This is a genomic window from Kiritimatiellia bacterium (assembly GCA_018001225.1).
In the GTDB taxonomy this organism is placed as follows: domain Bacteria; phylum Verrucomicrobiota; class Kiritimatiellia; order CAIQIC01; family JAGNIJ01; genus JAGNIJ01.
Map to the genome: position 1 here is coordinate 57672 of JAGNIJ010000009.1, position 49706 is coordinate 107377.

The window sequence follows — 49706 nt, forward strand, 5'->3', positions numbered from 1 at the left end:
CCGGGACTGGCCGCGGCGCTTCCGGCGTTTCAAGCACCGGTGGACGACCGGCGCGCAGGTGGCCGGCCTGCTGCGCGGCATGCGGGGCCTGCTCCGGAAGCACGGCTCCCTCCATGCCGCTTTCCTTGCCGCCTACCGTGAAGGGGACGAAACGCATCTGCCGGCGCTGCGGACCTGGAGCCGCGCGCTCGCGGCGGCGGGCGGCGCGGCCTGCCGGAGGCTGGTGCCGGACCCCGCGCGGGGCAGCGCGTGCAAGCGGCTGTTCCTCTACCTGCGGTGGATGGTCCGGCGCGACGAGATCGATCCCGGCGCCTGGGCGGGTCTCCCGGCCTCCAAGCTGGTGGTGCCGCTGGACGTGCACCTGCACCGCGCCGCGCGGCGGCTCGCGCTGACGCGGCGCCGCGCGGCGGACCTGCGGACGGCGCTGGAGGTCACGGCGGCCTTCCGGCGGCTCTGCCCGGAAGATCCCGTCCGCTGGGACTTCGCCCTGACCCGGGCGGGGATGGCCGCCGAAAGGGTTCGACCCCGGCGTTTTGCGCCACAGAAGGCTTGACGCTTCCGCACGGTTCACCTATCACATACAAAAGAGGTAGACCACGCGCGCCGTACGGTCGTAGTAGAAGGTGTAACGAGCCGGTGAGGCCTTTATGACGAAACTATGCGCCCGTCGTTTCCGTGCCGTTTTGCTCCCCGCCACCCTTCTCCTGATGCTCCAGACCCCGGTCGCTTCCGCGCAGGAAATGAACGTGGACCAGGATTTCGAGTTCGCGCGCGCGCTGATTCCCCTCGGCTTCGCCGATTACTCCGACAAGGTGGTGCAGAACATCCTCCGGCTTCATCCCGACATGAAGGACCGCGCGACCGTGGTCCAGGCGGAGATCCTGGTGTCGAGGCGCAAGTTCGCCGACGCCGAGGCCCTGGTCCAGGCGATGGACGCGGCCAGCCCGAAGGCGCAGGCGATCAGCCTGGCGATCGGCAAGGGCTACTACGCGATCGGCGAGCAGGACAAGGCGCGCGGGATCTACGAGGCCTTCTTCAAGCAGTACGAGGGCCGCCTGCCCACCGATGCCGACCTGCTGGCCTTCTACCGCGACGCCGCGTTCCAGTTCGGGCAGATGCTGGAGATGGCGGGCGACCTGGCGGGCGCGGTGGCGGCCTATGACAAGTACCTGCAGACCAAGCCCGATCCCAACGTGGTCCGCGCCCTGATGGCCAAGCAGGCCGAGGCCCACGTCAAGCTGGCGGAGGGCCTGACCGGGGCCGAGCAGGAGAAGCACCTGGTCGCCGCGGAGAAATTGAGCACCGAGCTGCAGTGGAAAGGACTGGACATCTGGTTCGGCCAGTCGCTGATCACCGTGGCCCACGCGCACCTGATCCGGGGCAAGCCGGCGGACGCGCAGAAGTTTCTCAACCAGAACATGGACATCCTCAAGGAGATCGACACCTTTATCCGCGACAACGACATGTCCATGAACTTGAGCCCGATGGCCGGCGCGCGGTTCCTGCTGGGAGAGCTCTACCAGAAGGACGCGGAGGCCCTGGCGGCGGGGGGGAAGAAGGACGAGGCGGTGCCGGCCTACGGCAAGGCGATCACCGAGTTCATCAACGTCTTCGCCCAGTACAGCACCAGCGACTGGGGCCCGAAGGCCGGGCTGCGCGCGCAGGAGATCAAGAAGATCCTCGAGGAGCAGTTCGGGCGGCAGGTCAAGTGGCAGATGGACGAGAAGGCCGTCGCGCAGGTCAGCGAGGCGTCGTTCCGGCTGGCCGACAACCTCTACCAGCAGCGGAAATATCCCGAGGCGATCAACGAGTACACGAAGATCCTCCGGCAGTATCCCGAGGGCGAACCGAGCCAGAAGGCGCTGGCGAACCTGCTGGACTGCTACATCCAGAGCAACGACGCGCTGATGATCAAGGCCACCGCGGAGTACATCGGCGAGCGGTTCAGCGGGAAGGCGATCCCGGCCATGGCGCTCCTGGCGGCGGGCAAGACCTACTTCGACCGCAAGGACGAGGCGATGTACACGTACATGTACGAGACGTACCTGGCGCATTTTCCGAAGCACGACCGGGCGGCGGCGATCCTGCTGACCCTCGCCAGCCTGCGGAAGACGGCCGGCGACGAGGCGGGCGCGGCGAAGTACTACGAGCGGATCGTCGAGAACTATCCGAAGGACCAGGCCTACCCGAAGGCCTTGAGCGCGATGGCGTGGGGTTATTTCCTGGCGACGAATTACGAGGGCGCGGTGAAGGGCTTCCGGCTCTACCTCCCCGCCGCCCAGCCCAGCCCCGAGAAGGTCCAGGCCCAGTTCGCGCTGGCCGAGTCCCATCGCCTGCTGGGCCAGTGGACCGAGGCGCTGGCCGAGAACGAAACGCTGATCGGCTGGCTCGTGCCCAAGAACAACCCGTACGCCACCTCGGCGGCCGACGCGAAGAAGAACGCCGACATCCTGGAGAAGGCGGTGTTCCAGCGCGCCTTCTCCTACTCCCGCATGGGCGGCACGCCGGAGGAGATCAAGGAGAACCGGGCCAAGGGCATCCGCGCCTACGACCAGTTCATCGCCTCCTTCCCGAATTCCACGCTCGCCTCCAAGGCCCTGGACGCGAAGGGCCGGATGCAGCTCGAGATCGGCCAGTTCGACGCGGCGGCCAAGACCTTCGACGACCTCGCCGCCAAGCACCCGACGACGGACGAGGGGCGCAACGCGCTCTTCTCGCTGATCCGCAGCGCGGTCGAAGTCAAGCAGTACGAGCAGGCCGTGGCGGCCTTCGAGAAGATGTACGGGCAGCGGGACAAGTTCTCGCCGGACGAGTTCGCGCGCGTGGGCCAGCAGATGCTGGAAGGCGGGCAGTACGCGCAGGCGGTGGAGGCCTTCCAGTACGTCACGGTGAAGGTCCCCGAGGCGGCCCTGGATCCGAAGGAGGAGCGGGCGCTGCTGGAGCGCGCGCTGTTCGGGCTGGGCCGGGCGGCCTTCGAGCAGGGGCGGTTCGAGGACGCGGCGAAGGCCATGGACGACCTGATGACCCGCTACCCGAAGTCGGGCACCTTCTACGAGGCGAAGTTCATCCAGGCCCGCGCGAACAAGGAATTGAACAAGACGGCCGAGGCCATCGCGGCGCTGAACGACGTGATGAAGTTCGCCGAGGACACCGTGCTGCGGAACCGCACCACCTACGAGCTGGCCCTGCTCCAGAAGCAGCAGGGGGACAGGACCGCCGCCCTCGCGTCCTACCTGCGCGTGGCCCTCCTCGCGGACCCGAAGAACCCGGCGCTGACGGAGCTGGTCGAGAAGAGCCTGATGGAAAGCATCGAGCTCGGCATGGAGATGGAGCGCTACCCCGACGTGCTGGACAGCTGCGAGCAGTACATGCAGGCGTTCCCGCAGGGCCCGCGGATCGAGGACGCGCGCCGGCTGCGCAACGAGGCCCGCATGAAGGCGGCGGCCGCGGCGGCCCGGCCGGCGGCGACCAACGCGCCGTCGGGCCGGAAGTGATTTCATAACGACGGAAAGGAAGAAGCCCATGAACACCTATCGAACGAAGAGCGCGGCGTGGAAGCTGGCCGGCCTGCTGCTGACGGTGGCCGTCGCGGCCCAGGCGGCCTACGTCATCCTGTCGGACGGCCGGCGCATGGAGGGCACGGACATCCGCATGACCGCCGACGGCTCGGTCGTGCTCACGACGGTCCAGGGGCCCGTCACGCTCACGAAGGGTCAGTTCAAGCTGGCCATGGCCGACAAGGTCCCCGGCGAGTGGGAGAAGGTCGGGCAACTGGTCCAGGGCAAGAAGTACGACGAGGCCATCGCCCAGCTCAACGAGCTGGCGCGCCGGTACCGCGGCCTGGGCCTCGACGTGCAGGCGATCCAGTTGCTGGCCAAGGTGCAGATGCTCAAGGGCGACCCGGGCGCGGCGGTGACGGCGTTCGAGACGCTCTTCCGCACGAACCCGGGCGCCAAGGGCGCGCCGGACGTGGCGTGGTCTTTCCGCGAGGCCCTCCTGGGCGCCAAGCAGTTCGACCGCCTGAACACGGAGCTCAACGAGGTCATCGCGGGCGGCTCGCGGCCGGACGCGGCCAAGGCGCAGCTCATGCGCGGCGATATCAAGATGGCCCAGGGTCAGGGCGAGGGCGCGGTGATGGACTACCTGCGCACGGTGGTTTTCTTCGGCTCGGAGCAGGCCGTGCAGCCCGAGGCGCTGCTCAAGGTGGCGGAGGGCCTGGACAAGCTGCGCGACCCTCGCGCGAAGGACTGGTTCAAGAAGCTGGTCCAGGAATACCCGAGTTCGCCGGAGGCGCAGCAGGCGCGGTCGCGGATTTAAGCGGATGGGCAAACGGGCACGAGAATAAGGAGAGGAACATGTCGAGCAAATACCTGGTGTGGATGATGCTGGGGATCGCGTTGGTGGCGTGGGGCTCGAAGGCGTGGGCGCAGGAGCCGGCGGCGGCGCCGGCCGCGGAAGCGGCCCCGGCGGGGGCCGCGACGGACAACGCCCTGGCCTTGAGCGACGAGGCCAAGGCCGCCGAGGAGGCGGCGGCGGCGAAGCCGAAGTCCGGGTTCTGGGCCATGATCGTGTCCAGCGGCGGGCTGGGCATCACCCTGTGGCTCTGCCTGCTGGCCACGTCCATCGCGACCGCGGCGCTGACGATCGACTCGTTCATCAATATCCGCGAGAAGAAGATCGTGCCCCCCACGCTCGTGACCAGCGTCCGGGAGGCCATGGAACAGGGCGACGTGATGAAGGCCCTGAAGATCTGCGAGGATTCGCCGGGCTCCCTGGCCAACATCCTCTCCGCCGGCTTCGCCAACGTGAAGGAAGGCTTCGACGTCATCCAGGACGTCGTCGGCGTGGCCGCCGACCTCGAGGGCGAGAAGCTGCTCCAGCGCGTGGCCTACCTGAACGTCTGCGCCAACCTGGCGCCGATGCTCGGGCTGCTGGGCACCGTGCAAGGCATGATCTACGCGTTCGCCGCCCTGGCCACGATGACCGCGGGCGCGGCGCAGCAGGCCGCCCTGGCCATGAACATTTCGCAAGCCCTCTGGACCACCGCCGCGGGCCTCTGCATCGCCATCCCGGCGGTGAGCTTCTACACCTTCTTCCGCAACCGCGCGACGAAGATCATGCTGGGCATGGAAGGCCTGACCATGGACCTGATCAAGTCGCTGCGCAACGTCGAGGTCGTGGAAGAGTAAGCGCCGGGCCGCCCGGCCTCCAACCGGAGGACTGCCGGTATGCGAAAGAAAGCCGAAGAACCGGGGATGAACATGACGCCGATGATCGACGTCGTGTTCCAGCTCATCATCTTCTTCGTCACCACCGTGGACCTGGAGAGCAAGGCCATCGACGAGAACCTCAAGATGGCCATGGCGCCCCACGGCGTGGCGGTCGAGAAGAAGGATCCGCGCACGATCTTCGTGGACGTGGACTCCGACGGGCGGATCTCGATCGCCCGGGTCTACATGTCCCCGCCCATGCTGCGCCTGGTCCTGCGCAAGTCCGTCTCGCAGTACGGCCAGACCATCCCCGTGGTCATCCAGGGGGACCGGCGGACCAAGCACGAAGCGATCAAGCAGGTGATGGACTCGTGCGCGGCGGTCGGCCTGTGGAAGGTCAAGTTCGCCGCGAAGAAGGAAGCCGCGAAAACACCGCAATCCTGACGGGGAAGAGAGGCTGCCATGGCCAGAAAACGCAAAAAAGCGGACATGCCCGCCGCCGACCTGCCGATGACGCCGATGATCGACGTCGTGTTCCAGCTGCTGATCTACTTCCTGGTCACGATCAAGCCGCTGGACGTCATCGCGCACATGGACGTGTTCCGGCCCTCGCCGGACCCCACCGCGAAGAAGGACGAGCCCCCTCCGAAGATGATCAAGATCGTGGTCTTCCCCGACGGGTTCGTCATCAACGAGAAGCCGGTGGACCTGCCCGACCTGGACCGCCTGCTGACGCGCCTCGCGGGCATCGATACCAAGCAGACCATCATGATCATGGTCACGGCGGCATCGCCGCACGAGAAGCTGATCCAGGTGCTGGACCTGTGCTCGAAGTCGAAGCTGGTCAACCTGTCGGTGGTGAGCACGAACTAGGGTGCCGGGAGAAAGGTGCTTATGAAACTGGATGTCCAAAAAGTCGCCCGGTGGATCAAGGCCCACATCTGGGGTCCGACCGGGTCCGTCATCATCCACATCCTGGTGGTCCTGGCCCTGCTCAAGCTGGTCACCGGCCGCTCGTCCGACAAGGCGCCCGAGATCGAGGTCATGATGATGGAGCCGGACGCCGTGGACCTGGAGGAATTCGAGGAGGAACTGGAGAAGCTGGAGGAGCTGCCGGAGATGGTCGATGCCATCACGCCGCCCGAGGTGACCCTGACCGAGCAGCCCCCGGACGTCTCCAGCGATTTCGCCGCGCCGGACCCGACCGTGGACTTCGCGGCGCTCGACGTGCAGCAGGATTTTTCCAGCCCGCTCGTCATGCAGGGCCTGTTCGCGGGCCGCTCGGCCGGCGGGCGCGCGTCGAGCCTGCGCGAGTACGGCGGCCAGTGGGGCCAGTATACCGAGGCGGCCGTGCTGCGCGCCCTCGAGTGGCTCAAGAACCGGCAGAATCCCGACGGCAGCTGGAAGGGGCGGCTCGATCCGGATACCGTGGGCTACACCGGGTTGGCCATCCTGACCTTCCTCGCGCACGGCGAGACGACGGCCTCGGAGAAATACGGCGCCACCGTGGAGAAGGGGATCCGCTATCTCATGGGCCGGCAGGAGGAGAACGGCGCCTTTTTCAAGAAGTTCGACGGCAGCGGACCGGTCTATGCCCAGGCGATCGCCACGTATGCGCTTAGCGAGGCCTATGGATTGACCCGCATTCCCGCGCTCAAGCCCGTGATGGACAAGGCCGTCAAGGTGCTCATCGACGGCCAGCAGGCCCGGGGCGGATGGGACTACAGTTACGCCAAGGGCGCGCGGCGTGACACCTCCGTGACCGGCTGGCACGTCCAGGCGCTCAAGGCGGCCTACATCGCGGGCGCGGAAACGCCGGGCATTCATGAAGCCATGGAAAAGGCCCTGATGGACATTCGCTCCATCCAGGATCCGGAGACCGGCACCTTCGGCTACACCAGCCAGACCGACCGGAAGTCGGCGAAATCCCTGGGCATGACCGGCGTCGCCGTGCTGTGCCTCCAGTTGATGGGCTACAGCAGCGATTCCGCGGCGCGGAAGGGCAGTGACGTGCTTTCTTCGGCGACCTGCGACTGGAACGACCCGATGAACTCGCCGTTCTACGCCTGGTACTATATCACACAGAGCCGCTTCCACAGGGGCGGCGCGTCGTGGAGCGAGTGGAACAACAAGGTGGCTCCGACCCTGGTCCGGAGCCAGGATCCGAAGGGGTTCTGGCCGGACAGCAAGGCGGACAATGTCGTCGGCGAACGCGGCGGCGCCGAGAGCGATCCGCAAACCGTCTACCGTACGACCTTGGCCGCCCTGACGCTCCAGGTCTACTACCGCCTGCTGCCGACCTACAAGGCCGTGGCCATCGAACCGTCTACCCCGGCGAGCAAGGAAGACATCGCCGTCGAAATCCTGTAGGGGAGGCGTCGCGCCCTTGCGGCGCAGGCGGCGGTCCTTTGCGCGGGCCGCGTTCCGTGGTAGAGTGCCCCCATGCCCGGTCCGTCTCCTATCCGCCTGTTGAGCGACGCGGTGATCAACAAGATCGCGGCCGGCGAGGTCGTGGACCGCCCGGCCTCCGTCCTCAAGGAGCTTCTCGAAAACGCCCTCGATGCCGGCGCGACGCGCATCACGGTCGAGATCGTCGCCGGCGGCCGGAAGCTCATCGCCGTCTCCGACGACGGCAGCGGCATGGACCGGGACGACGCGCTGTTGAGCATCGAGCGCCACGCCACGAGCAAGATCCGGGACGTGGACGACATCGAGGACGTGGCCACGCTGGGCTTCCGCGGCGAGGCGCTGGCCGCCATCGCCGCCGTCTCCCAGTTCACCCTGACCACCCGCACCGCCGCGATGGAGGGCGGGACGGAAATCACGGTCGCCGGCGGGAAGATCCAGGATGTGCGCGACGCGGGCGGCCCGGCCGGCACGAGCATCCGCGTTCGCAACCTGTTCTTCAACGTACCCGCGCGGAGGAAGTTCCTCCGCTCGGAGCCGACCGAGCTCTCCCATGTCCGCCAGACCTTCCTGGTGTACGCCCTTGCGCACCCGGGCGCGGGGCTGATTCTGCGCGTGGACGAGCGCGAGGTCTGGCGGCTGGCCGCCGGGGCCACGCTGGAGCAGCGCCTGCTGGAGCTGTTCGGCGCGGAGCAGGTCGGCTTGCTGCGGCCCGTGGACTTCCGGGCCGGCGAACTGCGCCTCCACGGGTATGCCGGGCTGCCGTCGTTGAGCCGGGGCGACCGGTCGGACCAGTACTTCTTCATCAACGGCCGCCCGGCGGGCGCGCCGCTGCTGCACTTCGCGCTGTCCGAGGCCTATCACACGCTCCTCCCGCGCGGCCGGTACCCGGTCCTGTATCTCTTCCTGGAGCTGCCGCCGGGGCAGGTGGACGTGAACGTACACCCGGCCAAGAAGGAGGTCCGCTTCCGCAACCCGGGCGCCGTGCGCGACGCGGTGATCGAAGGTCTGCGGCGCGCGCTGGGAACGGCGCCGGCCGCGGCGGCCGGGATCCCGGGCGCGCCCGCTCCGTCCGCCGCCCCGGCGCCGGAGTCCTGGATCCCGGCCCTGGACCGGGAACGGCCCCCGGCCTTCGCGTATCCCCGCCTGCCGATGATCCCGTCCGGTCCCCCCCCCGCGCCGGCCCAGCCGGCTGACGCCGGTCCGGCCCAGGCCGCCGCGGCCGGGCCGTGGGCCTGGTGCCGCGTGGTGGGCCAGGTGGGCGGCCTGTACGTGGTGCTGGAGACGCCCGACGGGGTGGTGCTGATGGACCCTCACGCCGCCCATGAGCGCGTGCTGTTCGAACGGTTCATGAAGGAAGTGACCGGCCATCGCGTGAACAGCCAGGGCTTGCTGGCGCCGGAGACGGTCGCCCTCCTGCCGGCCGACGCCCGCCGGGTGCGTGAGCAGTTGGACCTCCTTCGTGACATGGGATTCGGCCTTTCCGAGTTCGGCGCGGACACCTTCCTGGTGGACGCCCTGCCCGTGTGCCTGGGGAACGTCTCCGCCGCCGCGCTGCTGGCCGAGGTGGCGAACACCCTCGAGCGCGCCGGCGCCCGCGGGGGGACGGAGCGCTGGGCCGAGGAGGCCGTCGCGCAGGCGGCGTGCAAGACGGCCGTCAAGGCCCGGGATCGGCTGGAGCCGGAGGAAATCGAGGAACTCGTCCGCGCCCTGGCCGCCACGTCCATGCCCTACACGTGCCCGCACGGGCGGCCGACGGTGATCTTCATGAGCTTCGGCGAACTGCACCGGAAATTCGGGCGCGCCTGACGGCGGGCATCACGCGAGCGGGACGTGCATCACGTCCTGCCGGAAGCTCTCGTAGGCCAGGCGGTACCGCTCGCGTTCCTCGGGCTGGAGTTGGTCCTGGTTGGCCTGCTGCAACTGGCGGTAGGCCGTGTGGGCCAACTGGAGGACGTTCCACAATCCCTGCAGGATGTCCTCGGCCCTGCGCTGGTAGTGCATGGCCGGCAGGACGCACTGCTCCGGCGTGGCGGAAAGGAATTGGCAGAGGAAGCTCTCTTCGCCCTCGAGGTGCAGCTGGTGCTGCATCATCGAGTGGGCGGACTGGACGTTGTCCGAGATCAGGCGCAGGAAGCGGAGCATGTCGTGCTCGCGGGGCAGGGCCCGGGAGGCCTGGATGGCAAAAAACGCGTGCTGTTCCGATGTCTTCAGGAGGGAAAGGATGGTCTCGACGTGGCGGATGCGCTGCACCGTGGGCAGGTGCTGGAAGGGGGAGTACAGCATCTCGGCGGCCCGCTCGAAAAACACGTCGCGCCGCGCCAGGTGCACCGCCCGGTTGATGTCGAAATGATTGCTCTTCACGAAGCGCCTTTTCTCATCCGCGGCTCCAAGACCAGCCTAGCACACGCGCCGGCGGCGGGGAAGGGCTTTTACTCTTGACCGGGGGGCGCGCCTGCGCGCATGCTCCATCCACAGCATGTGCGGCTTGGCCGGCGGTGGAGGCGGTGAGCCGTTGGACCCATTCCGTCGCCCGCGGGGCCGTTCGGTTCGGCAAACAAAAGGCGCAATTAATCGGAAAGGAGCACGCGTATGCGGTGTGCACGGAGCAGGATGTTTCTGGTTGTGGCCCTGGCGCTGCTGGGGTGCGCGCAGGCGGGGTACGGCGCGGGGTTTGCCCTGTACGAGGGCAGCGCGCGCGGAAACGCCCTCGGCGGGGCGCTGACGGGAAGCGCGGATGATCCCTCGGCCTTGTTCTACAATCCGGCGGGGATCACCCAGCTGGAAGGCGTGCAGGTCATGGGGGGGCGACGTTCATCATGCCCGGCACCAAGGTCACCACGACCACGGCCGCGGGCAGCGTGACCACGGAGACGGAAGACAACACCTGGATCCCGCCGCACCTCTACACCACCTGGGGCATGAACGAGCGCGTCTGGCTCGGGTTCGGCATGTACTCCCGGTTCGGCCTGGGCACGGAATTCGACGAGGACTGGCCCGGCCGGTACAACAGCTACAAGGCCGTCATCCAGTCGCTCTCCTTCAACCCGAACCTGGCGCTCAAGCTCAACGACCAGGTCTCCGTCGCCGCCGGCGTCTCCGCCATGTGGATTGACCTCGACCTCCGCCGCAAGCTCCCGAATCCCCTCGTCGTCGGCGGACCGGACCTGGACTTCAAGCTCTGCGGCGACTCGATCGGCTACGGCTTCAACGTCGCCGGCCGGTGGGAGCCGCTGGAATGGCTGTCCTTCGGCGCGGCCTACCAGGGCGAGGTGGACCAGGACATCGAAGGGGACGCCACGGTCAGCGGCCGCAGCGGCGACGCCTCGGGTGACGTCACCCTCCCGGCCATGGTCTTCCTCGGCACCGCCGTCAAGCCGGCGGAAAAGTTCACGGTATCGCTCGACGCCGTGTTCACCGGGTGGAGTTCCTATGACCAGTTCGCCCTGGACCTCGATCCCACCGTGCTCGGGCCGGACAAGACGCGCCAGGTCTCGCCGAAGGACTGGGACGATGTCTGGCGCTATGCCCTCGGCGTGGAATACGCCCTGAACGAGGCGTGGACGCTGCGGGCGGGCTACACCTTCGACGAGGAGCCCGGGCCGGACCGTACCGCCGACTACCTGGTCCCCGCCAACGACCGCAACCTGTACAGCCTCGGCGCGGGCTACCAGTGGAAGGAATGGACCTTCGACCTGTCCTACACCTACCTCGACATCGAGGACCGCACCATCGCCGCGCGGCCGGAGCAGGGAGTCCTGCCGTCGGAGTTCAAGTGCGGCGACGCGCACCTGATCGGATTCAGCGTCAGCCGCGGAATCTAGGGTCCTCAACAGGACCCCGGCGGGCTTGTCCCGCCGGTGAACCAGGTGCGCGGGGGGACGAGCGATGCAAAGTGGCACGGCCGTCCCCGGCCGTGAGCCCGGGGCCTGCGCCCCGGGCTTTGTTTTTTCCCGCCCTTCGGGTACGATGCGCTCATGCGGACGGGAAGGGAAACAGCATGACGGCGGTGCGGTGCCCGGTCAACGAGGCGGCGACGATTTCGCGGGACGAGCCCGCGCTGATCCTCGAGGACCGGAAGATCACGTATTCCGAGTTGGAGTTCTACGTCGCGGGGGCGGCGGCGCGGCTGCGGCAGGCGGAGTGCTTGGCCGGGGATCGCGTCGCGCTCGGCGTAAGCGAGCCGTGGCAGGCCGTTGTCCTCCTCCTGGCCCTTCTGCGCGTGAAGGCCGTCGCCTGCCTGCTCGCGGGCGACGCGTCGGACAAGGAGAACATGGCCCTGGCCGGCAGCCGGTTCCGAATCGGCGGCCCGGCGCCCGCCCTGGACGCGGAGAAGTTGCTGCCGGTCTACTTCGAGGGCCAGGACACCGCCGAGTCCTCGCGCCTGCTCCTGGAGCAGCCGGCCACCCTCCTGTTTCACCGCGACGGCGCGGGGGCGCTCCGGGCCCTCCTGCACACGTACGGGAACCACTACTACGGGGCGCGCGGCGCGAACCACGCGGTCCGCCTGTCGTCGCATGGGCGCTGGCTTTGCGCGGCCCCGCTCCACGAGGCGGCGGGCTTGAGCGCCTTGTTCCGCTGCCTGTTGAGCGGCGCCGCGCTGGTGCTTCCGGCCCCGGGCCAACCCGTGGGCGAGAGCCTGGCGAAGCACGGAGTCACGCATGCCGGGCTTGCCCCGGCGGACCTGGCGGCCTTGCTGGAAGGCGGCACGTCGCTCCGGTTTCCGAAACTGCAAGCCTTGCTGGTGGAGGGCGAGGCCGGCCCCGAACTCCTGGCGCGCGCGCGCGCCGCGGGACTTCCCGTCGTCACGGGATTCGGCATCCCTGAAGTGGCCTCGGGGATCAGTACCGTCCTGCCGGATACGCCGCCCTCCCGGCAGAACAGCGCCGGCGTGCCCATGAAATACCGGGAGGTTCGGATCGATGCGTCGGGGCAGTTGAGGGTTCGCGGGCCGGCGCTGTTCGCCGGCTACGTCGAGCCTTCGGGGGTATGCCGGCCGACCGATGCCGAGGGCTGGTTCGCCACCGGCGTGCGCGGCAAGCTGGAAGAGGACGGGTACCTGACCCTGCGGACGGCGGAGTGACCTCATGACGGACAAGTCCTCCACGCCCCACCGCCGCTGGCTCTATTACGGGCTCGTTCTGCCGGTTCGAATCGCGGCGCTGGTCTTCGCGGGAGCGGTGCTCATGTTCCTGGCCTTGCAGCGGAAATATATCTACTTCCCCGTGCGGGCGCCCGAGGCCGAGCTCTCGGCCCTGGCGGGACGGGCCGGCTTGGCGGACTGGCGCGACGCGGCGGGGGACCTCCTCGGCTGGCGGACCCGGCGGTCCCTGCTGGCGGCCCCGAAGTATCGACTTGCGGTTTTTCACGGCAACGCCGGCTTCGCCCTGCACCGGCAGTATTTCGTGGACGGGTTCCACGCGGCGGGCGACGGCCTGCAGTGGGAGGTCCTGCTGTTCGAATACCCGGGCTACGGGGCGCGTCCGGGCCGTCCGTCCGAGAAGAGCATCAAGTCGGCCGCGGAAGCGGCCGTGAAATCCCTGCTGGCCGAAGACGACCGCCCCCTGTTCCTCGCGGGGGAGTCGTTGGGCAGCGGCGTCGCGGCCTGGCTGGCGGGTCGCTTCCCGGACCGCGTGGCCGGGCTCTTCCTCGTCACGCCCATGACCCGGCTGGCGGACGTGGCGGCGCATCACTACCCGTTCCTGCCGGTGCGCCGGTTGCTGCGGGAGCAGTACGATGCCGCGGGTGACTTGAAGCGCTATGCCGGCCCGGTCGCGGTGCTCCTGGCCGGTCGCGACGAGGTCGTTCCGGCCGCGATCGGGCGGAGGCTCTTCGACGGGTATGCCGGCCCGAAGCGCCTGTGGGTGCAGGAGGAGGCCGGGCACAACACGCTGGATTACGATCCGCGCGCCGAGTGGTGGCACGAGGTGGCGGGGTTCCTGACCGAGAAGCGAAAGAACCCACCCCCGGCCCCTCCGGAGGAGGGGAGAAAAGAATAATCCCCTCCTTTGGAGGGGGATTTAGGGGTGGGTTCCCGATCGCGTCATTGCACGAAACGGAAACATGTTGCTAGAGTGACTGCATGGACTTGCGCGGTAAAACGGCGCTGGTGACCGGCGGGGCCTTGCGGATCGGCCGGGCGATCGGCCTGGCTCTCGCCCGGGCCGGGGCGGACCTCGCCATCCATTACCACCGGTCCGCCGCGCCCGCCCGCGCGCTGCGGCGGGAGGTGGAGTCCCTCGGGCGGCGGGCGTTCTGCGTGCGCGGCGACCTGCGGCGCGAGGCGGACGTCCGGCGCCTGGTCCGCGCATCGAGGGAAAAGGGCGGAAGACTCGATATCCTCGTCAACAACGCCGCCGTGTTTCACAAGGATTCCCTGCGCGCGGTCACGGCGCAGAAGCTGCGCGAGGAATTCGAGGTCAACCTGTTCGCGCCGCTGCTGCTGATGCGCGCCTTCGCGGAGGAAGGCGGCGGGGGGAGCGTCGTCAACCTTCTCGACCGGCGCATCACGAGCCTGGATCGCGAGTGCCTCCCGTACGTCCTCTCCAAGATGGCCCTGGCCGAGGCGACGCGAATCGCGGCGCTCGACCTTGCACCGCGGATTCGCGTCAACGCCGTCGCGCCCGGCGCCATCCTGCCGCCGCCGGGGAAGGGGGCCAGGTACCTGAAAGACATGGCCGGCCCGGTCCCGCTCCGCCGCCGGTGCGCACCGGAGGACGTGGCCGCCGCCGTCCTTTTTTTGCTGCAAAACGACGCGCTGACCGGTCAAATCATCTTCGTGGACGGCGGGCAGCATTTGGTGTGAATGGTGAATGGTGAATTGTGAATCGTTCCTGATCTGAGGCACCATCCGTGAAAAGTGCGTGTAACATATTTGTTTTCAACGCCCAACGGCCAACGGCCAACGTCCAACTTCCAAGGTTTGGAACCTTTTCAATTGGACGTTGGAAGTTGGATGTTGGTTGTTGGACGTTGAGGTCTCCTGGCTGTTTCCATCCGGCCCCTGGGGCCGGCGGCCCAACTGAACCCTGAACCCTGAACCCTGATCTGAGACACAGGATATGAAACTCATGCGCAATCTATTTGAATTCAACGTCCAACGCACAACGTCCAACATTCAACTTCCAAGGATTGGAACCTCTCCTGTTGGACGTTGGAAGTTGGATGTTGGTTGTTGGACGTTGAGGTCTCCTGGCTGTTTCCATCCGGTCCCTGGGGCCGGCGGCCCAACTGAACCCGGAACCCTGAACCCGGAACCCTGAACCCTCCCTCCTCCTCATGGACCGCATCTACATACGCGACCTGGCCCTCCGGTGTATGATCGGGGTATTCCCCGAGGAGAGGCGGGAGAAGCAGGACGTGGTGATCAACGTGGTCCTGGAGTGCGATCACCGGCCCGCCGCCCGCAGCGACCGGCTGGAGGACGCGGTGGACTACAAGGCGCTCAAGAAAAAGATCGTGGCCCTGGTCGAAACAAGTTCCTTCCAGTTGATCGAGGCGCTGGCCGACCGCATTGCCTCCGCCGCCCTCGAGAATCCGAAGGTGGAGCGGGTAACGGTGACCGTGGACAAGCCGGGCGCCCTGCGGTTCGCGCGGAGCGTGGCGGTGGAGATCACGCGGGGCCGTGAAACATGAAGAGGGAGCGCATCGAAAAAGCCGCCGGCTGGGCCGTGCTGGCCGCGGCGCTGGTCCTCGTCGGCGTCGGGTGGCTCCGCTCGCACAAGGTCTACGCGGCCGACTCCGAGGACTACGGCATTCTCGTGTTCGAGCGTATCGCCGACCGGCAACTGGTCGTGGATGCGACGTTCAGCGGCGTGCTCCGGCGGGACGGGCGGTTGTTTTCCACCTATGACCGCTCCCAGGTCCGGGGCAAGCAAGCGTGCCCTACCTGAAAGTGAACAACCCGCGGCCATGGCGGCCGCTCCCAGTTTTCATCGTGAACGCGCGACGAATAACTCAATCTCTTTCGCTGTTGCTGCTGAACAGCTCCTGGGGCCCGGAGCTGAAGTGGTTCTGCGCCCCGGTGCTGAACTGCCACTCCTGCTCGCTGGCCTGGTTCGCCTGCCCGATCGGCGTGTTCGTGCACTACGCCGGGTACCGCGTCTTTCCGTTCCTGGCCATCGGTGTCGTGCTGCTGCTCGGGGTCCTGCTGGGCCGGCTGCTCTGCGGCTGGATCTGCCCGTTCGGCTTCCTCCAGGACATCCTGCATAAAATCCCCAGCCCCAAATTCGGGCTGCCGCGCTGGACCCGCGGGATCAAGTACGGGGTCCTGCTGGGCATGGTGATCCTGATCCCGTTCTTCCTGGGGGAGCAAACGCTCTTTTCGTTTTGCCGGGTCTGCCCGGCGTCGGCGGTGCAGGTCACGGCGCCGAACGCGGTGCGGGCGGGCTTCGCCGGCCTGGAGGCGGCCACCTGGATCAAGCTGGCCCTCCTCGTCGCCGTGCTCGCGCTGGCGGTGTTCTGCTGCCGCTCGTTCTGCCGGGTCTTCTGCCCGCTGGGCGCGCTGCTGGCGCCGTTGAACTATCTTTCCTTCTGGACGGTCAAAATCCCGACGGCGGACTGCAAGCGGTGCGGAAAATGCGACACGCTGTGCCCGGTGGAGGGCAAGCCGTCGCTCCGCGTCGCGGACGGCGTGCATCCCGGGCGCGCGCCCGAATGCATCGCCTGCAACGAATGCCGGTCCGCCTGCCCGCGCGAGGGCGCGGTGAAAGGAGACGCTTGATGCGCAAGCCGTGGATACTGCTTGGATTCGCCCTGCTGTCGGCGTGCCGGACGCCGGCCGCGGAGGTCGTCATGGCTTGGCAGGAGAGCGGGTTCCGGCACGGCGTGTTCGTCAGCCTCGGCCACCAGGACGTGGTCTTCAAAAGAGAGCCCGCCTATGCCGGGGAGCGGGTCCTGCGCGCCGCCCTGGCGCTCGGCACGGCGCGGGATGCGCAGTTGCCCTATGCCCTGGATTGGACCGGCCAGAAGTTGTATCTCGATCTCAACCACAACCTGGACCTCACGGACGATCCGGCCCTCGCCGCCGACGAGGCGAATTCTGCCCGGCTGGTCTTCAAGGACGTGGCGCTGGAGGCGGCGGGCCCTCCCGCGCGGCGCTACCGGGCCGACCTGGAATTCCCGCGGCATGCCCGCTTCGTGGAGGTCGAGATTCTTTCGGGCTGGGCCGGCACGTGGCCGCGGGGCGCCTCGACGTGGCGCGTGGTCTTCGTCGACGATCTCGACGGCGAGTGGGACGACGAGGACCTGTTCGCCATGGCGGCCGACTCGGAGGAGTTCCGGAAGGATCCCGGCAGCAGCGCCCTCGAGCCCCTGAAGGGCCTGTTCATGGACGGGGTGGACAGCGAACTGGCGCTGGCCCCGGGGGCGGACGGGACGTGGCTTTTCACCATGCGGGAAACCCCCGTGCCGATGGGACGGCTGCGCGTGTCCGGGGCCTTGGTGGAACGGATCGTTCTGCAAGGCGGAACCAAGGGGATGAAGGCGATCCTTCCTATCGCGGGCGCCGAGCCGGTGGCGGTCCCGGCGGGCAGGTATCCCGCCCAGGAAATCACGCTGGCCACAAGCATTGGGCGGCTGACCTCGGCCCGGCGCGAAAATCTGGAGGTGCGGGAGGGCGAGGAGACCGTGCTGAAGGTCGGGGCGCCGCTGCAGAACAGCGGCGAGGTTCGCCGGGACGGAGGCGAAATCCGGGTCCAATACCTGCTCACCGGCGTCGGCGGGGAGACCTACCGGTTGCCGGCGGGTCGGCGCTCCGCCGAGCACCGCCCGCGGGTCGAGATCTTTCAGGGCGGCCGGCGGGTGACCCGCGGCGCCTTCGAGTTTGGGTGAGGGGGCTCCTGCGCGTACTCATGGCGAGTACCTCTCAACGTCTTCGGCGAGCTGCGGATCGTGACCTCGTGCGACATCGGGGACGCGGGCCCGGCGGAAGGCCCGCCCGAGGACTTCCGCTGGTCGCTCTGGTGGAGCCTCGGCTCGCGCGTGGGCTGGTTTCTCCTGCTGCCGCTGATGCTGCTGAAGGAGAACCGGCGCCGCGCGGCCTGGTGGATCGCCGCGCCGATGGCCCTCGAGATCGCGCTGCTGGCCGGCCTGGGCCGGTGGCTGTCCATCCTTGAGGCGGTGCTGCCCCTGTCGGCCGTCGCCACGGCGCTGGCCGCCCTGTGCCTTCTCGGCGATCGCCTGGCGCGCCGCTCGGCCTGGGGTCGGGTCGGGGCCGCGCTGGCGATCTGGTGCCTGGCGTGCGGCGTGGCCTGGGGGATCGCGGCCGAGAGCCTGTCGCGTCTCTTGGAACTGTTGCCGGCACTCCTCGCCGGATTGGTTTTTGTAGGGGCCTGCGGCCTGTCCGCGCGCCGACGGCGCCCCGGGTTCGGGTCGTTCGCGCTCCGGATGCTGGCGTGGCTGGTGGCGATCATGGCGCTGCTGGCGGTGGTCCTGTTGTTCGTGTTCATCGGGGCCTCGTGGAATGCCGGGATGCTGGAGTACCTGCTGCCCATCACCGGCGCCGCCCTCTTCTGGGGCGCGGCTATGGGGGTGGCCATCTGGCTGCTGCTTGCGCCTTTTTTGCTGCTCGGCGCGCGCAATGCACTGTATAATAAAAGGTTGAAGGCCATACTGTCCCTGGAAGAAAGACCCGGCGATATCTTATGAAGAATCATTGGCGGATAGGGCGGCTTCTCACGGCCTGCGCCGCGGCGTGGGCCGGCCTGGCGCGGGCGGAAGGCCCGATCGAGGTGCCGCTCAAGTACCAGGCCGTCAGCGAGCGGTCGCGCGATTTCTATCCGCGCGGCATGTTGTCCCCCGAACTGGCCGGCACCGCGCCGGAGGGGGAATGGAAGATGCCGGAGTGGAAGAGCAAGCATCCCGCGTTCGCGCGGGTCAAGCTGGGCGACCGGGAGCACCTGCTCGCCTTCGATGTCTCCGCCTCGAAGAGCAAGATGTACGATCGCCTCTACTTCGACGCGAACGCCAACCGGGACCTGACGGACGACCCGGTGATCTCCGGCGAAGTGGAGGCGGGGCGCGGGCCTGCGGGCGTTGAGTTCCCCCCGATGGACGTGACCGTCGAAACCGCGGGCCGTTCCCTGCCGTACCGGATGAAGCCCTCGATCTACGCTTATAGCCGGGGGGCGGGCGAGACCAGCAAGGCCTTTCCCAAGATGATGATCCGATTCATGCTGCAGACCTTCTGCTATTACGGCGGCGAGCTCGAGGCCGGCGGGACGCGGTACACGCTGTACCTGGCCGATGCCAACGCCAACGGCGTTTTCGGCGAGGTGGCTACCCCGGTCCGCGGGGGCGCGCGGGTCCACTTGTCGGGCGACGCGTTCTTTCTGACCACCAACAAGCCCTCGTACTACGACGGGATGAGCTGCGGGACACACTGGTTTTTGGGCGGCCAGCTCTACGCCGTGTCGCTGGATCCGGGCCTTGAGAAGCTGACCCTGGCGCCCGCCGAGGGGCCGCTGCACCCGCTGGCCTTGAGCGCGGACCCGGATCGGCTGATGCTGTTCGATGCCGAGGGCAAGCAGTCCGTGGCGTGCTTCCAGCCGGGCCGCGTGCTCCAGCTCCCCGCGGGAACCTACCAGTTTGCCAGCTACCGCTTGCTGCGGCGCGAGACCAACGGCGCGCTCTGGCAGTTGATGGCTTCCGCCACGACCGGCGCCCCGCCCGCCGAGGTCGGCGCCGACCGGAAAGGCGAACTGGTGTTCGGCGAGCCCTTTCGCCCCGTGGTCGAGATTCCCGAATGGTCCCGGGCCGTCAAGTCCGGCGGGCGTCCGGTCCGCATGAGTTTTGAAATCTACGGCGCGGGGAACGAGCTCGTGTACGACGTGTCCCTGGTGTCCGGCCGGTCGGCCCTGGCGATGGGCCGGCGCAGCGTCCGGCCCAAGGAGGCCACGTACACCATCGCCACGCCGGACGGGGAGCTCGTCCAGCGCGGCACTTTCGAGTATGGGTGAGGCTTCAGTTGCTCGGCCACATGGAGTGGCCCCAAGAAAGGTCAGAACTACTACGTCTTCTGCAAGTACCAGGTCGGGCCGTTCAAGACCCAGCTGGAGACCCAGGAGTTGACGCCGTAAGGGCGGCGGTCAGCAGGCCTGCCGTTTCGGGATCGCCGGGGCCATGGTCAGCGCCAGGCCGGCCAGCACGAAGGCCGCGCCGAGAATCAGTTGAGGCGTCAGCGTTTCACCCAGCCAGAGCCGCGCGAACAGCGAGGCCAGCACCGGCTTGAGGAAGAAGTAGAACGAGCCGCGTGCCGCGCCCAAGCGGTGCAATCCCTTGAAGTAGGCGACGTACGCGATCGCCGTGGCGAAGAAAACCAGGTAAACAAGCCCCGGCCAGTTCACGTGCGCGAGGGCGGGGCCGGGCGGTCCCTCCATCCGCCAGGCGAGGGGAACCAGGAATGCGCTGCCCGCGAGGCCCGCCAGGCTCAAGATCGGAAAGGGCCCGAAGCGTGGCAGGTCCCGCTTGGCCAGCACGGTGTAGAGGGCGAACAGAACCAGGGAGCCGGTCATCAGCGCAATGCCCGCCCGCGTGTCCAGTCCCGCCGCGGGCCGGGACAGGAACAGCGCGACGCCCGCCAGCCCGCAGAGCATGCCCGCGATTTTTCTCCGCCCGGGCCGTTCCCCGAGCAGCCAGGGTGAAAACAGCACGACGAACGCCGGGTTGGCGCTGAACAGGATCGCCGCCGAGTTGGCGCGCATCCGCGGGATCGCCAGGTGGTAGAGCCCGATGGACAGCGTCACACCGATCAGCGCCAGGACGACGAATCGGCCGGCGTCGCGGAGCGAGAGCCGTTCCTCGCGCCGGCGCAGGGCCAGCCACGCCGGGCCCAGCAACAGAAGCCCCGTCAGTGAAAAACGAACGACGGCCAGCCACAGCGGCGGGATGCCACGGCCGACCCACTTGGTCGCGACCTCGACCGAGCTGAAAAGAACGATGCCGATTAACAGCCAAAGATGGCCGGCCATGGAATGATTCCGAGGTGTGTGGGTGCCATCCCGAGCGCAGCGAGGGATCTCCGCGCAACGCGAGGAGGAGATCCCTCACTTCGTTCGGGATGACAGTGCTGTGTGCATAACGACTTCCGGGGCAGCATGCTAGGATTTCCTCGGCGTTTCCCACGGGAACCGGTAGGCCGTCAGCTTCAGTTCGTCCCGCATGGCCGCGACTTGTTTCTGAAGCTCCGGGTTGAGCGGCACGCCCTGGTCCTTCCGCTCCAGCCAGGCCAGGTGCTCCTTCTCGCCGCAGGTATAGATTCGCTCGGCGCCCGGCGCCTTCTTCGACGCGCGAAGCTGACGCAGGATGTCGCCCGTGGTCTTCCTGAACTCGTCGAGCGGCGTGAAGAACGAGATGTCGATCGCGATGAAGAAGTGACCAATCCGGTAGGGGATCTTGCGGCCCTGCTCGTCGAGGCCGAGCAGCATCTTCATGAACGCGCCCTGCTGGAGCGCGGCGGACATGACCTCGACTACCGTGGCGAACCCGTAGCCCTTGTAGCCCGCCGTCTCCTCGCCGATGCCCCCGAGCGGCGTCAGCGCCGCCCGGCTCTGAATCAGCGCGTCCAGGATGTCGGCCGAATTCGTCATGGTTTCGCCCCGGTCGTTGACGACCAGCCCGGGCGTGCACGCCTTTCCCTCGCGCGCGTACTGCTCGATCTTGCCGCGCTGGATGATCGAGGTCGCGTAATCGTTGACGAACGGGAAGGGCTCGTCCGTCGGGAAGCCGAACACCAGCGGGTTGGTGCCCAGCATGTTCTCCACCCCGAACGTCGGCGCGATGGACGGCCGCGCGTTGGTGCCGGTGATCCCGATCATCCCCGCGTCGCAGGCCATCATGGAGTAGTAGGCCGCGATCCCGAAGTGGGTCGAATTGCGGGCGACGACCATGCCCAGGCCGTGCGTCCGGGCCTTGGCGATGGCCATCTCCATGCAGCGCTTCGCGACGACCATGCCCATCCCGAGATGCCCGTCCACCACCGCCGTGGCCGCGCGGTCGGACACGATTTCGAATCGCGTGACCGGCTGCTGGATCCGGTCCTTCACGATCCGGTCGTAGTAGATGGACTTCAGCCGCCCGACGCCGTGGGAGTCGATGCCGCGCCTGTCCGCGGCCAGGATCACGTCCGCGCAGACCCGCGCGTCCGCCTCCGGCACGCCGACGCCCTTGAAGACGTCCACGGCGAACCGCTCCATGGTTTCGAAAGGTACCCAGCAGACGTCGTCGCTCATCATTCGGCCCTCCAGCTACGGCCTTCTTCTATACCGAATTGCGGCTTGCAGATCACGCAGATTGACGCGGGTTGCACGGCCGGACCTGTCAGCGGTTCCTCTCGCGCCCATGGGCGTTAATTAGCGGTTTACTTCGGGACGGGATTTTCCAATCATTGGAAACATGAAACAGGACGAGATTCTGGCGATTTTCCAGGACACCGGCGCGCTGCTCGAGGGGCACTTCGAGCTGCGGTCGGGGCTCCACAGCGACCGCTATTTCCAGTGCGCGCTGGTCCTGCAATACCCGCGGATCGCGGAGCGGCTCTGCGCCGCGCAGGCGGAGAAGGTTCGGGATCGGCTGGGCGCAGAGTACCGGCCGGGCGCCGTGATCTCGCCCGCGCTGGGCGGCATTCCCGTTGGCCATGAGCTGGGCCGCGCGTTCGGCGTGCGGGCGATCTTCGCCGAGAAGCAGGAGGGGAGCCTGGTCCTGCGGCGCGCTTTCGAGGTGCGGCCCGGCGAGCATTTCCTGGTCGCCGAGGACGTCGTCACCCGGGGCGGACGCGTCCACGAGGTCATGAGCATCGTGCGGGAGCGGGGCGGGATCGTGGACGGGGTCGCCGTCCTGGTTGACCGCAGCAGTGGCCAGTTCGCCTGCGAGCGGCCCGTGGTGTCCCTGCTTCAACTGGCGCCCGTGACCTGGGGGCCCGCCGAGTGCCCGTTGTGCCGGCAGGGTGTGCCGTTGCATCATCCGGGGAGCTGAAAACCGGCGCGGGAGTTCCGCCCTCCAGTGGGCCTTCGTGGAGGGGCGAGTTCCTGCGAGCCCGATTTGACAGCCTGCGGACTCGTGGTAGATTTCCCGTGCCGAAAGGCGATTTTTTTAGCCCGGAAATAGGACCGGATTGGTCGGATATCGTCGTGTTGAAGCTAAGCAAAAAGGTCGAGTACGCGCTGATGGCGCTGCTGCACATGGATGGCCGACGGGCGGACCTGGCGACGGCGAGAGAGATTGCCGACTCCTGCGGCGCGCCGCTGGAACTGCTGGGCAAGGTGCTGCAGGCGCTCGCGCGTGGGGGACTGATCGAGTCGGAGCAAGGCGTGCACGGCGGTTATCGCCTGGCGCGGCAAGCGGATCGGATCATGCTGGGCGAAGTGATCGAGGCCGTGGACGGGCCGGTGCATCTCGCCGCGTGCCAGGACGATCCGTCGCGGTGCGGGCAATACCCGACGTGCAACATCCGCCAGCCCGTGGTCCGGGTGCAGCGCGAGTTGCAGGACTACATGCACGGGTTGTCGCTGGCGTCGTTCCGGAAGGACCGGAGGGGAGCCGAGGTGAGCGCGAAATGAGCGATAAGCATCCTCCAGGACCGATCGAGCCGCTGCGGGAACAGGATATCCTGGAAGTCCTGCGACATGTGTTCGACCCGGAACTGCAGATGGACATCGTCGAACTGGGCCTAGTCTACGGCGTGGAGATTCTACCCGACGGCCGGGTAAAGGTAAACATGACGCTGACGTCGCCCGGCTGTCCCTATGGGCCGGAGCTGGTGGCCGAGGTCAAGGCCGTGCTCATGATGTCGCGTGGCGTGAAGGGCGTCGAGGTCAACGTGGTCTGGGAGCCGCCGTGGGGCCCGGAAAAGATGAGCGAGGCGGCGAGGCTGGATTTGGGGTTTGATGTGTGAAAGGGGACAGGGTTCAGGTGTCAGGGTTCAGGACCCGAACCCTGAACCCTTACCAGGGAGATGAGATATGAATGAATGCGGCGCGGATTTTGAAATCAAGGACCTGTGCGCGAGCGTCGAGGGCAAGCCGATCCTCAAGGGCGTGAACCTTCGGGTCAACCGCGGCGAGACGCACGCCCTGATGGGCCCGAACGGCTCCGGCAAGAGCACGCTGGCCAGCGTGATCATGGGCCATCCCGGCTACGAGGTCACCGGCGGCCAGGTTTGCTTCAAAGGTCAGAACATCCTCGAGCTCGAAACCGAGGAGCGCGCGCGGCTGGGCATTTTTCTGGCGTTCCAGTACCCGGTCGCCATCCCCGGCGTGACGGTCGCGAAGTTTCTCAAGACCGCCGCCGACGCCATGCGGCCGGGCGGCGAGAAGATCAGCTCCGCGGCCTTCCTTAAAGAGTTGCGCGAGTACATGGCGTTCCTGGAAATGGATCCCGCGTTCATCAACCGGTTCCTGAACGACGGCTTTTCCGGCGGCGAGAAGAAGCGGATGGAGATCCTCCAGATGCTGGCCCTCAAGCCCGCGATGGCGGTCATGGACGAGACGGATTCCGGCCTGGACATCGACGCGCTGAAGATCGTGTCCAAGGGCGTCAACCGGCTGGTCGGCCCGGAGTTCGGGCTCCTGCTGATCACGCACTACGAGCGGATGCTCCGGTACATCAAGCCGGACCACCTGCACATCCTGATGGACGGCCGCATCGTCCACTCGGGCGGCCCGGACCTGGTCAAACGCCTCGAGGAAAAGGGCTACGACTGGGTGAGGCAGGAGTTCGGGCAGGAGGTCCTGGCGCAATGACCACCCCGGACAGCCCGGATGTTCTGCAGGGCGACTACAAGTACGGCTTCTACACCGACATCGAGGCCGACTCCGCGCCCAAGGGGCTGAACGAGGACATCATCCGGTTCATCTCGCGGAAAAAGGGCGAGCCGGACTGGATGCTCGAGTGGCGCCTGAAGGCCTACCGCGGGTGGCTGAAGAAGAAGGAGCCGCGCTGGGCGTACCTCGACTACCCGCCGATCGATTACCAGGACATCTGCTACTATTCCGCGCCGAAGACCGGGCCGGCCGGCGAGGTGGATGACGAACTGCGCAAGACCTTCGAGCGGCTCGGCATCCCGCTCGACGAGCGCAAGCGGCTGGAGGGCGTCGCCGTGGACGCCGTGTTCGACAGCGTCTCCGTGGCCACGACCCACAAGGACCTCCTGGCCGAGAAAGGCATCATTTTCTGCCCCATTTCCGAGGCGATCCGCGAGCACCCGGAGCTGGTGCGGCAGTATCTCGGCAGCGTCGTGCCGCCGGCGGACAACTTCTTCGCCGCGCTCAACTCCGCCGTCTTCACCGACGGGTCGTTCTGCTACATCCCGAAGGGCGTGCGCTGCCCGATCGAGCTGTCCACCTACTTCCGTATCAACGCGCGGAACACGGGCCAATTCGAGCGGACGTTAATCGTCGCCGACGAGGGGAGCTACGTGTCCTACCTGGAGGGCTGCACGGCCCCGCTGCGCGACGAGAACCAGCTCCACGCGGCGGTGGTCGAGCTCGTCGCGCTGGACGACGCGCAGATCAAGTACGCGACCGTGCAGAACTGGTACGCGGGCGACAAGGAGGGGCGCGGCGGCATCTACAACTTCGTCACCAAGCGCGGGCACTGCCGTGGCAAGCGGTCGCGCATCTCATGGACCCAGGTCGAGGTCGGCTCGGCGATCACGTGGAAGTACCCGAGCTGCGTCCTGGAGGGCGAGCACTCGGTCGGCGAGTTTTATTCCGTGGCCCTGACCAACCACCGGATGCAGGCGGACACCGGGACGAAGATGATCCACGTTGGCAGCCACACCCGCAGCACGATCGTGTCCAAGGGCATCTCCGCCGGCGAGTCGGTCAACAGCTACCGCGGCCTGGTGCAGGTGCTGCCCGGCGCGGCCGGCTGCCGGAACCACTCGCAGTGCGATTCCATGCTGATCGGGGACCAATGCAAGGCCAACACGTTCCCCGTGGTCGAGGCGGAAAACGGCACTGCGGTGATCGAGCACGAGGCGACGACCTCGCGGATCAGCGAGGACCAGCTCTTCTACCTCAAGAGCCGCGGGATCACGGAGGAGGACGCCGTCTCGCTGGTGGTCAACGGGTTCTGCAAGGAAGTCTTCAAGCAGCTGCCGCTGGAGTTCGCCGTCGAGGCGGTCCGGCTGCTGGAACTGAAACTGGACAAGAGCATCGGGTAGCCCATGAGCGACGCGATTTCACAGGAATACATCGGGGATTTCGACGAGGCGCGCTTCCGCGAGGTGCTCAACGGACTCGGCGGTCGCGAGGCCCGGGAGAAGGCCTTCGAGCTGTATCGCCGGGCCGAGGCGCCTCACGGATTCATCGAAGAGTGGCGGCGGACCGACCCGGCCTGGTTCCCGCTCGGACGCCTGGCCTTCGACCCGGCGCTGGGGCGGGGGAAGGACGGCGCGGGCGCCGGGCCGGAGGACGACCGGTTCGACGCGGTGGTGTCGATCGGCGATGCCGGGATAAGCGTCCGGGACGTGTCGGGCGCGATCCAGGCCGGGCGGCTGGTGGTCGATTCGCCGGATGCGGCCGATCTCCTGCAGCGGTCGGTGGACCTGGGCGTCAAGAGCGCCGCGCCGAACAAGCTGGCCCTGCTCCAGGCGGCCTTCTGGAACGTCGGCGTCCGGCTTCGCGTGCCCGACGGCGTGGAGTTGGAGCGCGGCGTGCTGGTCCGCGCGGCCTTCTCGAAAGACGGCTCCGTCGTGATCCCGCGCATCGTCGTCGAAGCCGGGCGCGGCAGCCGGGCGGTGATCCTGGAAGAGCTCTCGTCGCCGGGTGACCGGGCCGTGCTGGTCGCGGCGTCGCGCGAGATGAGGGCGGGCGAGAACGCGAGCCTCCAATACGTCACGCTCCAGGAACTGGGCGGGCGGTCGCTGTACCTGGCCGACGACCGCGCGCGCGCGGGGCGGAACGGGCGGGTCCATTGGATCGGCCTCCACTTCGGCGCACAGCTCGGTAAGATGAACTTCAGCGGCGAGGTGGCGGGCGAGGGCGGGGCGGCGGAACTGGACGGCCTCTACTTCGCCTCGGGCGAGCAGCACCTGGACCAGCGCACCCTGCAGATCCATTCCGCGCCGCACACGACCAGCAACCTGCTGTACAAGGGGGCGGTGCGCGATCGCGCGCGGTCGGTCTATCAGGGACTCATCATCGCGCGACCCGGGGCGGTCAAGGTGGACGCCTACCAGAAGAACAACAACATCGTGCTCAACGAGGGGGCGCGGGCGGACTCGCTGCCGGGCCTGGAGATCGACACGGACGACCTCAAGTGCAGCCACGGCTCGACCATCGGCAACCTTGACGCGGAGCAGGTATTTTATTTACGTACGCGGGGCATGGACGAGCGGGACGCGCGGCGGACGCTCCTGAAGGGTTTCTTCCAGGAGATTGCGTCGCGGGTGCCCTTCGAGTGCGTCCGGGAGCGGATCGAGCGGCACGTGGGGGAGAAAATCGGCGGGTAGCGGCGTCGCGGGAGCTCCGCCCTCCACTTTTTTCGAGGTGGAGGGGCGAGCTAAGCGAGCCCGCTTGAAAAATGGGGTGAAGTCATGGCGGACTGGGTGCAGATTGCCGAAACGAAGGAATTCGAGGCGACGGATCGGAAATACGTGGAGTTGAGCCCCATGAAACACATCGGGCTGTTCAAGGTCGGCGGGGAGTACTTCGCGATAGACGCGTGGTGCAGCCATGCCCGGGCGTCGCTGGTCCACGGGGAGGTGGAGGGCCACGAGGTGCAATGCCCGCTGCACGGGGCGCGGTTCGACCTGCGGACGGGGCTTCACTTGAGCCCGCCGGCCACGCGGCCGGTGGCACGCTATGATGTCAAAGTGGAAGATGGGAAAATCCTGGCAAAAGTTTGAAGGCCGTTCTGTCGGCGGAACCGGCTCCAGCGCCGGAGCTACAGAGCGGAATGGTTCGACTATGAGCATCGCGAAGGATACGCCGAACACCCTGGCCGCCCTCGTGCATTGCGCCTGCCACGAGCAGGCCGCCGGCGGGCCGTTCGATCCTCTGCGCCTGCGCAAGGACTTTCCTATCCTGACCCTGACCGTGCACAAGGACAAGACGCTGGCGTACCTCGACAACGCGGCGACGACCCAGAAGCCGGCCTCCGTCGTGTGCGTCCTGTGCGAGTACTACCAGGCCTGCAACGCCAACGTGCACCGCTCGCTGCACTACCTGGCCGAGCAGGCGACGCAGCGGTTCGAGGAGGCCCGGAAGAAAATCCAGCGTTTCATCGGCGCGCCGAGCGAGCGGTCGGTCATCTTCACGCGCGGCACGACGGAGGGCATCAACCTGGTGGCCCAGGCGTGGGGCCGTCGGAACCTGAAGTCCGGCGACGAGATCGTGCTGACGGGGATGGAACACCACAGCAACCTGGTGCCTTGGCAGCTCGTGGCCCGGGAGACGGGTGCGAAGCTGAAGTTCGTGCCCGTCCTCGACGACGGCACGCTGGACCTCGGGGAGTACGAGCGGCTCTTGAAGGGCCGGGTGAAACTCGCCGCCTTCACGCATATCTCCAACGTGCTGGGCACGGTCAACCCGGTGAAACAGATGACCGCGATGGCGCACGCCGCCGGGGCGTTGGTTCTGGTGGACGCCGCGCAGAGCGTGCCCAACCGGCCGGTCAGCGTGGCGGACATCGATTGCGATTTCCTGGCGTTTTCCGGGCACAAGATGCTCGGTCCGACCGGCATCGGCGTGCTGTACGGCCGGCTTGAAATCCTCGAAAGCATGGAGCCGTTCCTGGCGGGCGGCGAGATGATCAACCGGGTGACGCTGGAGGAGTCCACGTGGGCCGACCTGCCGCAGAAGTTCGAGGCGGGCACGCCGCACGTCAGCGGGGCGATCGGGCTGGGCGTGGCGGTGGATTACCTGCAGCGGGTCGGCATGGACACCATCCGCGCCTACGACGAGCAATTGGCGCGGGCGCTGATTTCGCGATTGGAGGCCGTGTCCGGCGTGCGGGTTTTCGGCCGCGCGCCCGAGCGGGGCGGGGCGGTGTCGTTCGAGGTCGAGGGCGTGCACCCGCACGACCTGGCGCAGTTCTGCGACAAGGACGGCATCGCGATCCGGGCCGGGCATCTCTGCGCCCAGCCGCTGATGCGGCGGCTCGGTGTGCCCGCCGTCAGCCGGGCCAGCGTGTACTTTTATAATCTCGAGGAAGAGCTGGATCGCCTGGTCCAGGCCATCCGAAAGGCGAAGGCGTTCTTCCATGGAACTTGACGAACTCTACCAGGACATCCTCCTGGACCATTTCAAGCATCCCCGGAACTACGGGCCGCTGCCGGATGCCGAGGTGCTCGTGGACGAGCTCAATCCAACCTGCGGCGACCATATCCGGCTGGCCGCGCGACTGGAGAGCGGGCGCGTGGCGGAGGTCCGGTTCGACGGCAAGGGCTGCGCCATCAGCCTGGCCTCGGCGTCCATGATGAGCGAGTTGATGCGCGGCCTGACGCCGCAGGAGGCCCGGGCGCGCGCCGCGGATTTCGTGGCGTTCATGCGGGGGGAGAAAGAACTGGACGAAGAATCGCTGGGCGACCTGGCCGCCCTGGCCGGGGTGCGCCAGTTCCCCCTGCGCATCAAGTGCGCGACCATGAGCTGGCATGCCCTGGAGAAGGCGCTGGGGAAGCTCCGGGCTTGATCGCGACCCATTTCCGCCGACAGAGCGGCGGAACTACAGGGCCGTCTTTTCCTGAAAAATAGCTGTAGCTCCGGCGCTCTGGCGCCGGAGGATCCCGGGGTGTTGCACTTGATTGAATAAACCGCTCCCCCCCTCCGTCTCACTGTGTGGAACGAAACAGAAGGAGGCGGCCATGAAGACGATGCGGATTTTGGCGGTGCTGGCGGTCGCGGCGGCGGGGGTGCTGCCGCAGCGGGCGGAGGCGATCAACAAGGAATGGTCCGCCGTCCTGGGGTTCCTGGGCGGATACATGGTGGCCAACGGCGGGCTCGATGGATCGCGGTCGTGCTACGTGGAACGGCCGGTGTATGTCGAGCGGCCCGTCTACCCGGTGTACGTCGAGCGGCCGGTGTATGTCGAGCCGGCGCCGGTGATCATCGAGGAGCCGGCGGGCTACTACGAATGGCGCCCGCAGCGGGTCTGGGTCCAGGGCTGCTGGGTGTACTCCGTGGATAACTGGGGCGCCCGGCGGCGGGTATGGCAGCCGGGTTACTACCGGACGCACCAGGCGAGGGTCTGGGTGCCCGCGCCCCGCGTGGTGCGGCGGCATCATCCGCGCTGGTAAAACAGGGATGGTGGCCGTCGCGCTCCCGCGCGACGGCCACCCGCGTGCGGAGCGCGCGGGCCACCGTTCATTTCTTCCAGAACCCGGGCAGCAGCATCACGAGGACCGTATAGAGTTCCAGGCGGCCCAGCAGCATGCAGACGATGAGCACCGCCTGCCCGGCGGGCGGGATGGTGGCGTAGGTGCTCATCGGGCCCACCAGACCCAGGCCCGGGCCGATGTTGCCCAGGGTGGCGGCGACGGAGGAGGCTGCGGTCTGGAAGTCCGGCGTGAAGAAGCACATGACGGCCGTGCCGACCAGGAACAGCATGACGAAGATGGTCACGAAGGCCGTGATGCTGGAGACCACTTCCGGCTCCAGCCGCTCCTCGCCCAACCGGACGCGCAGCACGGCCTGGGGCTGCATGAACAGGCGGATCTCCCGCCCGATGGCTTTCAGCAGGACGAACAGCCGGACCACCTTGATCCCGCCACCCGTGGACCCCGAGCATCCGCCGACGAACATCAGAAGCACCAGCGCGAACTTCAGGATGACCGGCCATTGCTCGAAATCGGCCGTCGTGAACCCGGTGGTGGTCATGATCGATGTCACCTGGAAGAACCCGAGCCGCAGGGCATGGAGCGCGCCCATGTCCAGGCGCGCGTGCAGGATGAGCGAAACGAACAACGCGGCGCCCGCCCAGAGCGTCAGGTAGAAGCGGAACTCCGGGTCCCGGAAATACGAGCCGACTTTCCCGCGCAGCGCCCGGTAATGGAGGGCGAAGTTGACGGCCGCCAGGAACATGAACACCGTGATCACGGCCTCGATGTACGGGCTGCGGTAGGCCGCGATGCTCGCGGTGCGCGTGGAGAATCCTCCCGTGGCCATGGTGGCGAAGCTGTGACACACCGCGTCGAACCAGGTCATTCCGCCGAGGCGCAGCAGCACGGCTTCGACGACGGTGAAGAGGACATACACGCCCCAGAGCCACTTGGCCGTGGTCGTGATGCGCGGCGTCAGGCGGTCCTTGGAAGGGCCCGGCATCTCCGCGCGGAAGATCTGCATGCCCCCGACGCCCAGGAAGGGCAGGATCGCGATGCAAAGGACCAGCACGCCCATGCCGCCGAAGAAATGGGTCATGGCTCGCCAGAAGAGAATGCCGCGGGGCAGGCCTTCCAGCACCTCGATAACCGAGGCCCCGGTTGTGGTATAGCCGGACATGGCCTCGAAGAACGCGGAGATGGGGTGGGGGATGATCCCGGAAAGCACGAAGGGCGCGGCGCTGAAAACGGAGGCGAACAACCAGCCCAGGGTCACGATCCCGAACCCGTCGCGCCGGGTCAGCTCCGTGTCGCCGCGGGTGGCCATTTTCAAGATCAAGCCGAAGAGCAGCGTACCCAGGCAGGAAAAGCCCAGGGCCAGTTGGGCCAGCGGGGGATCCCCGGCATAGAGAGAGACACCCCATGCGGCGGCCATGCCGCCCGCGATCACGAGCAGCATGTGCGACACGAGATGAAAAACGACCCGGAAATTCATCCGCTATTTCTTCCAGAAGCTGGGGAAGAATAGCGCGAGGAGGGTGTAGAACTCAAGCCGTCCCAGCAGCATGCACAAGATCAGCACGATTTTGCCCCCTGACGGTATGGCGGCGTAGTTCTGCATCGGGCCCACGAGGCCCAGTCCGGGCCCGACACCGCCCATGGTGGCGATGACGGAGGAGATGGCGGCCAGCAAGTCCTTCGTGAAATGGGTCATGATGACCGAGGCCACGGCCAGGGCCATCAGGTAGAGCACGATGTAGCCCAGGATGGTGGAGACAATTTCATCGTCCACCGGTTCCCGGTTTACCTTGATCTGCACCACGGCTTGCGGGTGCATGAAAAGCCGGATGCGGCGCGCTATTTTCTTGAAGGCCACGAGGATGCGCATGTGCTTGATGCCGCCGCCCGTCGAACCCACGCAGCCGCCGACCAGCATGGCCAGGAGCAATACCAGCTTCGAGGTGGCGGGCCACTGGTCGAAGTCGGCTGTCGCGAAGCCGGTGGTGGTGGCCAGGGAGGTGAAGGAAAACACGCTGTTGCGCAGCGCCGTGCCGAAGGAGGGGTACATCGTGCGCCACGTGTTGAGCGTCACGACCAGGCACCCGACCAGCCAGAACCCCATGAAGAACCTGAACTCGGAATCGCGGTACGCCCCCCGCAGGTCGCCGCGCAGCGCCCGGTAGTGAAGCGCATAGTTCGCGGCACCGATCAGCATGAAGACGATGATGACGATTTCGATATAGAGGCTGTTGTATGCGGCGATGCTGGCCGTGCGCGTAGAGAAGCCGCCCGTGGCGAGCGTGGCGAATGAGTGGCAGACCGAATCGAACCAGGGCATGCCGCCCAGGCGCAGGAGAACGATTTCTACCACGGTGATCAGCACGTACACACCCCACAACAGCTTGGCGGTGCTTGCGATGCGCGGGGTCAGGCGGTCCTTCGACGGTCCGGCCACCTCGGCCCGGAAGAGCTGCATGCCGCCCCCGCCGAGGATCGGCAGGATGGCGACGCAGAGAACCAGGATGCCCATGCCGCCGAGGAAGTGGGTTGTGGCGCGCCACAGCAGGATGCCCTTGGGGAGCGGTTCGAGCGTGGCCAGCACAGACGCCCCGGTCGTGCTGAAACCGGAAATGGTCTCGAAGAGGGCGGAAACCGGTTCGCGGATGACTCCGGAGAAGAGGTACGGCAGCGCACCGAAGGCCATGGCCGCGATCCAGCCGAGTGTGCCGACGCCGATACCGTCCCGCCACGAGAGATCGACCGGCCCGCGCGTGACGAGATGCCCGACGACGGCCACGACGAGGGTAATGGCCGCGCCCAGGCCCAGGGCGGAAGGGGCGGGGGCGGGATCGTCGAAATACAGTGAAACGCCCCAGCAGGCCGCCATGCTGGCCCCGATCATGAGCAGCAGGTACGTGATCAGGTGAAATACCGCGCGACCGTTCATGGGCGATCCGGTTATTTCCTGAACAGCGAGGCCAGTTTGTTGACGGCCTCCGGCGGGGAGAACAGCACCAGCCGGTCGCCCGCCGCGAGCAACAGGTCGCCGGTGATGCTCAGGACCTTGTCGTCCCGCAGGCCGGCGGCGAGGGTGACGCCCGCGGGGAGGGAAAGGTCCTTGACGGCCTTGCCGACCCACTTGCCGCGCGGGGAGAGCACGACCTCCAGCAATTCGCCCGGCAGCTTGTGGAACAGGGCGGCGGCCTTGACGTGCTTGCCGCGAACGAAATGCAGGATGGCGTTGATCATTGAAAGGGGCGGGCTGACCACGTGGTCGAGCAGGCTCAAGCTGTCGATGATCGGCACGTATTCCGGCTTGTTGACCTGCGCGAGCGTGAAGCGGGCCCCGAGCTTGGCGGCGAGCAGGCAGCCGATGATGTTGCTTTCGTCGTCAGGGGTGGCGGCTACAAAGGCGGTGTTCTGGCCGAGGCCGGCCTCGGTCTGGGTTTCGTCGTTCATCGGGTCGCCGCGGATGACCAGGGTGCGGCCGAGGATGCCGGAGCAGTATTCCGTACGCTCCTCGTCGGGCTCGATCAGGACCACCTGCATGGGGGTCTTTTCCAACAATTGGGCGAGGCGGACGCCGACATCGCCGCCGCCCGCGATGACCACCTTTTGGAAACTGGAATGCTCCGGCCAAGCCCACTCCAGGAATGCGTTCACGTCGTCGGGCGGGCCGACGAAATAGATCTCGTCGCCGACCATGAACTGCGAATCGCCGCGCGGGACGAGTAATTCGTCCCCGCGCTTGCCGGCGATGAAACGGATGGTCTGGAGCAATTCCGGTTTCGGGAACGCCTTCAGGGGTTCCCGGATGAGCGGGCTGTCCATGTGCACCCGGATTCCGGCCGATAGCACTCGGTCTTCGAGCAAGTCCACCGCCTCCAGCGTGCCGGGCATCCGGAGGACATTAAACAACTCGCAGGCGCACTCATCTTTCTGGCTGACGACCAGGTCGATGCCCAGTTTATGCAGGTCGTATCCTTCGGGGGGGCGCAGGTAATCCAGATTCGAGACCCGGGCGACCTTGTGAGGCACGCCGGCCAGATGGGCCATGACACAGGCCAGAAGATTCACCTCGTCGCGGTCTGTCACGGCCACCAGCAGGTCGGCCTTTCGAATCTCGGCTTTCTCCAAGATGGCCGGACTCGCACCCGAGCCGCGGACCGTCATAATATCCAGGTAGGACTGTACTTCCGTCAGAGGCTCCTGCCGATTGTCCACCAGCACGACATCGTGCTTTTCATCGCACAGCTTCTCCGCAAGATTCCGCCCGGCATTGCCTGACCCAACAATGAGAACCCTCATGAGAGCCGCCTTTCCAGCGGACCGATCTGCGATATATCTGCTTCACAGACAATGTTTTGAGACATATTGTCAGCCGCGTTCGGTTGCCCTGACGCACCTGAAATTGGAGTCTGAAGTCTAGTTCGGGCCGCCCGTAAATCAAGTTTATTCCGGCCCGTCCAGCCAGACCCGAAGAAAATAGGTGTCAGTTTCGGGCGTGTTTGTGAAGCATGTAGTGTAACCACTTGAAGATAATTGTGTTGCAGATTGCCATTCTGATTGAAACGGGTCGGTCGTCCATTCCAGGTTGTAGGCGGCTCCGTGTGTGCTGGACCAGGTGATCACGGGTTGGCCGCCTTCGGAAACGGCCGCTCCGACGAATTCCACGGATTCCGGATGGCATTCCAGCATGCCCGCGTCATAACCGGCCCCGTAAACGGATTCATCCTCCACATCGATCCCGAGGATCGACTCCAGGCTGGCCAGCAAGTTCATCGCGGCCTGGGGGGTGTCCGCGACATCGACGGCGGGGCTGTTCAAGTAGAGGTGGAAATCGCCCGCGGCTTCGTCCGCCACGGTGTCCCTATCCGGCGAGGCATCCCGGCCATGGTCTTCCCAGGGGGTCAGGTCCCGGATTTCCGCCGTGTTGGTGTAGAGGTTGTGCCGCCAGGATTCGGCTTCGCTGTCCCACCGGTGGTAATGCCGCATGGCCGCGGCGCCCTCGCCCCTGACCTGGTACACGTTGAAGTCCGCCCGCAGGCGGGTCATCTCGTTGCTGGGGGCGCGGATGGAGAGGCCGGAATCCGCGTAGATGCTGCTGTTGGTCTGGTGGACCAGAAGCAAGTTGTTGAAGGCGACGCTGTTCGAGTTCAGATCCGGCATGGCGGAGAGCTGTCCGTCCAGCGAAAGGCCGTGAGGCTGGCCGGCGGACACGTTGTTGAACAGGGCCATGTCGCGGCTGTGGGCGATAAAGAACCCGGCGTAGCCGTTCCGGTAGGCGGCATTCCGGTAATACACCACGGCATAGTGGTCCGTGGTCGGGCTGCGGACGATATCCGTGTAGGTTCCAAACCCGGCGAACCGGCCCCGGCTGTTGTCCCACCAGTTGATCTGGCTGACGGGGAAGGTCCAGCCCGGGTTGTCCCGGAAGGTGTTCCGCATGACCAGGATCCGGCTGCTCGCGCCGCCGCTGGCCCAAACCTTGAACCCCGCGCAGTCCGCCGCCCCGAACGCGCAGCGCTCGAACAGGTTGCCGAGGATCAGGCTGTCCGACTCCTCGCCGTAGGCCAGGACCAGGCCGTTCTGCTGGACGTCGTGGACGTGGTTGCCCTCGAAAAGCAGGCGGTGCGGATCGGTGATCAGCAGGCCGATCCCCTGGTCGATGCGCGACGCGAACCCGAGATGATGAAACGTGTTGCTCCGGATCAGCAGCGTCGAGATGCCCACCCGGGCCGTCACCCCGGTGTCGAACAGGGTCAGGATCGCCGGGCTGTCGCACGGCCCGATGTCCGAACTCTGGAGGGTGAGGTTGCTGACGATTCCCAGCGCGGCGTTGGCGTACAGGCGGAAGGCGATCGGCACGTCACGGATCGTCAGGCGGTCGAATACGAGCCCGCGGCTGTCGCCGTCCCAGTTCTGGATCCAGAATGCGCCTTCGTTGCCGGTGTAGCCGCCCTCGAGGTTGGTGAGGTCCTGGAGGACCAGGTCCTCGACGCGGATGTGCGACCGGTGCTGGAGATTGAACCCGATACCGCGCCGCGCGATTTCGAGGTCCAGGTTGGTCGGGTGGCTGTTGTTCGGCGGCCAGAGGTAGAGCCGGTTCGTGGTGCCGATCCGGACGATGCTCCACTCGCCGGTCCGGTCGAGGCACTGCGGCGGGCCTTCGACGTAGTACTTGGTGTTGGAGCCCAGCGTGTAGAGCGTGGTCGAGGCGAAGCGCACGTAGCCCGAGGCGGCCCCGTGCTGCGTGATGGTCCGCCGGTACGTGTCGTGGGCCTGCTGGTGGTCGGTGGCGACCACGACGGCGCCGGTGAGGAAGGAATTGGTGAACCCGTTGATCCAGCCCAGGTGGCCGGTCTGGACGTCCGGGTAGGCGCCCGCCGGATCGGTCGTCGCGTCCCAGAGCCGGTCCGTGGACCCGGCGTCGGCCTGCCACCAGTTCTCGTGGTATTTCCAGTCCGTGGTCACGGTCCAGTCCGGCTCGCGCGCCCTGGGCAGCGCCATGCGGTTGGTCCCGTCCACCCAGGTGATCCGGGAGGGCAGATTGGTCCAGCCCGTCAGGGCCGTGTAGTAGATGTTGCTGGGCGCGACGCTGGCCGGAAGGCGGATGGTGTTGTTGGTCAACCGGACCCAGGTCAGGGTCCGGGACGAGACGGCGCCGGAGAGGATCGCGCGGGCCCCGTTGGACGTTTCGCCGCGGAAGATGATGGGGGACGCCTCCGTGCCGCTGTTGGTCGGCCCGACGGTTTCGCGGTAGGTGCCGGGCGCGATATGGACAATCCGGCCGGGCACGGCACTGGTGGCGGCGCGCTGGATCGTGCGCCAGGCCTGGGTCGGGGTCAGCCCGGAGGCGCTGTCCGATCCCGCCGCGGCATCCACGTAGCGGTGCGTCTGGGCCCGGGCCGAAAGCGCCAGAGCGGCCAGGAGCGTTATGGCGCCGGATCGCATCAGTTCCAGCGTACCCGTTTCCGCGCGGCCTGTAAAAACAAGCCGGCGACCGACATGCCGGCGGCCCGCGCCCGCCCTGAAGCATTCCACACTTTGCAAGGTGTGAAAGGTTGAAAACGGGAGACCGGGTAAAAAAGGGAGCGATGGGAAGGGGGGCCAGACACTTCTTTACGCGGCGGAAGGGCGGCGCTACTCTGCCCCTTTCAAACCAGACGGGGGGAATCGCCTATGAAATGCCTGCTGGCCGGCATCGCGCTCGCATGGGGTGGAATCGCGGCCGCCGCGGAGGAGCCCGGCGCTCCGGAGGACGCCCCGCAGGTGGCCGTCGAGGCCCTGCGGCAGCTCTCGGCCGAGGTCCAGGAAATCCTGGCCCGCGAGAACGTCCAGTCGATGTTCGATCGCACCGCGCGCCTCAAGGATCTGGGCCTGTCCTACCAGCCCGACCTGCTCGCTCCCGGCCGGCCGGACCCGTCGTGGGCCCGCTGCCAGCTCCAGCAGTTCGCGGGCCTCAAACTGTTCGACGTCGTCTATGCCATCGCCTTCCAGAAGCGGCAGGAAACCGCCGACGCCATGCAGTGCCTCGACGAAATCGTCACCGCCCTGGACCTGCGCTCGCACGCCGACTTCAGCGGCCGCTCGTACGCGATCCTGAAGAAGGCCGCGGAGGATCCCGGGGCGATCGACGTCCGGCAGACGCTGAACGAGCTGGCCGACAGCCTGGTGGCCGAAATCCCCGTCGCCCTGTCGAGCCCGGTCACGGCGCACTTCCTGATGGACTCGCTCTACGGGTTCTCCATCGAGGCCGCCCATGTCATGGGCTACTTCCAGCGCCACGACGCCACCGGGAAGCTGCGCGCGCAACTCTACGACGAGCCCGCGCGACCCGGCCGCGAGCCGTGGATGCAAATGGTCCTGCGCGCCTTCGCCGCCTTCGAGCGGCAGGCCGCCGCGCTGGGCATCGACTGCGACGCGCCGGGCAAGCTGGACGTCGTGCGCAGCATCGCCCAGGTGGTGGAGGACGAGCAGGCCGGCCGGATCCCGGAGGAGAACCGCGCCGCCATCTGGGACGAGATCGGGGAGCAGATTGCCGCGATGCGCCGGTCCATCCTGCGCGCTGGTGTCGGGAACTGACCTCCGCGGGGCCGCGCCATGATCGCCGAACCCGTCCTTAACGGGCTGCTGCACTTCTTCGCGCTGGCCGCCGCGCCGCTGCGCGGCGGCGCCCGCGAGGCCGCCCGCCGCCGGACGCTGGATTACCTCAACAATCACGTCGGGCTCGCGGACGCGGGCGTGTACATCGGGCTCTACCAGGACTTGACCGAGCTGCACGAGGGCGCGGACGAGGCCGCGCTACTCCGCGCCGCGGAGGAGATCGTCGCCCCGCTGAAACCGCGATTGCGCGGCGCCGAGCGGATGGCGGCGGTCCTCCATATCCTGGACCTGGCCGGGGCGGTGGCGCCGCATTCCGAATGGCCCGCCCGGCTCGCCCGGCAGCTGGGCCGGGACCTGGACCTGGACGCGGAGACCGGCCGCATCCAGGAGTTCCTCGCCCATCCGCCCGGCCCCGGCGGGCGATGGATGGGGGACGGCGAGTTTCACGGCCGGCTCGCGGTCCTGGCGCTGGGCGTCGAGCGGCTGATCCTCGTGCAGCCCTCCGGGAACGAGCCGGTCTGGCTGGAGGGGCATCCGCTGGAGGCGGGCCGGGGCTGGCTCCTGCATCCCGGCCAGGTCCTGCGCGACCGGTGGGGCAGCGAACGGTCCCACGCGGCCGTCGCCGCGGCCGTTCGCGGGGATGCCGCCGCGGGCCCGGTCCTGGATTTCCGCGGCGCGAACCTGTCCTACCGGTTCCCGGACGGCCGCTACGGCCTTCACGATTTTTCCTTCGCCGAGCGGAGCGGCCGGCTCGTGGGCATCATGGGCGCCAGCGGCGCGGGCAAGTCCACCCTGCTGAACATCCTCAACGGCACGCTGCGCCCCGGCACGGGAGAGGTCCGGCTCAACGGGCGCGATATTCACGCGGGGCCGGGCGCCGCCGAGGGGGTGATCGGGTTCGTGCCGCAGGACGACCTGCTGTTCGAGGACCTGACCGTCTTCGAGAACCTCGACTATGCCGCCCGGCTCTGCCTGGCCCACCTGGACGAGGCGGAGCGGACGGCCCGCGTCCGGTCCCTGCTGACCGAGCTCGGCCAGGCGGACATCGCGGGGCTCAAGGTCGGCTCCCCGCTGCAGCAGGCCATCAGCGGCGGCCAGCGCAAGCGGCTGAACATCGCCCTCGAACTGATCCGCGAGCCGACCGTGCTGTTCGTGGACGAGCCTACGTCGGGCCTTTCCTCCGCCGATTCCGCGACGGTGATGAGCCTGCTCAAGGAACAGGCCGCGCGGGACAAGCTGGTGTTCGTGGTGATCCACCAGCCCTCCTCGAAGCTATTCCGCCTCTTCGACGCGCTGTGGATTCTCGACCTGGGAGGCTGGCCCGTCTTCACCGGCACGCCCGTCGAGGCCGTGGCCTATTTCCGGGATCGCGGGAATCTGCCGGGCGCCTGGGAATCCATCTGCCCGGGCTGCGGCAGCGTGAACCCCGAGCAGATTTTCGACATCCTCGAGGCCCGGACCGTCGATCACGCCGGGCAGTCCACCCGCCGGCGCCGGGTCTCGCCGGAGCAGTGGAACGAGCGATACCGCGAGGTCGAGGCGGAGCGCGCCCGGCCGCCGCCGCCCGCGGACCTCCCTCCGCCGGTCCCCAGCCTGCGGCGGCCCGGCCGGCTGGGCCAGTTGGCGGTCTTCTTCCGGCGCAACGTCCGGGCGCGCCTGGCCAATGCCGCCTATCGGTTGGTCACCCTCCTCGAGCCGCCGGTCCTCGGGCTGCTGACGGGCCTGGTCTCGCGCGGCGCGTTCGGCGGGGGCGCCTCGTTCCACGAGAACAACAACGTGCACGTGTTCTTCTTCATGAGCGTCATCGTCGCGGTGTTTCTCGGTTTGAGCGTCAGCGCCGAGGAGATCTGCCGCGACGCGCGCATCCTGCGGCGCGAGCGCTTCCTTCACTTGAGCTGGTGGAGCTACATCGAGTCCAAGACCCTCTACCTGGCCCTCGTGGCGGCCCTCCAGATGGCCCTCTTCGTCCTCGTCGCCTTCCCGCTCGTCGGGATCCCCGGCCTGCTGTTCCGGGGCTGGGCGGCGCTCTTCCTGTGCGCGTTCTGCTCCGGGCTGCTGGGCCTGAACATCTCCGCGTCCTTCCGCTCGGCCGTGACGATCTACATCCTCATCCCGCTGCTCATCGTGCCCCAGATGCTGCTCGGCGGCGTGGTGATCCCGTACGACGATCTCCTCGCGCCGCGGTCGCGAGCGCGGGAGGTCCCGTGGTACGCCAACCTCATGCCGCCGCGCTGGGGCTACGAGGCGCTCGTCGTGGAGCAGTACCTGCGCAATGCCTACATGCGCCCCCTGGCGGAGGCGGACGCGCGGCTGCGCCTGGCCGAGTTCGACCTGGACCACTACCTGCCGGAGCTGGTGGGACTCCTCCAGTCGATCCCCTTGCTGCGGGAGGAGGGGCGGACCGATGCGCTGGCCGCGCGGCAGCGCATCCTGACGAACGAGCTGGCCCGCCTGGAACAGCGCATGGACCGGCCGGCCGGCGCGGGCGGATCCGACCTGTTCGACGACGCGGGGCGGGCCCGGGCGGAGGAGTACCTGGCGGCCTGCCGGCAAACCGTGTTCGAACAGCGCCGGGCCGCCGCCGCGGACAAGCGGGCGATCCTGGACCGGCTGGAAGCGGAGCTCGGCGCGGAAGGCCTGGAGCGGCTCAAGCGGCGGAACACGAGCCGTTCCATCGAGAAGCAGGCCCTCAACCTGCAGGATTTCCGACCCCTCGGCGAGGCGGAGGACGGGTTGTATGTACGGACCCTGCCCGTGTACCGGGTTCCGGAGTCGCGCTGGGGCGGCGCGCATTTCCTGGCCGGCTGCAAGCGGTGGGGCGGCGGGCTCTGGCCGACCTACGCCTTCAACCTCGCCGCCCTCGCGGCGCTGTCCGCGGCCCTGTTCGGCCTGCTGGGAATCCGGGCGCTGCCCCGCCTGCTCCGGAACCGCTGACGCGCCGCGCTACTTCTGGGGCGCGCGCACCTCTTCCTTGAGGCGCTTCAGGTGGCCGCGGCCGAGCGCCTTGACCTCGCACCCGAGCTCGAAGTAGCGGCGGATCTGGTCGTCGGACAGGATGCCGAAGCAATCCACCACGGCCAGCGGGCCGCCGACCCACTTCACCACGTCGTCGGGATTCAGCTTGAGGTAGGGCGAGTGCCGGACGGCGAGGATCAGCGCATCGACGTCGTGGCAGGCCGCGGGCAGGTCCTTCTGCACCCGGATGTTCTTGAGGTCCTCCTGGTTGCGGAAGAAGCGACCCCAGGAGTGGCCGGGCGCCGGGTAGGTGTCCTGGCTCTCCAACTCGTACCAGTGATCCACGTACGGGTCGTGGCAGTTCATCTCCGCGCCCATCTCCGCGAGGCGGCGCATGATGATCTCCGAGCCGCTGTACCGCGTGTCGCCGACGTCCTCGCGGTAGCTCGCGCCGCAGACGAGGACGCTCGAGCCGGCGATGTAGCGGCCCATGTTCCGCAGCGCGTCGCGGGCGAGCTCCGCCACGTGCAGGGCGCGGGTGTCGTTGATGTCGATCGCGCTCGTGGTGATCTTGAAGATGTCGTCCTCGAAGCCCAGCAGGTGGCGGTAGGCCCAGTAGCCGAGGCCGCCGTCCTTGGGCAGGCAGTAGCCGCCGATGCCGGGGCCGGGGAAGATGATGTTGTTGTGCGTCGGCCGGACCTTGATGGCCTTGATCACCTTCGTCAGGTCCACGCCGTTGCGCTCGGCGAACACGCTCCACTCGTCGAGGAACGCGAGGATCGTCGCGCGGTAGGAGTTCTCGACGATCTTCGTCGTTTCCGACTCGATCGGCCGGTCCATGACCGTCAGGGGAAAGTCCTTGGTGTTGAGCACCTCGTGCAGGAACTTCTCCACGCGCTGCCGGGCCTCCGGGTTGCAGCCCGCGCACACGCGCCAGAAGTCGCGGATCGAGCTGATGTAATTCTTGCCCGGCATGACGCGCTCGAAGCTGTGGGCCAGGACGGGCTCCTCCTGGAGTCCCCGCGCGCGGAAGGCCTTCTTCAGGATGGGCCAGGCGACGAATTCCGTGGTGCCGGGGGCGACCGTGGTTTCGATGAGGACCATGCAGTGCGGCTGGATCTTCTGGCCGATGACCTTCATGGTCGCCTCCAGCGCGGCCATGTCCGCCTCGCCGGTGCGGAGGTTGCCGAGGTCGTGCTTGCTGTAATCGCACTGGACGTCCACGACGACGCAGTCCGCGAGGGCCAGGCAATCGCTGTTGTACGTGGCCACGAAGGTCTTCTTCTCGTGCACGCAGCGCGCGATCATGGGGGCGACCTCGGGGTCCTCCGCCTTCACCGGCGACTCGCCGCGGGCGAGGAGGGGGATCTTCCAGAAGCTGCGGGGGCTCGGTCGCTGGCAGCCGATGACGAACTTGTTCGGCTTGCCGGTTTTCCGGTCCGTCGAGTCCGCGACGATCGCGGCCATGACCGCGCCGACGAACCCGAGGCCCATGACCACGACGACTTCCTGCCCGCGGGCCCGCGCCTCCTTGGCCAGGCCCTCGAGCCGCTGGAGCTCCGCGGCATAGTCGGATTTCTGCGGGAGCGGGAACTTTTCGCCGCTGGGACTGACGGAATACTCGGCCATGGGAGCCTCCGGGTTAGCTCGGGGCGCGCCGGCCCCGTTATGGTGCCCATGCTAGGGAGGCCCGGCGTCGGCGTCAATGCGAATTGCCTCGGCGGCCCGGGCGATCAGGACTGATTCATAAAGGAGCGTAACCCGTTCCAACCATGGAAGAACAAGGCCCGCGCACAGCAGGGCATGCGTCGGCCTCGAGGGCGAGGCCGCGCTACGCGGACGCCGCGGATGCGGCACTCGGCGTAGCCCGCGACCGCCCCCGGTCGCGGGGCCGGTTGTCTCCGCGGATTCCGGACCCCCGCGTTTCGCGAGGGGAGTCCCCTCGAGAAAAATCGCATTCCCTTCACGGATCGAGGGTTCACCGTTCTCATGAATCAGTCCTGCCGGGCGATTGTCATGAATAGCCGGGCCGCGGGCCCGTCCAACCTGCAGGGGAAAGGAGCGGCGCCCCTACAGGAGTGAGGCCTTGCGCCGAAGCCCATATCTTGCTTGCACGCGGACTTCATCCGTGTTTGACTTCAATTCACGACCATCGGGGAACTTGTGGCGTGACGCGGTGGAGGCGGCCATGGTGAAACCGGCGGAACAACGGGTGGATATCGGGGAGCGGCGCACCCAGGCGGGCTGCGGGGTGCCCCCGTCTTCCGTGAAGGGGGCGGTGGTCGTGTTCTTCGTGGCGGCGCTGCTGCTCAACGGTCACCATATCTACAGCGAGGCCACGCGCCGGCCGTACGGCTTCTGGTGGGACGTCTGGGTCCAGGCCTCCAAGCCGTTGGACTACCTTTCCTCGGTGACGCGGCTGTCCGCGCCCCGCATCTGGATCGAGAACACGTTCGGCCAATCGGAGGATACCCCGTGAAGACTAACATCCTGCGGCTGACGATCGCGTGCGCCCTGTCAGTGGTGTCCGGCCTGCCGGCCGGAGCCCAGGGCACACCCCAGCGGGTGTTGATCGTGGGCGACTCGATGATGCAGATCCCGGCCCACTCGCTGGAGCTGGCGTTGTCGCGGAAGCCCGAGGTCCAGACGAAGGCGTTCACCCGGATCGGCTCCGGCCTGGCCCGGCTGGACGTGTTCGACTGGCTGGCCCAGATGCGGACCCTCGTGGACGAGTTCAAGCCGGACACGGCGCTGGTCTTCCTCGGGGCCAACGACCACCAGGCGATGAAGACCGGCGAGGCCGTGATCCAGCCGGGCGACGCGGCCTGGGAGGCCGAGTATGCCCGCCGCGTGGGCGAGGCCATGGACCTGCTGGGCGCGGGCAAGGGCACCCGGGTCCTCTGGCTCCAGCTCCCGGACATGAAGGAGGACAAGAACCGGGAGGATGCCGACCTGATGAACCGGATCTTCTCGGCCGAGGCCGCCAAGCGGGGCGTGACCTTCTTCGAGACGCGCCCGGTGTTGAGCCGCACCCCGGGTAAGTTCGCGCCCTACGTCATCCAGGCCAACGGGATGCCGCTCCGCGTCCGGAGCTCGGACAACATCCACTTGAGCCGCGAGGGCGCCGACCTGCTGGCGGCCGCCGTGATCGATTTCCTGTGGAAAGCGACTCCGACTCCATGAGCCCGCGGGCGAAGGCAAGGCAAGCATCGGCGTGGAAGGGCGGCGGGGGAGGATGCTCCCCGCGCCGGGAGGCGCGGGCGGCATGATATTCCCCACCACCGATTTTGCCCTCTTTTTCCTGATCGTCTTCTTCGTCAGCTGGGCGCTGATCCGGCGGTACACGGGGCCGTGGAAGGTGTTCATGCTGGCCGCGAGCTGGTTCTTCTACGGCTACTGGGACTGGCGGTTCATCGCCCTGCTGGCGGGCTCCAGCGTTTTCAACCACGTCATGGCGCTGGGCATGCACCGCGGCAAGAACCCGCACGTGCGCCGCCTGCTGCTGACGCTCGCCGTCGCGTTCAACGTGTCGAGCATCGGGTTTTTCAAGTACTCGCGGTTCCTCGCGGAGCAGGTCGTGGCGGTCTGCGGCTGGCTGAAGTTCGACCTGGACGCCTGGTTCCCGGTCCTGGATTACCTGGGCCAGGTGATCCTGCCCGTCGGCATCTCGTTCTTCACGTTCCAGGCGATGAGCTACGTGATCGACGTCTACCGGCGCGTGATGCCCCCGGCGGACAGCTTCCTGGATTTCGCGCTGTACCTCGCCTTCTTCCCGCAACTGGTCGCCGGCCCGATCGTCCGCGCCCGCGACCTCGTGCCGCAGATCAGCAAGCCCTGCCCGCCGCCGACCATCGATACCGCGCGCGCGGCGTGCCTGATCCTCGGCGGCCTGTTCAAGAAGATCGTCGTGGCCAATTTCCTGTCGCAGCAAATCGTGGACCCGGTGTTCGCCCGGCCCGACCTGTACGGGGCCCTGGACACCCTGATCGGCGTCTACGGCTACGCGATCCAGATCTACTGCGACTTCTCGGCCTATTCCGACATCGCCATCGGGCTGGGCATCCTGCTGGGATTCCAGATCAACCTGAACTTCAACGCCCCGTACCTGGCCGGGTCCATCCAGGAATTCTGGCGGCGCTGGCACATTTCCCTGTCCACCTTCCTTCGCGATTACCTGTTCATCCCGCTGGGCGGCTCGCGCGGCTCGGAAGCGAAGACCTACCGCAACCTCCTGATCACCTTCCTGCTGGGCGGCCTGTGGCACGGCGCGGGCTGGACGTTTATCGCGTGGGGCGCGCTGCACGGCGTGTACTTGAGCGTGGAGCGGTTCTTCCGGCGCGCGATGGAGCGGCAGGGCTGGTCCGGGGAGGGCCTGTTCGCGCTCTGGCTCAAGCGTCTGGCCGTGTGGCACCTGGTGTGCCTCTCGTGGCTGTTCTTCCGCGGCGAGACGTTCGAGCACGCCCTGACCATGCTGCGGGCGATGAAGCTGTGGGGGACGGCCTCGACGCTTGTCACCGGCCCGGTGCTGCTGGCCATCGTGGTGGGATACGGGATGCAGTGGTTTGACGGGGACCGGGCGCAGCGGCTGTGGAACGCGTTCGGGCGGTTGCCCGCGGCGGTCCAGGGCCTCGTGACGGCCGCGATCCTGACGGTGATCCTGGCGCTGGGGCCGAAGGGCGTGGCGCCGTTTATCTACTTCCAATTCTAACGGTCTCAAAAAAAGTGCCTGACCGATACGAAAAGAGCCGCCGTCTTGCCGCGGCCCTGCTGGGTTTGTTCCTGGCGGGCGCCGCGGCCGCCCAGGACACGGCGCCGGAGGCCGTCCCGGCCGGCGAACCGGAAACCGCCGTCACTCCGGCGGTTCCGTCCCTCGAAAGCGTACTGTCCGAGCCCCTTCCGGCCGCGGTCGAGGAGGTCGTCGAGGCCGTGGAGGCGGTCCCGACCCCTGAATTGCCCGCCCTCGAGCGCGCGCTGCCCGAGGTGCTCCCGGCCGCCGCGGCCGAAGCCGTCGAGGCGGTTCCGACGCCCGATTTGCCGGCCCTGGAACGCGTGCTGCCCGAGGCCCTCCCGCCCGTCGAGGCCGCCGCGGCCGAGGCGATCCGGGCCCCGGCGGCCGCCGATCTACTGCCGGTGGCCGCGCCGGTCAGGCCGGGCGCCGCCGAGCTGGAGCGGTCCACGCCCCGCGCCCGGATGTACGAGGCGATGTTGAATTCGCAGGACGGCCGGTACGACGAGGCGATCCCGAAACTGGAGTCCGTCATCGCCGACGACCCCACGCTGATCGACGCCTGGGAGACCCTCGTATGGGACTACTGGCTTTCCGGCCGCCCGGACGATGCCCGCCGGCTGGCGAAGGAGTTCATGGACATCGCCCCGGACGAGCCGGTGGCCTACAACATCTCGGCCCAGTTCGCCTCCCGCGACGGCAACCTGGACGAGGCGGAGCGGCTCTACCGGCGCAGCCTGGCGATGAATCCCGACCAGTACGAGACCCGGTTCGCCTTCGCGAGCATCCTGCTCTGGAACGGCAAGTTCGACGAGGCGATGAAGGAGCTGAACGACCTGTACCGGCTGGACCCGGACCGCCTGGACGTGGAACTGCAGCTGGCCCGCGCCCTGACCGCCTTCGAGGAGTACGAGGAGGCGCTCGAGCACTGGAACCGCATCAACGAGCTGGTGCCGGATTACCCCGAGTACATGATGGCCCGCGCGGAGGTGCTGGTGCTGATCGGCTCGCTGAAGGAGGCCCAGTACGAGTGCGAGCGGGTCCTGGAGATCGAGCCGGACAACCTGGCCGCCCTGAACCTGCTGACGGACATCGCCATGCGGGAGCGCAAGAACGACGAGGTGGTGAGGGCCATGAAGCGGGTCCGCGACCTCGCCGACAGCGACGAGGCCAAGGCGCTGATCGAGCGGCGGCTGGCGTACTTCATGAAGGCCGAGCACGACCGGGACAAGAACACCTTCACGATGAAGCAGGTCGTCCAGGCCGGGCAGGACGCCTACCGCCGCGATCCGGGCGACATCAACGGCCACCTCTTCTACGCGGAAATGATGACGCTGGACAAAGACTACGGCCGCGCCGAGGAGCACTTCCGGATGGTGCTGGAGGAGAAGAATCCGCACAGCGACCGCGCGCTGTTCGGCCTTTTCCAGTGTTACCTGGGCCGCCTGCTGCTCGACGACGCGGAGAAGCAGCTCCGGGCCAACCTGCGGGACCTCAACCCGCGTGACCCCTACCGGCACCTGATGTGGGCGCAGCTTTATTTCGCGCGCGGCCGGTTCCGGGACGCCATGGAGTCGCTGAACCGGCTCGAGCAGGAGGGCGCCCAGGGCGCCGTGTTCACGCTGCAATACAACCGGCTCTCCTCGAGCGAATGGACGCCGTATCCCTCCGTGCGCCAGTTCCGCGACCACCTGATGACCCTCAAGCGCGCGAACTTCAAGTTCCTCACGCCCGAGCAATTCCCGGCGTACTTCGAAAGCCGGACCCGGCCCGAGCGGGTCCAGCGGCGGCCCATCCTGTACCGGTTCTTCCGATCGATCCGGAACGCGTGGACGGGGGAAAAGGACGTGTCGCCCCCGATGCTCTACGACTACGTTCCCGACCGGGTGGCCTGCGTCACCTTCGACGACGGTCTGCGTTCGACCTTCCGCTGGGCGACGCCGCTGGCCGAGGACCTCCGGGTGCCGATGTCGGTGTTTGTCTCGGTGGGGCACATCTTGAGCAACGACATCCGGTCGGCCACGTTCCCGGAACTGCGCGCGCACCGCGACACCGGGTTCTGGGAGATCAACAGCCACCTGGTGTTCGCCAGCATCGCGTCCCCGACCAACCGCGGGAGCCGGCTTGTGCACCAGCTCCCGAACCTGCTCTGGGTGGAGGCGAAAGACCGGCAGGAGACCCTGCGCGAGTACTATGCCCGGCTCCGCTACGAGTTCCAGGCCAGCCGGCAGATGTTGGTGCAGGCCCTCGGCGGCGACACCAACCAGGTCACGAGCGTGGCCTATCCCCACGGGGACATCGGGCAGGCGACCTACTGCAACATCGATCTCTTCAACGTGTCCGAGGCGATCCTGAACGAGGCCGAGATCCATTACCGACAGGGCTTCCTCCAGAGCCGGTACGGCTACTCGATGAAGCTCGACCACCAGATGATGCTCCAGCGCTGGGAGCCGGACCGGCACGCCAGCGGGCAGGACGTGCTGCGGCAGGCGTTCAAGACGCACCCCGTGTTCATCGCCCGCCGGACCCGGGCCGAGATGGCCGCGCTGCAGGGCGAGATGCACCTGGCCCTCGAGATGGTCAAGCTGCTCAAGCGCGACGGCTACCCGGACAAGGACCTGCAGGAGCTCAACGCCTACGTGCGGCGGCACCTGGCGCGCCTCGTGCCCGTCCCCGAGGCGGTGAAGGACGAGACCGGCGTCGAGACCGAGCGGTTCATCGAGATCCGCCACCCGTACCTCGGCGTCGAGGGCTACTCCACCAAGGCCAACGTGATGATCGACGAGTGGCACGTCGCGCTGAAGGGCGGGTTCAACGTCAATCCCCGGCTGACCCTCGAGGGGCGGATCGGGTACGGCGAGATCGACCAGACGGTCACCTCGAACTTCTGGACCCAGGTCACCCGGACCAACACGACGACCCGGCGGGACGTCACGACCACGATCGAAAACGGCACCAACACGGTGACGGACGAGACGATCACCACCATCTCGGAGTCGCTGGTCGGCACCAACATCATCACGTCGACGAACTTCAACTCCAGCGAGACGATGATCGGCCTGGCCTCGTCCTACATCTTCCCCAACGGCTCGGTCGGCACGCTGGACCTCCGGCAGCGGAGCTTCGACGGCGACCTGGCGGGCGAATCCGTGCTGACCTACTCCCTGGAATACCTGTGGCGGCCGGTCCTCCCGCTCGACATGTCCATCCGGTACGAGCACGGGATGGTGCCGTCCGCCCGCGCGATCGTGGAGTACGACGGCGGCGGCCTCGGCGCGATCTGGCGGGCCAAGGACGAGTGGAACGCGACCGGGACGGCGGTGTACTGGTCCCTGGAGGATGACAACTCGCTGCTGCGCCTGATGCTGGAGAATTTCTGGCGGATCTCGGAGCGCTACGACATCTGGCTGGGCCTGCACGATTCGCTGATCACCGCCGACATGGCGAGCGACCTCTACTGGACCCCGTACTGGGAACAGCGGCACTACCTGATCGTCCGGCTGCGCCGCACGTATCCGAAGTATTTCGGCATGGTGCGCGTGAACGTCGGCGTGGTGAAGTCCAAGGGGCGGCCGGAGGAATGGGATATCTACAACGAGCGGGCCGCGCGGGCCGAGGGGCAGGGCTGGTACCCGGGCGATACGCCCGACCAGGGCTGGGACCGCCTGATCGGGTTCAGCGCCAGCCTCCGCCGGGAATGGGCCAACGGCTGGGAGATCGAGGGCGAGGCCTCGGTCAACGCCCTGCGGGAGCAGACCGAACGCAGCCTGTCGGGCAGCCTGATTTACCGGTTCTAGTGTCATGTTCCAGAAATACATGGGCACAGAGACCGCCCCCTGCCGGCTTGTCCGGCAGGAGCGGGAGGTTGGCGAACGCCGCGCCAGGCGCGGCGTTCCCCCGCCTTGTTCACCGGCGGGACAAGCCCGCCGGGGTTGAGGAAGGAGCAGCATGAGACACAACGCGATTCTGGGCGGGTGGGTGCTGGCGGCGGGGCTCGCGCTCCCGGGGGTGGGCCGGGCGGCGGACGCGCCCCGGCGCGTCCTGATCC

42 protein-coding genes (1 of these 42 only partly in view) are annotated in these 49706 nt (G+C 67.4%); 34 read left to right on the forward strand and 8 right to left on the reverse strand.

What is annotated here, in order from left to right:
- From KA248_04780 to mutL, 8 genes are all read left to right on the forward strand, one after another.
- Nucleotides 1–553: the 3' portion of a TIGR02757 family protein gene (locus tag KA248_04780; protein ID MBP7829214.1), read on the forward strand. Its footprint begins 272 nt before the window's first position; 553 of the gene's 825 nt are visible here — the last part of the coding sequence; its start codon lies off the left edge, out of view; it ends in the stop codon at nucleotides 551–553.
- Nucleotides 554–647: 94 nt separating this feature from the next.
- Nucleotides 648–3494 (forward strand): tetratricopeptide repeat protein, encoded by a 2847-nt coding sequence (locus KA248_04785; protein MBP7829215.1) that lies wholly within the window; start codon nucleotides 648–650, stop codon nucleotides 3492–3494.
- A gap of 28 nt (nucleotides 3495–3522) precedes the next feature.
- Nucleotides 3523–4317 carry a tetratricopeptide repeat protein gene (locus tag KA248_04790; GenBank protein ID MBP7829216.1) on the forward strand — a complete coding sequence of 265 codons (795 nt, stop codon included), beginning with the start codon at nucleotides 3523–3525 and terminating at the stop codon, nucleotides 4315–4317.
- Between the two features lie 38 nt (nucleotides 4318–4355).
- Nucleotides 4356–5189 (forward strand): MotA/TolQ/ExbB proton channel family protein, encoded by an 834-nt coding sequence (locus KA248_04795; GenBank protein MBP7829217.1) that lies wholly within the window; start codon nucleotides 4356–4358, stop codon nucleotides 5187–5189.
- 39 nt (nucleotides 5190–5228) lie between these two features.
- Nucleotides 5229–5654, forward strand: coding sequence for a biopolymer transporter ExbD (locus KA248_04800; GenBank protein ID MBP7829218.1), 426 nt, complete (start codon nucleotides 5229–5231; stop codon nucleotides 5652–5654).
- An 18-nt stretch (nucleotides 5655–5672) separates the two neighbouring features.
- Nucleotides 5673–6083: a biopolymer transporter ExbD gene (locus tag KA248_04805; protein MBP7829219.1), complete on the forward strand. Its 411-nt coding sequence runs from the start codon at nucleotides 5673–5675 to the stop codon at nucleotides 6081–6083.
- A gap of 21 nt (nucleotides 6084–6104) precedes the next feature.
- Nucleotides 6105–7580, forward strand: coding sequence for a terpene cyclase/mutase family protein (locus KA248_04810; protein ID MBP7829220.1), 1476 nt, complete (start codon nucleotides 6105–6107; stop codon nucleotides 7578–7580).
- 72 nt (nucleotides 7581–7652) lie between these two features.
- A complete protein-coding gene (gene mutL / locus KA248_04815; protein ID MBP7829221.1) occupies nucleotides 7653–9425 on the forward strand; it encodes a DNA mismatch repair endonuclease MutL in 1773 nt (590 codons plus the stop codon).
- Between the two features lie 9 nt (nucleotides 9426–9434).
- On the opposite strand, the gene KA248_04820 is transcribed toward mutL, so the two are convergent.
- Nucleotides 9435–9980: a hypothetical protein gene (locus tag KA248_04820; GenBank protein ID MBP7829222.1), complete on the reverse strand. Its 546-nt coding sequence runs from the start codon at nucleotides 9978–9980 to the stop codon at nucleotides 9435–9437.
- A 455-nt stretch (nucleotides 9981–10435) separates the two neighbouring features.
- Here KA248_04820 and KA248_04825 point away from each other — a divergent pair, with 455 nt between their 5' ends.
- The 10 genes from KA248_04825 to KA248_04870 all read left to right on the forward strand — a co-directional run bounded on the left by KA248_04825 (nucleotide 10436) and on the right by KA248_04870 (nucleotide 19573).
- Nucleotides 10436–11440 (forward strand): outer membrane protein transport protein, encoded by a 1005-nt coding sequence (locus tag KA248_04825; protein ID MBP7829223.1) that lies wholly within the window; start codon nucleotides 10436–10438, stop codon nucleotides 11438–11440.
- A gap of 176 nt (nucleotides 11441–11616) precedes the next feature.
- Nucleotides 11617–12699: an AMP-binding protein gene (locus KA248_04830; GenBank protein MBP7829224.1), complete on the forward strand. Its 1083-nt coding sequence runs from the start codon at nucleotides 11617–11619 to the stop codon at nucleotides 12697–12699.
- A 4-nt stretch (nucleotides 12700–12703) separates the two neighbouring features.
- The gene (locus tag KA248_04835) at nucleotides 12704–13615 is read left to right on the forward strand and encodes an alpha/beta fold hydrolase (protein ID MBP7829225.1); all 912 of its coding nucleotides are present in this window, start codon (nucleotides 12704–12706) and stop codon (nucleotides 13613–13615) included.
- 83 nt (nucleotides 13616–13698) lie between these two features.
- On the forward strand, nucleotides 13699–14421 hold the full coding sequence (locus KA248_04840) for an SDR family oxidoreductase (protein MBP7829226.1): 723 nt from the start codon (nucleotides 13699–13701) through the stop codon (nucleotides 14419–14421).
- A gap of 473 nt (nucleotides 14422–14894) precedes the next feature.
- A complete protein-coding gene (gene folB / locus KA248_04845) occupies nucleotides 14895–15251 on the forward strand; it encodes a dihydroneopterin aldolase (protein MBP7829227.1) in 357 nt (118 codons plus the stop codon).
- A complete protein-coding gene (locus KA248_04850; protein ID MBP7829228.1) occupies nucleotides 15248–15508 on the forward strand; it encodes a hypothetical protein in 261 nt (86 codons plus the stop codon). The genes folB and KA248_04850 overlap by 4 nt, the downstream gene beginning before the upstream one ends.
- 44 nt (nucleotides 15509–15552) lie before the next feature.
- A complete protein-coding gene (locus KA248_04855) occupies nucleotides 15553–16338 on the forward strand; it encodes a 4Fe-4S binding protein (GenBank protein ID MBP7829229.1) in 786 nt (261 codons plus the stop codon).
- Nucleotides 16338–17447, forward strand: coding sequence for a hypothetical protein (locus KA248_04860; protein ID MBP7829230.1), 1110 nt, complete (start codon nucleotides 16338–16340; stop codon nucleotides 17445–17447). Before KA248_04855 ends, KA248_04860 begins: the two co-directional genes overlap by 1 nt.
- 60 nt (nucleotides 17448–17507) lie before the next feature.
- A complete protein-coding gene (locus tag KA248_04865; GenBank protein ID MBP7829231.1) occupies nucleotides 17508–18263 on the forward strand; it encodes a hypothetical protein in 756 nt (251 codons plus the stop codon).
- Nucleotides 18260–19573: a hypothetical protein gene (locus KA248_04870; protein MBP7829232.1), complete on the forward strand. Its 1314-nt coding sequence runs from the start codon at nucleotides 18260–18262 to the stop codon at nucleotides 19571–19573. The genes KA248_04865 and KA248_04870 overlap by 4 nt, the downstream gene beginning before the upstream one ends.
- 129 nt (nucleotides 19574–19702) lie before the next feature.
- Here the strand turns inward: KA248_04870 and KA248_04875 are convergent, their stop codons facing one another.
- Both KA248_04875 and KA248_04880 read right to left on the reverse strand, forming a co-directional pair.
- Nucleotides 19703–20584, reverse strand: coding sequence for an EamA family transporter (locus KA248_04875; protein MBP7829233.1), 882 nt, complete (start codon nucleotides 20582–20584; stop codon nucleotides 19703–19705).
- A gap of 129 nt (nucleotides 20585–20713) precedes the next feature.
- On the reverse strand, nucleotides 20714–21844 hold the full coding sequence (locus KA248_04880; protein ID MBP7829234.1) for an Ldh family oxidoreductase: 1131 nt from the start codon (nucleotides 21842–21844) through the stop codon (nucleotides 20714–20716).
- Between the two features lie 163 nt (nucleotides 21845–22007).
- On the opposite strand from KA248_04880, the gene pyrE reads away from it, so the two are divergent.
- The 10 genes from pyrE to KA248_04930 all read left to right on the forward strand — a co-directional run bounded on the left by pyrE (nucleotide 22008) and on the right by KA248_04930 (nucleotide 29850).
- Nucleotides 22008–22586 carry an orotate phosphoribosyltransferase gene (gene pyrE / locus KA248_04885; GenBank protein MBP7829235.1) on the forward strand — a complete coding sequence of 193 codons (579 nt, stop codon included), beginning with the start codon at nucleotides 22008–22010 and terminating at the stop codon, nucleotides 22584–22586.
- Between the two features lie 155 nt (nucleotides 22587–22741).
- Entirely contained in the window at nucleotides 22742–23170 is a 429-nt protein-coding gene (locus KA248_04890; GenBank protein ID MBP7829236.1) for an Rrf2 family transcriptional regulator, read from the forward strand.
- Nucleotides 23167–23505 carry a DUF59 domain-containing protein gene (locus KA248_04895; GenBank protein ID MBP7829237.1) on the forward strand — a complete coding sequence of 113 codons (339 nt, stop codon included), beginning with the start codon at nucleotides 23167–23169 and terminating at the stop codon, nucleotides 23503–23505. The genes KA248_04890 and KA248_04895 overlap by 4 nt, the downstream gene beginning before the upstream one ends.
- A gap of 67 nt (nucleotides 23506–23572) precedes the next feature.
- The gene (gene sufC / locus KA248_04900; GenBank protein MBP7829238.1) at nucleotides 23573–24352 is read left to right on the forward strand and encodes a Fe-S cluster assembly ATPase SufC; all 780 of its coding nucleotides are present in this window, start codon (nucleotides 23573–23575) and stop codon (nucleotides 24350–24352) included.
- Nucleotides 24349–25776, forward strand: a complete 1428-nt coding sequence (gene sufB, locus KA248_04905) for a Fe-S cluster assembly protein SufB (protein ID MBP7829239.1) — start codon at nucleotides 24349–24351, stop codon at nucleotides 25774–25776. Before sufC ends, sufB begins: the two co-directional genes overlap by 4 nt.
- Before the next feature lie 3 nt (nucleotides 25777–25779).
- Nucleotides 25780–27066, forward strand: a complete 1287-nt coding sequence (sufD, locus tag KA248_04910; protein MBP7829240.1) for a Fe-S cluster assembly protein SufD — start codon at nucleotides 25780–25782, stop codon at nucleotides 27064–27066.
- An 84-nt stretch (nucleotides 27067–27150) separates the two neighbouring features.
- Nucleotides 27151–27462 carry a non-heme iron oxygenase ferredoxin subunit gene (locus KA248_04915; protein ID MBP7829241.1) on the forward strand — a complete coding sequence of 104 codons (312 nt, stop codon included), beginning with the start codon at nucleotides 27151–27153 and terminating at the stop codon, nucleotides 27460–27462.
- Between the two features lie 61 nt (nucleotides 27463–27523).
- Entirely contained in the window at nucleotides 27524–28828 is a 1305-nt protein-coding gene (locus tag KA248_04920; protein MBP7829242.1) for a cysteine desulfurase, read from the forward strand.
- Complete coding sequence (locus tag KA248_04925) at nucleotides 28818–29246, forward strand: SUF system NifU family Fe-S cluster assembly protein (GenBank protein MBP7829243.1); 429 nt, start codon at nucleotides 28818–28820, stop codon at nucleotides 29244–29246. The genes KA248_04920 and KA248_04925 overlap by 11 nt, the downstream gene beginning before the upstream one ends.
- 172 nt (nucleotides 29247–29418) lie before the next feature.
- Nucleotides 29419–29850 (forward strand): hypothetical protein, encoded by a 432-nt coding sequence (locus KA248_04930; protein ID MBP7829244.1) that lies wholly within the window; start codon nucleotides 29419–29421, stop codon nucleotides 29848–29850.
- Nucleotides 29851–29917: 67 nt separating this feature from the next.
- On the opposite strand, the gene KA248_04935 is transcribed toward KA248_04930, so the two are convergent.
- From KA248_04935 to KA248_04950, 4 genes are all read right to left on the reverse strand, one after another.
- A complete protein-coding gene (locus tag KA248_04935) occupies nucleotides 29918–31366 on the reverse strand; it encodes a TrkH family potassium uptake protein (protein ID MBP7829245.1) in 1449 nt (482 codons plus the stop codon).
- A gap of 3 nt (nucleotides 31367–31369) precedes the next feature.
- Nucleotides 31370–32818: a TrkH family potassium uptake protein gene (locus KA248_04940; GenBank protein MBP7829246.1), complete on the reverse strand. Its 1449-nt coding sequence runs from the start codon at nucleotides 32816–32818 to the stop codon at nucleotides 31370–31372.
- 11 nt (nucleotides 32819–32829) lie between these two features.
- Nucleotides 32830–34179 carry a Trk system potassium transporter TrkA gene (trkA, locus tag KA248_04945; GenBank protein ID MBP7829247.1) on the reverse strand — a complete coding sequence of 450 codons (1350 nt, stop codon included), beginning with the start codon at nucleotides 34177–34179 and terminating at the stop codon, nucleotides 32830–32832.
- A 144-nt stretch (nucleotides 34180–34323) separates the two neighbouring features.
- Entirely contained in the window at nucleotides 34324–36825 is a 2502-nt protein-coding gene (locus KA248_04950; GenBank protein MBP7829248.1) for a right-handed parallel beta-helix repeat-containing protein, read from the reverse strand.
- Nucleotides 36826–37053: 228 nt separating this feature from the next.
- On the opposite strand from KA248_04950, the gene KA248_04955 reads away from it, so the two are divergent.
- Nucleotides 37054–37956, forward strand: a complete 903-nt coding sequence (locus KA248_04955) for a hypothetical protein (GenBank protein MBP7829249.1) — start codon at nucleotides 37054–37056, stop codon at nucleotides 37954–37956.
- An 18-nt stretch (nucleotides 37957–37974) separates the two neighbouring features.
- The gene (locus KA248_04960; protein MBP7829250.1) at nucleotides 37975–40911 is read left to right on the forward strand and encodes an ATP-binding cassette domain-containing protein; all 2937 of its coding nucleotides are present in this window, start codon (nucleotides 37975–37977) and stop codon (nucleotides 40909–40911) included.
- A 9-nt stretch (nucleotides 40912–40920) separates the two neighbouring features.
- Here KA248_04960 and KA248_04965 read toward each other — a convergent pair whose 3' ends face one another.
- Entirely contained in the window at nucleotides 40921–42561 is a 1641-nt protein-coding gene (locus KA248_04965; protein MBP7829251.1) for a GDP-mannose dehydrogenase, read from the reverse strand.
- Nucleotides 42562–43120: 559 nt separating this feature from the next.
- Between KA248_04965 and KA248_04970 the strand changes: the two genes are divergently transcribed.
- From KA248_04970 to KA248_04985, 4 genes are all read left to right on the forward strand, one after another.
- Nucleotides 43121–43411, forward strand: a complete 291-nt coding sequence (locus tag KA248_04970; protein ID MBP7829252.1) for a hypothetical protein — start codon at nucleotides 43121–43123, stop codon at nucleotides 43409–43411.
- Nucleotides 43408–44115 (forward strand): DUF459 domain-containing protein, encoded by a 708-nt coding sequence (locus KA248_04975; GenBank protein MBP7829253.1) that lies wholly within the window; start codon nucleotides 43408–43410, stop codon nucleotides 44113–44115. Before KA248_04970 ends, KA248_04975 begins: the two co-directional genes overlap by 4 nt.
- Before the next feature lie 82 nt (nucleotides 44116–44197).
- Complete coding sequence (locus KA248_04980) at nucleotides 44198–45640, forward strand: MBOAT family protein (protein MBP7829254.1); 1443 nt, start codon at nucleotides 44198–44200, stop codon at nucleotides 45638–45640.
- A gap of 14 nt (nucleotides 45641–45654) precedes the next feature.
- The gene (locus KA248_04985) at nucleotides 45655–49455 is read left to right on the forward strand and encodes a tetratricopeptide repeat protein (GenBank protein ID MBP7829255.1); all 3801 of its coding nucleotides are present in this window, start codon (nucleotides 45655–45657) and stop codon (nucleotides 49453–49455) included.
- Nucleotides 49456–49706: the final 251 nt, after the last annotated feature.

Coding starts and splice junctions, on each gene's coding strand:
- KA248_04785 (MBP7829215.1), top strand. CDS start 648: ATGACGAAACTATGCGCCCGTCGTTTCCGTGCCGTTTTGCTCCCCGCC.
- KA248_04790 (MBP7829216.1), top strand. CDS start 3,523: ATGAACACCTATCGAACGAAGAGCGCGGCGTGGAAGCTGGCCGGCCTG.
- KA248_04795 (MBP7829217.1), top strand. CDS start 4,356: ATGTCGAGCAAATACCTGGTGTGGATGATGCTGGGGATCGCGTTGGTG.
- KA248_04800 (MBP7829218.1), top strand. CDS start 5,229: ATGCGAAAGAAAGCCGAAGAACCGGGGATGAACATGACGCCGATGATC.
- KA248_04805 (MBP7829219.1), top strand. CDS start 5,673: ATGGCCAGAAAACGCAAAAAAGCGGACATGCCCGCCGCCGACCTGCCG.
- KA248_04810 (MBP7829220.1), top strand. CDS start 6,105: ATGAAACTGGATGTCCAAAAAGTCGCCCGGTGGATCAAGGCCCACATC.
- mutL (MBP7829221.1), top strand. CDS start 7,653: ATGCCCGGTCCGTCTCCTATCCGCCTGTTGAGCGACGCGGTGATCAAC.
- KA248_04825 (MBP7829223.1), top strand. CDS start 10,436: ATGCCCGGCACCAAGGTCACCACGACCACGGCCGCGGGCAGCGTGACC.
- KA248_04830 (MBP7829224.1), top strand. CDS start 11,617: ATGACGGCGGTGCGGTGCCCGGTCAACGAGGCGGCGACGATTTCGCGG.
- KA248_04835 (MBP7829225.1), top strand. CDS start 12,704: ATGACGGACAAGTCCTCCACGCCCCACCGCCGCTGGCTCTATTACGGG.
- KA248_04840 (MBP7829226.1), top strand. CDS start 13,699: ATGGACTTGCGCGGTAAAACGGCGCTGGTGACCGGCGGGGCCTTGCGG.
- folB (MBP7829227.1), top strand. CDS start 14,895: ATGGACCGCATCTACATACGCGACCTGGCCCTCCGGTGTATGATCGGG.
- KA248_04850 (MBP7829228.1), top strand. CDS start 15,248: ATGAAGAGGGAGCGCATCGAAAAAGCCGCCGGCTGGGCCGTGCTGGCC.
- KA248_04860 (MBP7829230.1), top strand. CDS start 16,338: ATGCGCAAGCCGTGGATACTGCTTGGATTCGCCCTGCTGTCGGCGTGC.
- KA248_04870 (MBP7829232.1), top strand. CDS start 18,260: ATGAAGAATCATTGGCGGATAGGGCGGCTTCTCACGGCCTGCGCCGCG.
- KA248_04875 (MBP7829233.1), bottom strand. CDS start 20,584: ATGGCCGGCCATCTTTGGCTGTTAATCGGCATCGTTCTTTTCAGCTCG.
- KA248_04880 (MBP7829234.1), bottom strand. CDS start 21,844: ATGAGCGACGACGTCTGCTGGGTACCTTTCGAAACCATGGAGCGGTTC.
- pyrE (MBP7829235.1), top strand. CDS start 22,008: ATGAAACAGGACGAGATTCTGGCGATTTTCCAGGACACCGGCGCGCTG.
- KA248_04895 (MBP7829237.1), top strand. CDS start 23,167: ATGAGCGATAAGCATCCTCCAGGACCGATCGAGCCGCTGCGGGAACAG.
- sufC (MBP7829238.1), top strand. CDS start 23,573: ATGAATGAATGCGGCGCGGATTTTGAAATCAAGGACCTGTGCGCGAGC.
- sufB (MBP7829239.1), top strand. CDS start 24,349: ATGACCACCCCGGACAGCCCGGATGTTCTGCAGGGCGACTACAAGTAC.
- sufD (MBP7829240.1), top strand. CDS start 25,780: ATGAGCGACGCGATTTCACAGGAATACATCGGGGATTTCGACGAGGCG.
- KA248_04915 (MBP7829241.1), top strand. CDS start 27,151: ATGGCGGACTGGGTGCAGATTGCCGAAACGAAGGAATTCGAGGCGACG.
- KA248_04920 (MBP7829242.1), top strand. CDS start 27,524: ATGAGCATCGCGAAGGATACGCCGAACACCCTGGCCGCCCTCGTGCAT.
- KA248_04925 (MBP7829243.1), top strand. CDS start 28,818: ATGGAACTTGACGAACTCTACCAGGACATCCTCCTGGACCATTTCAAG.
- KA248_04930 (MBP7829244.1), top strand. CDS start 29,419: ATGAAGACGATGCGGATTTTGGCGGTGCTGGCGGTCGCGGCGGCGGGG.
- KA248_04935 (MBP7829245.1), bottom strand. CDS start 31,366: ATGAATTTCCGGGTCGTTTTTCATCTCGTGTCGCACATGCTGCTCGTG.
- KA248_04940 (MBP7829246.1), bottom strand. CDS start 32,818: ATGAACGGTCGCGCGGTATTTCACCTGATCACGTACCTGCTGCTCATG.
- trkA (MBP7829247.1), bottom strand. CDS start 34,179: ATGAGGGTTCTCATTGTTGGGTCAGGCAATGCCGGGCGGAATCTTGCG.
- KA248_04950 (MBP7829248.1), bottom strand. CDS start 36,825: ATGCGATCCGGCGCCATAACGCTCCTGGCCGCTCTGGCGCTTTCGGCC.
- KA248_04955 (MBP7829249.1), top strand. CDS start 37,054: ATGAAATGCCTGCTGGCCGGCATCGCGCTCGCATGGGGTGGAATCGCG.
- KA248_04960 (MBP7829250.1), top strand. CDS start 37,975: ATGATCGCCGAACCCGTCCTTAACGGGCTGCTGCACTTCTTCGCGCTG.
- KA248_04965 (MBP7829251.1), bottom strand. CDS start 42,561: ATGGCCGAGTATTCCGTCAGTCCCAGCGGCGAAAAGTTCCCGCTCCCG.
- KA248_04970 (MBP7829252.1), top strand. CDS start 43,121: ATGGTGAAACCGGCGGAACAACGGGTGGATATCGGGGAGCGGCGCACC.
- KA248_04980 (MBP7829254.1), top strand. CDS start 44,198: ATGATATTCCCCACCACCGATTTTGCCCTCTTTTTCCTGATCGTCTTC.